Annotated in this window: 53 protein-coding genes and 1 pseudogene (2 of these 54 only partly in view); 18 read left to right on the top strand and 36 right to left on the bottom strand. The window is 70.6% G+C overall.

Annotation, left to right across the window (positions count from 1 at the left end; genetic code table 11):
- Positions 1-334: the 3' portion of a TetR/AcrR family transcriptional regulator gene (locus GQF42_RS07780; protein WP_158918920.1), read on the top strand. Its footprint begins 239 nt before the window's first position; the window shows 334 of its 573 coding nt (coding positions 240-573); the start codon falls outside the window, past its left edge; the stop codon is at positions 332-334.
- 45 nt (positions 335-379) lie between these two features.
- On the opposite strand, the gene GQF42_RS07775 is transcribed toward GQF42_RS07780, so the two are convergent.
- Positions 380-523, bottom strand: a complete 144-nt coding sequence (locus GQF42_RS07775) for a hypothetical protein (protein WP_158918918.1) — start codon at positions 521-523, stop codon at positions 380-382.
- A 173-nt stretch (positions 524-696) separates the two neighbouring features.
- On the opposite strand from GQF42_RS07775, the gene GQF42_RS07770 reads away from it, so the two are divergent.
- The gene (locus tag GQF42_RS07770) at positions 697-1,227 is read left to right on the top strand and encodes a GNAT family N-acetyltransferase (protein WP_158918916.1); all 531 of its coding nucleotides are present in this window, start codon (positions 697-699) and stop codon (positions 1,225-1,227) included.
- A 282-nt stretch (positions 1,228-1,509) separates the two neighbouring features.
- Here the strand turns inward: GQF42_RS07770 and GQF42_RS47965 are convergent, their stop codons facing one another.
- Positions 1,510-1,866, bottom strand: a complete 357-nt coding sequence (locus tag GQF42_RS47965) for a transposase (RefSeq protein WP_456115201.1) — start codon at positions 1,864-1,866, stop codon at positions 1,510-1,512.
- A gap of 421 nt (positions 1,867-2,287) precedes the next feature.
- Positions 2,288-2,929 (bottom strand): DNA polymerase ligase N-terminal domain-containing protein, encoded by a 642-nt coding sequence (locus tag GQF42_RS07760; protein ID WP_158918914.1) that lies wholly within the window; start codon positions 2,927-2,929, stop codon positions 2,288-2,290.
- Positions 2,930-3,184: 255 nt separating this feature from the next.
- On the opposite strand from GQF42_RS07760, the gene GQF42_RS46900 reads away from it, so the two are divergent.
- The 3 genes from GQF42_RS46900 (at position 3,185) to GQF42_RS07755 (ending at position 4,231) form a co-directional block, all read left to right on the top strand.
- Positions 3,185-3,316 carry a hypothetical protein gene (locus GQF42_RS46900; RefSeq protein WP_267906132.1) on the top strand — a complete coding sequence of 44 codons (132 nt, stop codon included), beginning with the start codon at positions 3,185-3,187 and terminating at the stop codon, positions 3,314-3,316.
- A 140-nt stretch (positions 3,317-3,456) separates the two neighbouring features.
- A complete protein-coding gene (locus GQF42_RS46895; protein ID WP_267906131.1) occupies positions 3,457-3,585 on the top strand; it encodes a hypothetical protein in 129 nt (42 codons plus the stop codon).
- A 277-nt stretch (positions 3,586-3,862) separates the two neighbouring features.
- Positions 3,863-4,231 (top strand): low affinity iron permease family protein, encoded by a 369-nt coding sequence (locus GQF42_RS07755; RefSeq protein ID WP_158918912.1) that lies wholly within the window; start codon positions 3,863-3,865, stop codon positions 4,229-4,231.
- 64 nt (positions 4,232-4,295) lie between these two features.
- Here the strand turns inward: GQF42_RS07755 and GQF42_RS07750 are convergent, their stop codons facing one another.
- The 3 genes from GQF42_RS07750 to GQF42_RS07740 form a co-directional block, all read right to left on the bottom strand.
- Entirely contained in the window at positions 4,296-4,790 is a 495-nt protein-coding gene (locus tag GQF42_RS07750; protein ID WP_158918910.1) for a hypothetical protein, read from the bottom strand.
- Between the two features lie 1,331 nt (positions 4,791-6,121).
- The gene (locus GQF42_RS47215; protein ID WP_325100313.1) at positions 6,122-6,406 is read right to left on the bottom strand and encodes a Ku protein; all 285 of its coding nucleotides are present in this window, start codon (positions 6,404-6,406) and stop codon (positions 6,122-6,124) included.
- A gap of 371 nt (positions 6,407-6,777) precedes the next feature.
- A complete protein-coding gene (locus GQF42_RS07740; RefSeq protein WP_158918908.1) occupies positions 6,778-7,140 on the bottom strand; it encodes an ANTAR domain-containing protein in 363 nt (120 codons plus the stop codon).
- Positions 7,141-7,779: 639 nt separating this feature from the next.
- Between GQF42_RS07740 and GQF42_RS07735 the strand changes: the two genes are divergently transcribed.
- Positions 7,780-8,421 (top strand): carbonic anhydrase, encoded by a 642-nt coding sequence (locus GQF42_RS07735; RefSeq protein WP_158918906.1) that lies wholly within the window; start codon positions 7,780-7,782, stop codon positions 8,419-8,421.
- A gap of 50 nt (positions 8,422-8,471) precedes the next feature.
- Entirely contained in the window at positions 8,472-9,461 is a 990-nt protein-coding gene (locus tag GQF42_RS07730; protein WP_158918904.1) for an L-threonylcarbamoyladenylate synthase, read from the top strand.
- Positions 9,462-9,521: 60 nt separating this feature from the next.
- Here GQF42_RS07730 and GQF42_RS44820 read toward each other — a convergent pair whose 3' ends face one another.
- The 4 genes from GQF42_RS44820 to GQF42_RS07715 form a co-directional block, all read right to left on the bottom strand.
- A complete protein-coding gene (locus GQF42_RS44820; RefSeq protein ID WP_199272601.1) occupies positions 9,522-10,436 on the bottom strand; it encodes an MFS transporter in 915 nt (304 codons plus the stop codon).
- Complete coding sequence (locus tag GQF42_RS47640) at positions 10,322-10,978, bottom strand: MFS transporter (protein ID WP_407699483.1); 657 nt, start codon at positions 10,976-10,978, stop codon at positions 10,322-10,324. Before GQF42_RS47640 ends, GQF42_RS44820 begins: the two co-directional genes overlap by 115 nt.
- Positions 10,979-11,190: 212 nt before the next feature.
- Positions 11,191-12,060 carry an acyl-CoA thioesterase gene (locus GQF42_RS07720; protein ID WP_158918902.1) on the bottom strand — a complete coding sequence of 290 codons (870 nt, stop codon included), beginning with the start codon at positions 12,058-12,060 and terminating at the stop codon, positions 11,191-11,193.
- A gap of 40 nt (positions 12,061-12,100) precedes the next feature.
- Entirely contained in the window at positions 12,101-14,614 is a 2,514-nt protein-coding gene (locus GQF42_RS07715; RefSeq protein WP_199272600.1) for a DEAD/DEAH box helicase, read from the bottom strand.
- Between the two features lie 145 nt (positions 14,615-14,759).
- Here GQF42_RS07715 and GQF42_RS07710 point away from each other — a divergent pair, with 145 nt between their 5' ends.
- Positions 14,760-15,554, top strand: a complete 795-nt coding sequence (locus GQF42_RS07710; protein WP_158918900.1) for a metal-dependent hydrolase — start codon at positions 14,760-14,762, stop codon at positions 15,552-15,554.
- 114 nt (positions 15,555-15,668) lie between these two features.
- Here GQF42_RS07710 and GQF42_RS07705 read toward each other — a convergent pair whose 3' ends face one another.
- The 4 genes from GQF42_RS07705 to GQF42_RS07690 all read right to left on the bottom strand — a co-directional run bounded on the left by GQF42_RS07705 (position 15,669) and on the right by GQF42_RS07690 (position 20,803).
- Entirely contained in the window at positions 15,669-15,932 is a 264-nt protein-coding gene (locus GQF42_RS07705; RefSeq protein ID WP_158918898.1) for a type B 50S ribosomal protein L31, read from the bottom strand.
- Between the two features lie 42 nt (positions 15,933-15,974).
- Positions 15,975-16,445: a DUF5709 domain-containing protein gene (locus GQF42_RS07700; RefSeq protein WP_158918896.1), complete on the bottom strand. Its 471-nt coding sequence runs from the start codon at positions 16,443-16,445 to the stop codon at positions 15,975-15,977.
- 774 nt (positions 16,446-17,219) lie between these two features.
- Positions 17,220-19,001: an ABC transporter ATP-binding protein gene (locus tag GQF42_RS07695; RefSeq protein WP_158918894.1), complete on the bottom strand. Its 1,782-nt coding sequence runs from the start codon at positions 18,999-19,001 to the stop codon at positions 17,220-17,222.
- On the bottom strand, positions 18,998-20,803 hold the full coding sequence (locus GQF42_RS07690) for an ABC transporter ATP-binding protein (protein ID WP_158918892.1): 1,806 nt from the start codon (positions 20,801-20,803) through the stop codon (positions 18,998-19,000). Before GQF42_RS07690 ends, GQF42_RS07695 begins: the two co-directional genes overlap by 4 nt.
- A 330-nt stretch (positions 20,804-21,133) precedes the next feature.
- On the opposite strand from GQF42_RS07690, the gene GQF42_RS07685 reads away from it, so the two are divergent.
- Positions 21,134-21,853 carry a L,D-transpeptidase family protein gene (locus GQF42_RS07685; protein WP_158929895.1) on the top strand — a complete coding sequence of 240 codons (720 nt, stop codon included), beginning with the start codon at positions 21,134-21,136 and terminating at the stop codon, positions 21,851-21,853.
- Between the two features lie 52 nt (positions 21,854-21,905).
- Positions 21,906-23,516 carry a peptide-N4-asparagine amidase gene (locus GQF42_RS07680; protein WP_233273285.1) on the top strand — a complete coding sequence of 537 codons (1,611 nt, stop codon included), beginning with the start codon at positions 21,906-21,908 and terminating at the stop codon, positions 23,514-23,516.
- Between the two features lie 294 nt (positions 23,517-23,810).
- On the opposite strand, the gene GQF42_RS07675 is transcribed toward GQF42_RS07680, so the two are convergent.
- A complete protein-coding gene (locus tag GQF42_RS07675) occupies positions 23,811-24,284 on the bottom strand; it encodes a MarR family winged helix-turn-helix transcriptional regulator (RefSeq protein ID WP_158918890.1) in 474 nt (157 codons plus the stop codon).
- A gap of 114 nt (positions 24,285-24,398) precedes the next feature.
- Here GQF42_RS07675 and GQF42_RS07670 point away from each other — a divergent pair, with 114 nt between their 5' ends.
- Both GQF42_RS07670 and mltG read left to right on the top strand, forming a co-directional pair.
- The gene (locus tag GQF42_RS07670; protein ID WP_158918888.1) at positions 24,399-26,207 is read left to right on the top strand and encodes an ABC transporter ATP-binding protein; all 1,809 of its coding nucleotides are present in this window, start codon (positions 24,399-24,401) and stop codon (positions 26,205-26,207) included.
- Positions 26,208-26,291: 84 nt separating this feature from the next.
- Entirely contained in the window at positions 26,292-27,182 is an 891-nt protein-coding gene (mltG, locus tag GQF42_RS07665) for an endolytic transglycosylase MltG (protein ID WP_158918886.1), read from the top strand.
- A gap of 12 nt (positions 27,183-27,194) precedes the next feature.
- Here the strand turns inward: mltG and GQF42_RS07660 are convergent, their stop codons facing one another.
- The 5 genes from GQF42_RS07660 to GQF42_RS47635 all read right to left on the bottom strand — a co-directional run bounded on the left by GQF42_RS07660 (position 27,195) and on the right by GQF42_RS47635 (position 31,621).
- Complete coding sequence (locus tag GQF42_RS07660) at positions 27,195-28,274, bottom strand: NAD(P)-binding domain-containing protein (RefSeq protein WP_158918884.1); 1,080 nt, start codon at positions 28,272-28,274, stop codon at positions 27,195-27,197.
- A gap of 234 nt (positions 28,275-28,508) precedes the next feature.
- A complete protein-coding gene (locus tag GQF42_RS07655) occupies positions 28,509-29,522 on the bottom strand; it encodes an ABC transporter substrate-binding protein (protein ID WP_158918882.1) in 1,014 nt (337 codons plus the stop codon).
- A gap of 161 nt (positions 29,523-29,683) precedes the next feature.
- Positions 29,684-30,445, bottom strand: a complete 762-nt coding sequence (locus tag GQF42_RS07650; protein WP_158918880.1) for an ABC transporter ATP-binding protein — start codon at positions 30,443-30,445, stop codon at positions 29,684-29,686.
- Positions 30,418-31,323 carry an ABC transporter permease gene (locus GQF42_RS07645; protein WP_158918878.1) on the bottom strand — a complete coding sequence of 302 codons (906 nt, stop codon included), beginning with the start codon at positions 31,321-31,323 and terminating at the stop codon, positions 30,418-30,420. Before GQF42_RS07645 ends, GQF42_RS07650 begins: the two co-directional genes overlap by 28 nt.
- Positions 31,324-31,537: 214 nt before the next feature.
- Entirely contained in the window at positions 31,538-31,621 is an 84-nt protein-coding gene (locus tag GQF42_RS47635; RefSeq protein WP_349817350.1) for a putative leader peptide, read from the bottom strand.
- Positions 31,622-31,743: 122 nt separating this feature from the next.
- On the opposite strand from GQF42_RS47635, the gene GQF42_RS07640 reads away from it, so the two are divergent.
- From GQF42_RS07640 to GQF42_RS07630, 4 genes and pseudogenes are all read left to right on the top strand, one after another.
- Positions 31,744-32,166, top strand: coding sequence for a secondary thiamine-phosphate synthase enzyme YjbQ (locus GQF42_RS07640; protein ID WP_158918876.1), 423 nt, complete (start codon positions 31,744-31,746; stop codon positions 32,164-32,166).
- 49 nt (positions 32,167-32,215) lie between these two features.
- Complete coding sequence (locus GQF42_RS47960; RefSeq protein ID WP_456115200.1) at positions 32,216-32,467, top strand: DEAD/DEAH box helicase; 252 nt, start codon at positions 32,216-32,218, stop codon at positions 32,465-32,467.
- Positions 32,401-32,736: pseudogene (locus GQF42_RS07635) on the top strand (DEAD/DEAH box helicase); the annotation flags it as partial. The gene GQF42_RS47960 and the pseudogene GQF42_RS07635, both read left to right, overlap by 67 nt.
- A 205-nt stretch (positions 32,737-32,941) precedes the next feature.
- Complete coding sequence (locus GQF42_RS07630; protein WP_158918874.1) at positions 32,942-33,184, top strand: DUF5302 domain-containing protein; 243 nt, start codon at positions 32,942-32,944, stop codon at positions 33,182-33,184.
- Positions 33,185-33,608: 424 nt separating this feature from the next.
- Here the strand turns inward: GQF42_RS07630 and GQF42_RS07625 are convergent, their stop codons facing one another.
- From GQF42_RS07625 to GQF42_RS07560, 13 genes are all read right to left on the bottom strand, one after another.
- Positions 33,609-35,294, bottom strand: a complete 1,686-nt coding sequence (locus GQF42_RS07625; protein ID WP_158918872.1) for a ribonuclease J — start codon at positions 35,292-35,294, stop codon at positions 33,609-33,611.
- A gap of 436 nt (positions 35,295-35,730) precedes the next feature.
- Positions 35,731-36,486: a Clp protease N-terminal domain-containing protein gene (locus tag GQF42_RS07615; RefSeq protein ID WP_158918870.1), complete on the bottom strand. Its 756-nt coding sequence runs from the start codon at positions 36,484-36,486 to the stop codon at positions 35,731-35,733.
- 616 nt (positions 36,487-37,102) lie between these two features.
- Positions 37,103-37,705: a TetR/AcrR family transcriptional regulator gene (locus GQF42_RS07610; RefSeq protein ID WP_158918868.1), complete on the bottom strand. Its 603-nt coding sequence runs from the start codon at positions 37,703-37,705 to the stop codon at positions 37,103-37,105.
- A 126-nt stretch (positions 37,706-37,831) separates the two neighbouring features.
- Positions 37,832-38,803, bottom strand: coding sequence for a dTDP-glucose 4,6-dehydratase (gene rfbB / locus GQF42_RS07605; RefSeq protein ID WP_158929891.1), 972 nt, complete (start codon positions 38,801-38,803; stop codon positions 37,832-37,834).
- On the bottom strand, positions 38,803-39,708 hold the full coding sequence (gene rfbA / locus GQF42_RS07600) for a glucose-1-phosphate thymidylyltransferase RfbA (RefSeq protein ID WP_158918866.1): 906 nt from the start codon (positions 39,706-39,708) through the stop codon (positions 38,803-38,805). Before rfbA ends, rfbB begins: the two co-directional genes overlap by 1 nt.
- On the bottom strand, positions 39,705-40,628 hold the full coding sequence (locus GQF42_RS07595; RefSeq protein WP_158918864.1) for a putative sugar O-methyltransferase: 924 nt from the start codon (positions 40,626-40,628) through the stop codon (positions 39,705-39,707). Before GQF42_RS07595 ends, rfbA begins: the two co-directional genes overlap by 4 nt.
- Before the next feature lie 209 nt (positions 40,629-40,837).
- On the bottom strand, positions 40,838-41,695 hold the full coding sequence (locus tag GQF42_RS07590; protein WP_158918862.1) for an alpha/beta fold hydrolase: 858 nt from the start codon (positions 41,693-41,695) through the stop codon (positions 40,838-40,840).
- 74 nt (positions 41,696-41,769) lie between these two features.
- Entirely contained in the window at positions 41,770-42,636 is an 867-nt protein-coding gene (locus GQF42_RS07585; protein WP_158918860.1) for a TauD/TfdA dioxygenase family protein, read from the bottom strand.
- A 2-nt stretch (positions 42,637-42,638) separates the two neighbouring features.
- Positions 42,639-44,000, bottom strand: a complete 1,362-nt coding sequence (locus tag GQF42_RS07580; protein WP_233273284.1) for an FAD-dependent oxidoreductase — start codon at positions 43,998-44,000, stop codon at positions 42,639-42,641.
- On the bottom strand, positions 43,997-45,712 hold the full coding sequence (locus tag GQF42_RS07575; RefSeq protein WP_158918858.1) for a prenyltransferase/squalene oxidase repeat-containing protein: 1,716 nt from the start codon (positions 45,710-45,712) through the stop codon (positions 43,997-43,999). Before GQF42_RS07575 ends, GQF42_RS07580 begins: the two co-directional genes overlap by 4 nt.
- Positions 45,713-45,727: 15 nt before the next feature.
- Positions 45,728-46,744, bottom strand: coding sequence for a UbiA family prenyltransferase (locus GQF42_RS07570; RefSeq protein ID WP_158918856.1), 1,017 nt, complete (start codon positions 46,742-46,744; stop codon positions 45,728-45,730).
- A gap of 1 nt (position 46,745) precedes the next feature.
- A complete protein-coding gene (locus tag GQF42_RS07565) occupies positions 46,746-47,633 on the bottom strand; it encodes a fumarylacetoacetate hydrolase family protein (protein ID WP_158918854.1) in 888 nt (295 codons plus the stop codon).
- Between the two features lie 36 nt (positions 47,634-47,669).
- Entirely contained in the window at positions 47,670-48,863 is a 1,194-nt protein-coding gene (locus tag GQF42_RS07560; RefSeq protein WP_267906176.1) for a cytochrome P450, read from the bottom strand.
- Between the two features lie 474 nt (positions 48,864-49,337).
- Between GQF42_RS07560 and GQF42_RS07555 the strand changes: the two genes are divergently transcribed.
- Both GQF42_RS07555 and GQF42_RS07550 read left to right on the top strand, forming a co-directional pair.
- Positions 49,338-50,099: a class I SAM-dependent methyltransferase gene (locus GQF42_RS07555; RefSeq protein ID WP_233273283.1), complete on the top strand. Its 762-nt coding sequence runs from the start codon at positions 49,338-49,340 to the stop codon at positions 50,097-50,099.
- Between the two features lie 23 nt (positions 50,100-50,122).
- A complete protein-coding gene (locus GQF42_RS07550; RefSeq protein WP_233273282.1) occupies positions 50,123-51,337 on the top strand; it encodes a cytochrome P450 in 1,215 nt (404 codons plus the stop codon).
- A 167-nt stretch (positions 51,338-51,504) separates the two neighbouring features.
- Here GQF42_RS07550 and GQF42_RS07545 read toward each other — a convergent pair whose 3' ends face one another.
- The 3 genes in view from GQF42_RS07545 to ispH are tightly spaced (each overlapping or abutting the next) and all read right to left on the bottom strand, a layout consistent with a single transcriptional unit that may run on beyond the window.
- The gene (locus GQF42_RS07545) at positions 51,505-53,322 is read right to left on the bottom strand and encodes a 1-deoxy-D-xylulose-5-phosphate synthase (protein WP_158918848.1); all 1,818 of its coding nucleotides are present in this window, start codon (positions 53,320-53,322) and stop codon (positions 51,505-51,507) included.
- Positions 53,319-54,452, bottom strand: coding sequence for a flavodoxin-dependent (E)-4-hydroxy-3-methylbut-2-enyl-diphosphate synthase (gene ispG / locus GQF42_RS07540; protein WP_158918846.1), 1,134 nt, complete (start codon positions 54,450-54,452; stop codon positions 53,319-53,321). The genes GQF42_RS07545 and ispG overlap by 4 nt, the downstream gene beginning before the upstream one ends.
- On the bottom strand, positions 54,439-55,702 hold the 3' portion of the coding sequence (ispH, locus tag GQF42_RS07535; protein WP_233273281.1) for a 4-hydroxy-3-methylbut-2-enyl diphosphate reductase. It continues 80 nt past the right edge of the window; 1,264 of the gene's 1,344 nt are visible here — the last part of the coding sequence; its start codon lies off the right edge, out of view — the gene reads right to left on this strand; it ends in the stop codon at positions 54,439-54,441. Before ispH ends, ispG begins: the two co-directional genes overlap by 14 nt.

Genomic DNA, 55,702 nt, shown 5'->3' with positions numbered 1-55,702 from the left:
GCTCGCGCAGAAGTCACCGGCAGAGGCCCTGCGCGCGTGGACACGCCTGTTCCTGGACTACGTCACCGCCAAGTACGGCATGATCGACGCCCTGCGCGCCATCGCCGCGACGGGAGGCAATCCTTATGGTCGCAGCCGGGAAATGATCCAGGCCGCCATCACCTCACTCATGGACGCTTGCACGGCCGCCGGGGTGATCCGTACTGATATCCGGCCCACCGACATCAGCGCCGCCCTGGAAGGCATCGCCCTCACCTCGGCGGGTGCTGAACACCGAAAGCAAGCAGAGCGCCTGCTCGACCTCACCCTGGACGGCCTCACGGTCCGCCGGTGAGGACTCGTGCGTGGGTCCGCTCCACCACCGCAGGGCCTCGTGCGGTCATTCGCCGTCGTCGCCGTGGTCCTCGTCGAGACCGCCGGAGCCCACTCCGGATGTCTTCGCCCACCGGAACCTCTGGTCGGCCAGGTCGCGGAAGCGGGGCGAGAAGTTGCTGCCGAGCAGGGAGAACAGGTCGAAGGCCATATCGACTCTTACTGGGCATTTCAGAGTGGAGCGTCTGGCCGGGCCACGGCGCGACGCGCAGGTGCGATCTCGACTGGGCGGTGGCGGACAGGGTGCCTGATGACTCAGTGGCGGCTCATGCGGCTTGCATAGGCTGGTCATCTCATCCCACGCACCGCGACGAGGATCAGCCCATGCGCAACAGCAGCACCAGGATCCGCCTGATCGAGCCCGCCGACGCAGCCTCGATCGCCGAGCACCGGGTGCGGGACGTCGAGGCATTCCGGCCGTGGGAACCGGCCCAGCCGGCCGACTTCTTCACTTCTGAGGGCCAAGCGGAGCGGATCGATCGCCTGTTGGCTGGCTACCAGGCCGGCTTGGTTTGGCCTGGCGTGGTGCTCGCCGACGACCAGGTGATCGGCCAGGTCACCGTCGGAGGCATCCTCCCGCAGCCACACCTGCGCCGTGGTTCCGTCGGATACTGGATCGCCAGCGTGGCACAGAATCAAGGGCACGCCGGGCGCGCCGTCGGGCTTGCACTCCAGACGATGAAGGATGAACTCGGCCTGCACCGTGCCGAGGCGTCCACCAATCTGGAGAATCTGCCGTCGCAGCGGGTGCTGCGCCGCAATGGGTTCAGCCCGTATGGCGTCGCGCACTCCTCGATCCTTCTTGACGGGAGCTGGCGGGATGCGCTGCTGTGGGAGCGGATCCTCGGCGACTGACCGACCGTTTCACGGCGAGGTCCGCAGGCGGCGGAGGCATACGAGGCTGCAGGCCGGTTCGAGCAGGCCCTGATGGAGGTCGGTACGCCATTCGCAGCGGATGCGGAGTCGTTTGAACTGGTGAGGCCGGGCGAAGGTGCCCTCGACCATCCAGCGGACCTTGCCCGGTCCGGAGCCGTGGGCGGCGCCGCTGCAGGTGATGGCGGGTGTGATGCCGGGGGTTTTGCGGCAGGCGGCGGTACTCGTCGAAGTCGTAGTCCAGGTCGGTACAAACGCTGGGGTTTACACCGGAGTGTGAGCCGTCCGTGGCACAGTCGTCCAAGTCCAGCATGCCGGCGCGTCGCAACTCCCCAGCAGGGCGGCGTGCAGGCGGGGCCAGGTGCCGGCTTCGGTCCAGCCCCGCAGCCGGTGCCAGGCCGTCACGCCGGAGCAGCCCACACTCTCCGCCGGAACGTCGCGCCAGGCGACACCGGTCCGCAGCACATGTATGACGCCAACATCCGCAGCACGTGCATGACGCCAACAAGCGCCGTCCGGTCGGGAACAGGCAACCGCCCCGGGTGGCGGCGGCGCCGCTCGGGAGCAGGGGCAACAGCGGAGCCATGCGCCCCCGCAGACCGTCAGGGACAAGATCAACACGCACCCTGGACACCATGCTGACCAAGATCGTCAAGAACAGGCCCCACAGCGCGTTGTTGCCGATCATGCCGCGGGGCGCGCACTGGCCGTGTGTGGAGGGATTGAGCCCGAACTTCAACCTGTACGGGGAGAGTTGTCGGTTGAGTTCGTCAAGGGCGATCCGCGGTGCGACGACACATGTGCGCCTGCCCTTGGCGACGGGGAACGGGCGATGGCAGTACTGGGTCCAGCCGACGACTACGTATCTGAAGGTAGTTGGAGCCGTCCGTGGCGTACGCGCCAGGGCTGCCGGAACCGAAGCGCATCTCACCGTCGACCCGGAGCCGCAGTGCGGCCCCGGCGGCACACACCTGCTCCGGGGAGAGGTTGTCGGGGGTGTCCGCCGGCCATGACGGCCTCTCGTCCTTCCCTGTGAGAGCGATCAGGATCGCTGCCTGTGCTCGCCGTCCTCGGGCAGCTCGTCCAGGGTGCGGCCGCTGCGCACGGATGCGGGCTCAGTGCTCACCGGGTTGCGGCGGGCGTCGGCTCCTTCGTCGGACAGCTTGATCATGATCCACCGTTCGCGCTCACCGTCCTGTCCGGTTCGGGTCAGGGCGTAGCCGCCGTGCAGCTTCTCGCCCTCGAGCCACACCTTGACGTGCCCTTCGCCCACTCCCTTGGCGACGGGCACCTTCTTGCCCTCGTCCTCGGCCAGATTCCGGTAGGTACCGGTGTCCCAGACGATGACCTCACCGGCGCCGTACTCGCCCGGCGGGATGATCCCCTCGAAGTCCAGATAGTCCACCGGATGGTCCTCGGTGCGCATCGCCAGCCGCCTGTCCCTGGGATCCGTCGACGGGCCCTTGGGAACGGCCCACGACTTCAGGACACCGCCTGCCTCCAGACGGAAGTCGTAGTGCAGCGAGGTGGCGGAATGTTTCTGGATCACGAAGCGGCGCCTGCCACCCTTGGGCGAACCACCGCCGATGGGCTCTGGAGTCCGGTCGGCCCTGCGCTTGCCGTGGTACTGCGCCAAGGAGCGAGTGGAGGTCGACTTACGGATCTTGCCGCTGTTGCCAGCCATGCCGCCCGTGTTCCCGGGTCCGCCGGGGACAAACGCCGCATGGAGGGGATCCCGGCGGATACTCGCGGACACTGGCGCTGGTGGTACTCCACAGCGCCCGTATTGGGGCCGCACTTCCACCATGCTCCGCGAAGGGGCCGAGCTGGTGCTCGACCGCTGGGGGCGGTGATCTGCGCAGGCTGCGCGAGGAACCCGACCCGAAGAAGGCACTGCAGGACGTGCCGGGGACCGGTCCCGTGGGGGGGCGGCATCTTCTTGCGCGACGTACAGGGCATCTGGCCCGAGTTCGCCCCGTACTTCGACCGCAAGGCCCCGGACGGGACCCGTCGGCTCGGGCTGCCGGACTCGCCGGAGAAGCTGAGCGGCGCGTTCCTGGCGGCAACATGACCCTCCTGGCGGACTGTCTGGTCCACGCCGCGGTCGACAAGTCGCCCGCCGACGGGGTACTCGCCGCCGCCGAGGCGGCCTGACCACACGCACGGCCACGCGCGGCCCACGCACGGCCCACGGACGACCCATGAACTGCCATGAACGCACAGCGCACGATGACCCGCAGCCGGAAGCTCCAGGTGCAGGACGCGCCGGCCAAGGTCCTGGACGCGTCGCCCCGGCGCTCGGCCTGCTGTCGCTGGTCCTGCGTACGCGAGCGGCGGTGAACCGGTTGCGGCAACGAGCGCTTCCAGCACTTCGTTGTCGGCCTGTAGTGCATCTGGCAACGGAACCTCGCCGAACACCGTACTGACCGACGCGAGCGTGGTCACCGTCGCCGCTCCCCGGACCGCAACCGGCCCTTCGAGCCGAAGCTCGGAACCGAGCACGCACGACGACGGGTCCAACGAGCAGATCGGCCTGCCGCTACCTGATGCCGGGTACGGGCGTTAGAGATGGCATGAGGGATCATCTGTCGGTCGGCCTGGCCGCCACGGCGCCGTCATGACCTTGCGGCATCCCGCGGAGCGCGGCGGGGCGCGGCGCGGCTGGTTCGCGCGGTTCGCGGAGGTGGGCTCCAACCTGACCGCCTCACCGCTGTTTTTCACCTTCTGTCTCCTGCTCGTCGCCGCCTTCATCGCGGTCCATGTCGCCGGCCTTTCCCTGGACTGGCAGCACGTGGCAGGAGACGCGATGGGCGCGCTCACGCTGCTGCTGCTCGCCTTGTTGAAGAACGCCGAACGACGTGCTGAGCATGCCATCCAGCGCAAGCTGGACGCCCTGGCCACGGCGCTTCGCCTGCAGTGGACCGGAGAGCAGGACCAGGCGCGGCGGTGCCTGGAAGAGGCGATCGGGATGGAGGAACAGCTATAGGGCCCGTAGGGGGTCGCACCGCCGACCAGTTCCGGCCGTGCCGGGCGAACACCGGGAAGGTCGGTCAGGTGGTGAGCAGACGGTTGAAGAACGAGCGGTAGTGGCGCAGGGCGGTGCGCAGGGCTTCGGTGTCGGCCTGACCACTCTGATTCAGCTGTCCTTCGAGCTTCGTCTTGTGCTCGTCAAACGTCGCGGCGAGTGTCTGCATGACGTTGGCGACCAGGTTGTCCGCTGCTTGTACTGCTTCGCGGGGGTCGTCGACGAAGGTGATCTGGATCTTCTCCCAGCGTTTGCGGAAGTCTTCCTCGTCGTGGGTCGACAGCAGTTGAGGCATCTCGTCTGCGTCCCCGCCGCGCGCCTTGGTCGCTGAGTCCGCCTTCGCGGGGGTGTCCGCCTCGCGGGAGCCGATGCCCTCGGTTGTGCCCGCCTTCTCGTCGCTGTCGCCGGGGTAGACCGGGGCAGGGGCGTTGTCCCGCGCCGCGTCGGACTCGCGGTGCTGGGCGAGGTCTTCCGTGGACAGCGCGTTGTCCCTGGTGGTGGGTATGTCGTCGTGTCGCATGTCGTCTCCACGTTTTGTTCGGCGGCCCGGCACCGGGAGTCAGGCTCGGGCCCGGGCGTGGCGGGTGTGACCGCCGTCGGAGAGCAGTTCGTCGAACAAGGCCCGGTAGTGCTCAAAGGGTCCGCCCGTGTGCCACGCAAGGATCCTTCAGTTGCCGGTCGTAGCTTCCGGTGGGGTAGCCGCGTGCCTGCATCAGTGAGGTCGGCAGCCGGTCCGCGAACTCGTGCTACTCGTCGCCCCACTGCCGCTCATAGCGGGTCCGGTCTGGTCCGGCCCCGCGACAACGGGGATGACGATCGACAGAAGCGTTCCCGTGGACATCGAGCCGGCCTCTTTTCCTTTCCTCGCTACCCGAGTACCCCACTTTCTTCGCTCCACCTTGCGTCCTGCCCTCACTCGTAAGCCGTGGACCACCCGCTCCCGGAATCGAACCGTCGGTGAGGCTCGTTGGAGGTAACGAGCTGCTGGGGACCGGATGACGCGCAACCACGACAGGCACTCAGGGGCAGGCCTCGGCGCCGCCGCGCTCTGGCCTTGTAGGTGCTTCGACGGGACACTGCCGGCCGTGTCCGCGCCGTCTTCCCGGTCCCAGGCAGGCCGGCTTTGTCGGGCAGCACAATGCAGCCGGCATCGTGGCGTAGCGGGATGCGGCGGTCCGATCGTCCTCGTGCTGGTGCCGCTCTCGGCGGCAGGAGCGGCAGGGTGTGGACGTCGCCGTGGCGAGCCGGTAACGGGCCGGAGTCATCCCGCCGTGATCGAACTCCAGGCGCAACGCCGCTTGCCCCAAGTCAAGCCCGACCGGCGGCAGACCGTCGGCCATGCGGCACAGCGCGGCGATCGCGGGGTTGTCCCGGCAGGGCCGCCCGCATGTGGGAGAGATGGCGCCGGAGGAAGTGCGCGAGAGGCCGATGGTCGGTCTTGCCGTCGAAGTCCTGCGATTCACCTCCGGCACAGCCGATCTCCTGTCCTGCAGCAGCACGGCGAGCGGCGTCGCCCAGATGTCACAGCCGCGAACGTCCGCGGCCGAGCCGAGACCATGATGTGGGACGCCAGCACCGACCAACGCACTAGCCCGAGGGCTCGTCGGGCACGGGATGGTCCGGATGTACCCCGGCCTGTCGCGGCGCGCCACGAGGGCCCGCGCCTGCCTCGTCCACGTCGGGTACGTCGCCCGTACCGTCGTGGTCATCCGTGCTGTTCCGTTCCGGCGTGCGTTCCTGGTCCGGGTGGGGCTCCCACCGGTCGTCACCGGCTCCTGCCTGCTGGTCGAGAGGGTCCCTCGGCACAGGCCGCGGGCCGTTTCGCGGGCGTGGCTTCATGGTGGCTTCTCCTCATCGGGATGGGTCACGACGCCTCGTCGTGGGCGTGTGCGCCGGCGTGTGAGAGCGCTCTGAGCAGTTCCTCGCGCTCCATGGTGGAGTCGAAGAAGACGTGATCTCCTCCAGCGGCACTTCCTCGCCGGTGCGCTCGTTCACGCGTTTGTTGCGCACGCCGTCCGAGGTGCTGCGCTCAAGCTGATGGAACCGGATGGTGTGGCTGTCCGTCGCCGTGAACAGCTGGACAGGCATGGACACCGGGCCGAGGGTCAGAACGCCGTTCCACACCGCACGGGCCATGCCGTAGCCACCTCCGCACTCGCACTGCACGGGTACCCCGACGAGTACGACACATACGGCGCCTCCGCGGCCGCCTTCCCTGGGCCTGACGCCTCTGCTCAACCCTGGGTACGGCGACGAGAACGGTGATGCGGTGATGTCCGCGCGCAGGTACACATCCGCCACCCGGATCTCCGCGGTGGGTAACGCGCGGACGAGCGCGCGTCATGGATGCCCGGTCGCCACCATCCGAAGGCGGCGGCAGACGCCGCCCGCGGCCCCTCGCTGTCCGCGTCGACGAGTTGGACGAGTCGGACGAGGTCACGAGGTGGTCGACGCGGACGAGGTCACGAGGTGGACGAGGTCGACGAGAAGGAGTTCCTCCTCCGCACCTACCGTGTGCACACGAGAACGCGTTCCTGTGCCACCCGGCCACCGACCGGCAGGGCGGCCCCGGTCCCGCCGGACTGTGCGTCCGCCAGTGCGGTGTCCAGCGCGATCCGGAGGTCGTCGCGCAGCCGCCCGGAACCCGCCCAGTCGACGAGGTGCTCGGCGGTCGTACCGAGCCCTGTGCCGGTGCGCTGGGCGACTGCCTCAAGGACCACGATGCCCTGGCCGGGGCGGAGCCCGCCGACGGCGATGATCACTCCGACCGCCTGGTCGATGACAGCATGTGAGACGACGGCTTCGTGAAGCTGGTGGATCTCCCGCCGCGCCTCGCTGATCCTGCTGCGGAGGTCTTCGTGGCAGCCCATCGTCATCACTTCCCTGAATCGACCGACATCACCCCCTGGGCCGCGGCAGTGGCTGCTGCGTCCAGCGAGGCGTCGACCTCGGGTACCCACGGAACGCGTGTGCGTGCCCCACCGGCCCGACACCTCCTGGGCCAGTTGCCGCCCAGGAGGGTCCGTACCGCGAGCCTCCGCTTCGCCGAGCACGGCACCTTCGCCCGCCGAGACGCCGCCTGTGACCTGGTGGCGGGCGGGGACGGATACTCCGCCTTCCGTGACCGGCATGCCCGCGGCGGCGAACCGCCGTGGAAGGGAGCGGACGGTGCCGGACTGCGTACAGCGGTCGTGCAGTACGCCGGCGTGTTCCCGACCCAGCCAGTACGTCGTCGTGGTTGGCGAGTTGACGCAGCAGCGCGAGCCGGTGGTGCTGGGTGAGCGGGGCGGGACTGCTGGTGCACGGCAAGGCGGTGCAGGCTCGCCGCTCGACCGGACCGGTGGCTCCGGTCCCGTCGCCGTGGCCCGGCCCGTCTCCGCAGCGCGCTGCGGAGACGGGCCCAGGCAGACACCGACCGACGTCCGGGTGTGCTGCCGGCGGAGGTATGGACGGCCGCCGTCCGGGGACCTGGCCGCGCGCTTTCACGGGGCCGCCCGTAGCCTGCGGCCATGACTGAGATACTCACGCCGACTCCCGATGAAGCCTTCGAGATGCTGCTGGCCGGCAACCAGCGGTTCGTCACCGGCTTGCCGGAGCACCCCAACCAGGACGCCGCACGCCGCACCGAGACCGCACCGGCTCAGAGTCCCTTCGCGGTGCTGTTCGGCTGCTCCGATTCCCGGCTGGCCGCCGAGATCATCTTCGACCGGGGACTGGGTGATCTGTTCGTGGTCCGCACGGCCGGGCACGTGGTCGGTTCGGAGGTGCTGGGCAGCATCGAGTACGGGGTGAGCGTGCTGGACTCCCCGCTGGTCGTCGTCCTGGGGCATGACTCGTGCGGAGCCATCGCGGCCGCCTGCACTGCCGCCGACGGCGGCCGGGTGCCCGCCGGCTTTGTCCGTGACGTCGTTGAGCGGGTGACCCCGAGCGTGCTGGCGGCCCGCGCCGCCGGACGCGACAGCGGCGAGGAGGTCCTCCACGAGCACATCCGGCACACCGTCGACCTGCTGCTGGAGCGCTCCCGTGTCCTGGCCGAGCGGGTGGCCGCCGGCCGCCTCGCCGTGGTGGGTCTGTCCTACCGGCTGGCCGACGGCAGTGCGCAACTGGTCGCCTCCCATGGCCTGAGCAGGGCTGCCGCCTCCGTACGGTAAGTACGGGACCACGCACATGCTCGGAGCGGCGCTGTGGGAGGATCGCGAGGGTGACGGCAAGAACCAGTGACATCGAGAAGGCGGCCGGTGTGCTGCACGCCGGCGGTCTGGTGGCCCTCCCGACCGAGACCGTCTACGGTCTGGGCGCCAACGCCGAGGACCCCACCGCCGTCGCGCGTATCTTCCAGGTCAAAGGGCGTCCACCCTCCCACCCGCTGATCGTCCACATCGGCGCCGCGGAGCATCTGGACGACTGGGTCCAGGACGTGCCCGCGACGGCGCGTCTGCTGGCCGAACACTTCTGGCCGGGGCCACTTACGCTGGTGCTGGGACGCGGCCCCCGCGTGCCTCTCGAAGCGACCGGTGGTCTGGAGACCGTGGCGGTGCGCGTGCCCGACCACCCCGTCGCGCTCGCGCTGCTGTCGGCCTTCGGCGGCGGTGTCACGGCGCCGTCCGCCAACCGCTTCGGCTCGGTCAGCCCCACGACGGCGGACCACGTCCGTGCCGAACTCGGCGACGCCGTCGACTTCGTGCTGGACGGCGGCCCCTGCGAGGTCGGCGTCGAGTCCACCATCGTCGACGCCACCGGGGAGATCCCGAGCATCCTGCGGCCGGGCGGGGTGACGCGCGAGGACCTCGAAGCGGTGCTGGGGTGCCCGCTCTCGGTCCCCTCGACCAGCCGGGTCCGGGTGCCGGGCCAGCACCCGTCCCACTACGCGCCGCGTGCCCGGGTCGTCCTCGTCGAGCCGGAGAAGGTCGTCGCCGAAGCGGAGCTGGCGCAGGAACTGGGGCACCGGGTGGGCGTCTTCCTGCCTGCCTCCATCGCCGACGCTCCGGTGAAGGCGCACGCCGTGGTGGCGGTCCCCGGTTCGCCGGCCGCCTATGCGCGCGGGTTGTACGGGTTCCTGCGCGAACTCGACCAGCGCGGGTGTGACCTCATCGTCGCGTCCTTGCCGGTGGAGGAGGGGCTGGGACTCGCGATCGCCAACCGGCTGCGCCGCGCCGCGGGGCCCCGGCCCTCCGAGACCAGGAGTGGGTGAACGAACTCCGGATCGGGAACGACCCGGCCGCGTGGGCACCGTTGGCGGAGGATGCCACGCTTAGGGCGCGAACGTCACTGCAGCGTGAGGATTCCTCAACCCTCGGGCCGCCCGGAGCCGGGTCAGCGGCTGTAGCGGCGGTGGCAGGACGCGGCGGGGGTTGGGGTTGAGGAGGATCTGCGCGGGGCCGGACTTCTGGGCGAGTTCCCGGATGTGCGGATCGTCGAGGAGGAGCAGGCGGCCGTTGTCGACGAAACGCTCGCCGTCAAGGGTGACGGTGGGCGCGTCGAACTGGCAGTCGCAGTGGGCGTGTCCGGGGCCGCTGCGGTCGACCGTGCCCTGCGCGGTGAGGCCGTCGAGGCCGAAGTGGAACGCTCCGGCGTGCTTCTCGCGTTCGAACGGGGTGCCGCCCGCGGACCGTACTTTGGGGTTGAGGCCGATGAGGGCGTGGCGGATGCAGTAGTCGTCGGGTGCGTAGCGGCGCAGTTCGGCGGCAGCCGTGCCGCCGCCGATGGCGGTCACGCGGTTGCCGGCCGGCTCCAGAGTGGTTCGTTCGGCGGGGACACCCGTGACCGTGGACTCCTCGGTCACGACGAGGCCGTCGGTCTGGATCGGAGTCAGGGCGACCAGCAGGAGGAGCGGCAGCGTCCGTCCGCCGGTGAGGTCGTGCAGGGCGCCGAGGAGGAGCGGCCCGATGGCGGCCACGAGATGTCCGACGGACTGGGCCATCGAGGCCAGGGCTGCCGCCTGTGATGCGTCCGCCGCGCGCCGGCCCTGGAAGGCCGGCGCCAGGGCCAGTAACGCTCCGCCTCCCAGGCCCGTGAGTACGCCGGACACGACGGCCCACTGGGAGGCCGCCGTCAGGAGGGCGAAGCCCAGGGAAACGATCGTCGACGCGGTCGCTGCCAGGATCCGCTGGTCCTGGCACCTGCGCGTAAGGAATGGCAGCGCACTGCTGGAGGGGAGGCCGACCATCTGGAAGAGGAAGCGATCGTGGTGTGGAAGCCGAGTGACTGCAGCCCCATGAAACCGCTGACCTGCCAGGCGAGGGCGGAGCGCCATGGGATGCGCTCGCGGAGCGCACGTGCCGGTGCCCGTGCCCGTGCCGGTGCCGGTGCCGGTGCCGGTGCCGGAGAGTCTGTGCGCCGGTGCCGCGGCGCCCACACCACGAAGGCCGGCACAGCCAGTACGGTCCAGCAGCCCAGGGCGGTGCGCCATCCGCCGGGCAGATGGTCGGCCGGCGGCACCGACACCCCGGACGACACGGCGGCCAGCAGGCCCATCGCGGTGACGTGGAGGCCGGTCACCTGGCCGATCCGGTTTTCCGGCACGCTGCTCCTGATCACCGAGGGCAGCAGTACGTTGCCGTGGGCGATCCCGGCTGCGACCACCACAGTTCCCGCCCACAGGAAGAGCACCCCGGGCAGGGAACGCACCAGCAGCCCGGCTGTCAGCGCGGCCAGTGAGGCGCCCAGAGCGCGTGGCGCTCCGCACCGGTGTGCGCTGCGGCCGGCCATCGGGGAGGTGGCGGCGAACGACGGCCTTCGCTGTCAGGGTGCTCGGGGCGAGGGCAGGCCGCCAGGGCGAGGCCGACCTGATGCGTGCAGGTGTCGCCCTTCCAGGCGCTCGAGGGACAGCCGATCGTGGCTGGTCGGGCCTGCTCCTGGCTTGTCGGCCTGGAGCTGACGACGCACTCGTGGGTCGGCGGTTGGTGAAACCGCAGGGCGGCTCAGCTCAGCTTGCGGAACAGCCCCTCCTGCACCACGGACACGATCAGCTGCCCCTCCAGGTTGTAGATGCGCCCCCGGGCCAGACCCCGGCCGCCCACCGCGATCGGCGACTCCTGGTCGTACAGGAACCACTCGTCCGCGCGGAACGGCCGGTGGAACCACATGGCGTGGTCCAGTGAGGCCAGATCGAAGTTCCGCGGCCCCCACAGGGGTTCGACCGGAATGCGGACCGCGTCCAGGAGCGTCATGTCACTGGCGTAGGTCAGCGCGCACGTGTGGACCAGCGGGTCGTCACCGAGCGGTCCGACCGCGCGCATCCACACGGCGCTGCGTGGCTCGGCGCCCTCTATCTCCTCGGCGTTCCAGCGCAACCGGTCGACGTAGCGGATGTCGAAGGGCTGGCGGCGGGCCATCCGCTCCAACTGCTCGGGCAGTGCGCCCAGGTGCTTGCGGATCTCCTCGGAGACCGTCGGCAGCGACTCGGGGTGCGGCACCTCGCGGGCCGGTGGCAGCTGGTGCTCGAACGGTCCTTCCTCGGGCTTGTGAAAGGAAGCGGTCAGATTGAAGATCGCGCGGCCCTGCTGTACGGCCGTGACCCGGCGCGTCGTGAACGACCTGCCGTCGCGGACCCGCTCCACCTGGTACACGATCGGCACGCCCGGGCGTCCCGGCCGCAGGAAGTACGCGTGCAGCGAGTGCACCGGGCGGTCGCCGTCCGCGGTGCGGCCGGCGGCGACCAGCGCCTGGCCCGCCACCTGGCCGCCGAAGACCCGCTGCAGGGACTCCTGCGGGCTGCGGCCACGGAAGATGTTGACCTCGATCTGCTCCAGGTCGAGGAGGTCGACCAGTCTCTCGGCCGGATTCGTCATCGGTGGGATTCTCCTTGGCTCACGCCTGGTCGAAAAGGGCTCACAGCTGGCCGACGTCCGTGACACGGACGACCGCACGGCCCTCGGCGTCCGAGGCCACGAGATCGACTTCCGCGCTGATGCCCCAGTCGTGGTCGCCGTTCGGGTCGTCGAAGATCTGGCGGACCCGCCAGAGGCCGTTCTCCGGCTCCTCCTTGATGACCAGGAGCTTGGGGCCGCGGGCGTCGGGACCGGTGCCGAGATCCTCGTACTCGTCCCAGTACTTGTCCATTGCCTCGCCCCAGGCGTCGGCGTCCCAGCCGGACTCGGCGTCCAGCTCGCCCAGTTCCTCGACCTGGTCGAGGGCGGCCAGCTCCACGCGGCGGAACATGGCATTGCGGACCAGCACCCGGAAGGCGCGCGCGTTGGCGGTGACCGGCTTGACCTCGTCGGCCTTCTCCTGGGCCTCCTCGGCGGTCATCTCCTCCGGGTTGGCCAGCTGCTCCCACTCGTCCAGCAGGCTGGAGTCCACCTGGCGCACCATCTCGCCCAGCCACTCGATGAGGTCCTGCAGGTCCTCGGACTTCAGATCGTCCGGGATGGTGTGGTCGAGGGTCTTGTAGGCGCTGGCCAGGTAGCGCAGGACGATGCCCTCGGTGCGGGCCAGCTCGTAGAAGGACACCAACTCCGTGAAGGACAGCGCCCGTTCGTACATGTCGCGGATGACGGACTTGGGTGACAGCGGGTGGTCGCCGACCCACGGGTGACTCTTGCGATAGGTGTTGTAGGCGTGGAAGAGCAGCTCTTCCAGCGGCTTGGGATAGCTGACGTCCTGCAGGCGCTCCATGCGCTCTTCGTACTCGACGCCGTCCGCCTTCATCGCGGCCACAGCCTCGCCGCGTGCCTTGTTCTGCTGGGCGGCGAGGATCTGTCGCGGGTCGTCCAGGGTGGACTCCACGACGGAGACCATGTCGAGCGCGTAGGACGGCGACTCGGGGTCGAGCAGTTCGAAGGCGGCGAGGGCGAACGTGGACAGCGGCTGGTTGAGCGCGAAGTCCTGCTGGAGGTCCACCGTGAGCCGGACGATGCGGCCCTCGGCGTCCGGCGTGTCGAGCTTCTCCACGATCCCGCCGTCGAGCAGCGAGCGGTAGATCGCGATGGCCCGGCGGATGTGCCTGAGCTGCTGCCTGCGCGGCTCGTGGTTGTCCTCCAGCAGGTGACGCATCGCCTCGAAGGCGTTGCCCGGGCGGGCGATCACCGACAGCAGCATCGTGTGCGTCACCCGGAAACGGGACGTCAGCGGCTCCGGCTCCGACTCGATCAACTTCTGGAAGGTGTTGTCCGTCCAGCCGACAAAGCCCTCAGGCGCCTTCTTGCGCACCACCTTGCGCCGCTTCTTCGGGTCGTCGCCCGCCTTCGCCAGAGCCTTCTCGTTCTCGATGACGTGCTCGGGCGCCTGCGCCACGACGAGCCCCGCCGTGTCGAACCCGGCGCGTCCGGCCCGGCCCGCGATCTGGTGGAACTCACGGGCGCGCAGAGTGCGCACGCGGCTGCCGTCGTACTTGGTCAACGCCGTGAACAGCACCGTGCGGATCGGCACATTGACGCCCACGCCGAGCGTGTCCGTGCCGCAGATGACCTTCAGCAGACCGGCCTGGGCGAGCTTCTCCACCAGGCGGCGGTACTTGGGCAGCATGCCGGCGTGGTGGACGCCGATGCCGTGACGGACGTAACGGGAGAGGTTGCGGCCGAACTTGGTGGTGAAACGGAAGTTGCCGATCAGCTCGGCGATCTGGTCCTTCTCCTCGCGCGAGCACATGTTGATGCTCATCAGAGCCTGCGCCCGCTCCACGGCCTGCGCCTGTGTGAAGTGCACGATGTACACCGGCGCCTGCTTGCTCTCCAGCAGGTCGGTGAGCGTCTCGGTGAGCGGGGTGAGCTGGTACTCGTAGGAGAGGGGTACCGGGCGGGTCGCCGAGCGGACGACCGAGGTGGGGCGGCCGGTGCGGCGGGCGAGGTCCTTCTCGAAGAAGGACACATCACCCAAAGTGGCCGACATCAGGATGAACTGCGCCTGGGGGAGTTCCAGCAGCGGGATCTGCCAGGCCCAGCCACGGTCACCCTCGGCGTAGAAGTGGAACTCGTCCATGACGACCTGACCGACGTCCGCGTTCCTGCCGTCGCGCAGCGCGATCGACGCCAGCACCTCGGCGGTGCAGCAGATCACGGGAGCGTCGGCGTTCACGGAGGCGTCGCCGGTGAGCATGCCGACGTTCTCGGTGCCGAAGAGCTTGCACAGCTCGAAGAACTTCTCCGACACCAGTGCCTTGATCGGGGCGGTGTAGAAGGTGACCTCGTCCCGGGCCAGCGCGGCGAAGTGCGCACCCGCGGCGATCATGCTTTTGCCGGATCCGGTGGGCGTCGAGACGATCACGTTCGCCCCGGACACCGCCTCGATCAGCGCCTCCTCCTGGTGGGGATAGAGGGTCAGACCGCGCTCCTGTGCCCACGACTCGAAGGCTTCGTACAGGGCGTCGGGGTCGGCGGTCGGCGGCAGCTGATCGATGAGGGTCACGCACCCATCTTGCCTGGCCTTGCCCCCGAGAGGGGAATCGGCTGTGGGTACGAAGATCACGGCAGCTACGCTGTGTCGCCGACGCAGCGTCAGCGCGCCGGGTCAACTGGACAGCGGTACACGAGGAATGGGGCGGGAAGCGGTCATGATGGGACCAGCACACTCACTGTCGGGGGCCGCGGCCTGGCTCGGCGTCGGAGCGGCGGCCGCCGCGGCCGGTCACCCGATGCCCTGGCCGGTCCTCCTCGTCGGTGCCCTGATCTGCGCCGGCGCCGCGCTTGCCCCCGACCTCGACCACAAAGCGGCGACCATCTCGCGCGCCTTCGGGCCGATCTCCCATGCGATCTGCGAGATCGTGGACAAGCTGTCCCACGCCGTCTACAAGGCGACCAGGATGAAGGGCGACCCGCGCCGCAACGGCGGCCACCGCACACTGACGCACACCTGGCTGTGGGCGGTCCTGATCGGCGCGGGCTGCTCGGCGGCGGCGATCACGGGGGGCCGCTGGGCGGTGCTGGCGATCCTGTTCGTGCACATGGTGCTGGCGATCGAGGGTCTGCTGTGGCGGGCGGCCCGGGGCTCCAGCGCCGATGTCCTGGTCTGGCTGCTGGCGGCGACCAGCGCATGGATCCTCGCGGGGATCCTGGACAAGCCCGGAAACGGTTCCGACTGGCTGTTCACCGAGCCTGGCCAGCAGTACCTGTGGCTGGGGCTGCCGGTCGTGCTCGGCGCGCTGGTGCACGACATCGGGGACGCGCTGACCGTGTCCGGCTGCCCGATCCTGTGGCCCATTCCGGTGGGCCGCAAGCGCTGGTATCCGCTGGGGCCGCCGAAGGGGATGCGGTTCCGGGCCGGCAGCTGGGTGGAGCTGAAGGTGCTGATGCCCGCGTTCATGCTGCTGGGTGGGGTGGGCTGCGCAGCCGCGCTCAACGTGATCTGAGACGCGGGGTGATCTGAGCGCGGGCCCCGGCCGTGTTCGCTCCAGGCGGTCGGTCCCGGGCGGGAGTCGTGGGCCGCTGCCTCGGCCCGAAGGGGGCCGCGTCCCCGCTTAGGCTCAGCCGGTCGCGCCCGACTCGGTCCCGCCGTACCGGCGCTCGAAACGGGCGATGCGCCCCTCGGTATCGACCGTGCGGGCCTTGCCCGTGTAGAAGGGATGGCTCTCGGAGGAGATCTCCACGTCGATCACCGGGTAGCTCTCCCCGTCGTCCCACTCGATGGTCTGCTCACTCTGTGCGGTCGACCGGGTCAGGAACGCGTATCCAGCGGCTCGGTCGCGGAAGACCACGGCGTGGTAGTCGGGGTGCTTGTCCTGCTGCATGGCGGCTCCTCGTACGGGGCGGGCGGGCAGGGGGCCGGCTGGTCAGCCGGGCAGAGAGTCCTCGTCGACGATGTGCATCGCGGCCTCCTCCGCGGAAGCGGCGGCGCCGTCGATACCGACATCGGTGGCGACCAGAGCGGCTTCGTCGTCCTCGTGCGCTCCCTCGTCGGGAGCCACCAGCCGGCCGGAGCGGAGGTTGCCGACCTCGTTGTCCAGGAGTTCCCCGTCGGTGCCGTCGCAGTCACCGATGCCGTCGCCGTCGGACGTGCCGAGGTCGGGCTGCTCCTCGGCCAGCCGCTGGTCCAGGGTCTCGCCGGCCTGGCGTTCGGCCGCTGTCACACCGGCGTGTTCCACCGCCCACGGCCGCTCGGGAGGGGACCAACCGCGGTCGAGCGGGTCGTCGACGCCGTCGAAGTCCAGTGTGTCCTCGACGTCGAGGACCCCCGAGTCCTCCCGGATCTCCGAGGGGTCGGGCTGGTAGACGTCGTCCCCCCAGCCGTCGGAGTTGTCCACGAGTACCTCCAGGTGGTGAGGACGGCCGCATGCCAACACAGCGGATGGCGGGCCGCCGGCATGCCCGGCGCGGGTGTCACACGCCACGAACCAGGTGGTTCGCCGGCGCTCCCCGAACCGGTGCCGCTCTCCAGCCTTCCACCCCGGCTCGGGACCGCGCAACGGCACGACACCTGGCCAGGCCTCGGTCCTGTCCACAGCGCCCACCGGGCGCCGAAGCCGACCGGTGACCCCAGGGGAAGGGCGCCCGATGCTCCGGCCGCGGCAGGCCACACCGCGCACCGGCCGGCCGGGACCCGGCTGCCCCGCGCTCTGGCTGTGGGCAGGGTCGACCGGGTGTTGGTCGGCCGGGGCCGGCTGCCCCGCGTTCCGGCTGGAGAAAGGCTGACCGGGTGCTGGTCGCCCAGAGCCCGGTTCCACGTTCCGGCTGAGACGAGGCCGCCCCACGTGTGGCGCTCCGCGTGGCGCTCCATCCGCGCCGGGATGCCCCGCGTCCTCCCGCCGGTGAAGCACTCATCGCGTGCCGTCCGACCGGAGCCCGGCCCGCACGGTCTCGGGATGTGCAAGGTCCCGACTGCGAGCCGGTCCGTCGAGGTCCGGCAGGACCGCACTCCAGTCGCGCCGAAATCGCGGCGGACCCCTTGGCAATCCCGATGGTCGGGGGACCGGGATGCCGGTGCCCACTGCCGTCGGCAGGGCGGCCGTCGTGGCCCCGGCGACCGGGACTCCCCGCGGAATCTGCGCCGCTGTCCCGGTCACCGATGGCGTGGATCCTCACCCGTGCCAGGACTGCCACAGGGCCGCGTACGCGCCGTCCGCCGTGACCAGCTCGTCATGGCTGCCCAGCTCGCTGATCCGGCCGTTCTCGACGACGGCGATCACGTCGGCGTCGTGGGCGGTGTGCAGGCGGTGGGCGATGGCGACCACCGTGCGGCCGTCCAGGACACGGGCCAGGGAGCGTTCCAGATGGCGTGCCGCGCGCGGGTCCAGCAGCGAGGTCGCCTCGTCCAGGACCAGCGTGTGCGGATCGGCCAGCACCAGCCGGGCCAGCGCGATCTGCTGGGCCTGCGCCGGGGTGAGCGCCAGGCCGCCGGAGCCGACCTCGGTGTCCAGGCCGTCGCCCAGGGCCCGCGCCCAGCCGTCGGCGTCGACCGCGCCCAGGGCCGCCCACAGCTCGGCGTCGTCGGCCCCGGTGCGGGCCAGCAGGAGGTTGTCGCGCAGGGAGCCGACGAAGACGTGGTGCTCCTGGTTGACGAGGGCGACGTGCGAACGGACGCGTTCGGCCGGCATCCGGGACAGTTCCGCGCCACCCAGGGTGATCCTGCCGTCCCGGGGCGCATAGATCCCGGCGAGCAGCCTGCCCAGCGTGGACTTGCCCGCCCCCGAGGGGCCGACCAGGGCCAACCGGGTGCCCGGCGCGACCTCCAGCGAGACCTTGCGGAGCACGTCGACACCCTCGCGGTAGCCGAAGTGCACGCGGTCGGCGTGTACGTCCCGCCCGTCGGGAGCCAGCGCCGCCTCCCCGGTGTCCGGTTCGATGTCCCGCACGCCGACCAGGCGGGCCAGCGAGACCTGGGCGACCTGCACCTCGTCGTACCAGCGCAGGATCAGGTTGACCGGGTCGACGAGCATCTGCGCGATCAGGGCGCCGGTGGTCAGCTGGCCGACCCCGATCCAGCCCTGCAGGACGAACACGCCGCCGATCATCAGGACCGAGCCGAGCACGATGACGTGGACGGCGTTGATGACGGGGAAGAGCACGCTCCGCAGCCACAGGGTGTAGCGCTCCCAGGCGGTCCACTCCTTGATCCGCCGCTCCGACAGGGCGACGCGGCGGTCGCCCAGGCGCTGGGCCTCGATGGTGTGACCCGCGTCGACGGTCTCGGCGAGGGCGGCGGCGACTGCGGCGTACCCGGCGGCCTCGGAGCGGTAGCCGGAGGGCGCCCGCTTGAAGTACCAGCGGCATCCGGCCAGTAGCACCGGCACGGCTAGCAGCACGGCGGGTGCCAGCGGCGGGGCCGTCACGACGAGCCCGCCGAGGAGCAACAGCGCCCACACGGCACCGATCGCCAGCTGCGGTACGGCCTCGCGCATCGCGTTGGCCAGGCGGTCGATGTCGGTCGTGATGCGGGAGAGCAGGTCACCGGTGCCCGCCCGTTCGAGCACGCCCGGCGGCAGCCCGACGGAGCGGACGAGGAAGTCCTCACGCAGATCGGCCAGCATCCGCTCGCCGAGCATGGCACCCCGCAGCCGCACCTGCCGTACGAACACGGCCTGTACGGCCAGCGCGAGCACGAACAGTGCGGCGGTCGGGCCCAGATGGAGGTCCCGCGACCGGTCGGACACCCGCTGGACCAGATCGCCGAGCAGGTACGGGCCCACCATGGAGGCGATCACGGCCGCCGTGTTGACGGCGATGAGCAGCAGGAAGGCCCGGCGGTGCCGCCGGAACAGCTCGGTGACATAGGCGCGCACGGTGGCGGCCGCGCCGACGGGAAGGGTGGTGGCGGTCGTCGGGGCCGCCGGGTCGTACGCCGGTGGCGCAACGCCGATCATGTGCTCTCCTCGATGTCTTCCCGCTTCTGTCGGGCGCCCACCAGGGCACCCACGTCGGCCGCGGCCAGTTCTTCGTCCGTCTCGCGTGTCACCACGGACCGGTACCGCGGTTCGTCGTCGAGCAGTTCGCGGTGCAGGCCGACCGCGACGACCGCCCCCTCGTGGATCAGGGCAACCCGGTCGGCGCGGTCGAGCAGCAGCGGCGAGGAGGTGAACACCACCGTCGTGCGGTCCGAGCGCAGCCGGCGCAGCCCTTCCGCGATGCGTGCCTCGGTGTGCGAGTCCACCGCGGAGGTCGGCTCGTCCAGCACCAGCACTTCGGGGTCGGTCACCAGCGACCGGGCGAGCGCGAGCCGCTGGCGCTGGCCGCCGGACAGGGAGCGGCCACGCTCGGTGATCCGGGCGTCCATCGGGTCGGCGCTGTCCGACGCCCCCTGCACCAGAGCGTCCAGGACGTCGTCGCACTGCGCCGCGGCCAGTGCGTCCTTGGCCGGTACGGTTCCGGAAGCGGGCACGTCGAGCAGTTCGCGCAGGGTGCCGGACAGCAGCACCGGGTCCTTGTCCTGGACGAGGACGGCGGTTCGTGCGCTGTCCAGCGGGAGTTCGTCCAGGGCGACACCGTCGAGCAGGACCGAGGGGCCCGGCTCGGCGGGGTGGCCGCCCAGCCGAGCCGCGAGGCGCCCCGCCGCGTCGGGGTCGCCGCAGACCACGGCGGTGAGACGGCCGGCAGGAGCGATCAGACCGGTGTCGGGGTCGTACAGATCCCCGGTGGGGACCTCGGCCGCGCGGGTGCCGTCGGTGTCCGTGGCCCGCTCCAGCGACAGCACCCGGGCCGCCCGTTTGGCCGACGGACGGGAGAAGGAGTACGCCATGGCGATCTCCTCGAAGTGCCGCAGCGGGTAGTTGAGGATCATGACCGCGCTGTAGACGGTGACGAGTTCACCGACCGTGATACGGCCCTGGCGGGCCAGGTGGACGCCGTGCCAGACGACGGCGATGAGCAGCAGCCCGGGCAGCAGCACCTGGATGGCGGAGATCAGCGACCACATCCGGGCGCTGCGCACCGCGGCGTGCCGTACCTCCTGCGAGGCCCGGCGGTAGCGGTCGAGGAACAGCTCCTCGCCGCCGATGCCACGCAGCACGCGCAGCCCGGCGACCGTGTCCGAGGCCAGCTCGGTGGCCCGGCCCGCCTTCTCGCGCTGCACGTCGGCGCGGCGCGTGGCCCGGGGCAGCAGCGGCAGGGCCGCGAGCGCCACGACGGGCAGCCCGACCGCGACGATCACGCCCAGGGCGGGCTGGTAGACGAGAAGGCCGACACAGACCACGACCACCGTGAGCGCGGCCGCGGTGAACCGGGAGACCGCCTCGACGAACCAGCCGATCTTCTCGACGTCGCCGGTGGACACGGCCACCACCTCACCGGCCGCGACCCGCCGGGTCAGGGCGGAGCCGAGCTGGGAGGCCTTGCGGGCCAGGAGTTGCTGGACCCGGGCGGCGGCCGTGATCCAGTTGGTGACGGCGGTGCGGTGCAGGAAGGTGTCGCCGACGGCGATGCCCGTGCCGCACAGCAGCATCAGACCACCCGTCAGGGCGAGCCGGGTGCCGGAGCGGTCCACGACCGCCTGCACGGCGAGGCCGACGCAGAAGGGCAGCGCCGACACGGAGACGAAGTGCAGCAGGCCCCAGGCGAGTGATTTCAGCTGCCCGCCCAGCTGGTTGCGCCAGAGCCACCACAGGAATCGGGGTCCCGAACGTGCGTCCGGGACCCCCGGATCGGAATACGGAAGGTCTTGAATCTGCATGACGTCCCAGTGGCTCGTGTCAGGGAGGGGGAGACGGTGAGATGTGCCAACAAGCCGTGAAAGGTTCGCGTTGCAGAGTGGTGAATTTCAAACGGTTTTCCCGACGGGTCCGGCCGATCCAGCGGCTTCCGGCCACCGGGTCCGCGAGACAGGGGGCGAGGCCGAGCCCCCTACCGGGAGGTCCTCGACGTCGGCGGCCGGGTGATCCGACTCAGCGCAGGTCACCCCGGGGGCACTGTCAGCCAACCCGGTGAAATACGGGGATTAGTCACATTATCGATCAGTGTGTGATGCCACCATGGTCATGTGCGGACCTACAGTGTGCGGCGGATGACGGCGGCGGTGGTGGCGTGCGGGGCGCTCCTGGCGGCCCTGTCCGGGTGCGGCAGCGACGGAGTGCGTCCTGCTGACGCCGGCGGCGCCGAAGGTCCTCGCCATCCGGCCGTGGCGGCCCTCCCCGCGACCGATCCGACCCGCATCCCGGGCGTCGGAGACCGTCTGCAGCGCCAGATCCCCGACGACTCCGGTCAGGTCCTGGCGGTGTACGGCGACGGCGAGGATTCTCCCGACTCCACGGTCGTGCTGTACATGAAGGAGGGTCCGGAGTGGCGGCCGGTGGCCCGTTGGGCCGCCCACAACGGCCGGAACGGCTGGACCACGGACCATCACACGGGCGACGACCGCACCCCTGTCGGCGTCTTCGGCCTCTCCTCCGCGGGCGGCGTGCTCGACGATCCCGGCAGCAGGCTGCCGTACGACCAGAACGTGTACGCCTACGCGCCGACGCTCCCGGGCGAGGCCTACGAGCATGTCTTCGACTACGTCATCGCCATCGACTACAACCGCAGGCCGGGCACCGTGCCCCACGACCCCGTCCGCCCCTTGGGCGACGACAAGGGCGGCGGCATCTGGCTCCACCTCGACCACGGCGACGGCACGTCCGCCTGTGTCAGCCTCCCCAAGGAGGCGATGAAGTTCCTGCTGCGCACGCTGGATCCGGACCAGCATCCGGTGATGGTGATGGGCGACAGGAGGGAACTGCGCGCCTGACGCGACGAGGCGTCATTGCGGGAAGGGGCCGAGTGGCCGTAGAACACGGGCCATGAGAAGACGGATAGTCATGTCCATGCTCGCCGGGGCAACCCTCCTGGCGAGCGCGCTCCTGGGTACCGGGGCTGCCACAGCCCAAGCGGCCGATGTCCCGGCGGAGTTCGGTACGGACTGGCACGACCCGGTCACCGCGGCACCGCCCGTCGACCGGCCGCACACCAGATCGTGCCAGGTCACCCTCGCCGACGCGCAGTTCCGCGACTTCACGCCCTATCGCGGCACGTACACCCCGCCCCAGGGCTGCGGCGACCACTGGAGCAAGGTCGTCCTGCGCCTCGACGGCAAGGTGAAGGGCCGTCAGTACGACCGGCTCGGCTATCTGCACGTCGGCGGAGTCGAGGTCCTGCGCACCTCCACCCCGGAGCCCTCGCCCGACGGCATCGCCTGGCACGTCGAGAAGGACGTCACCCGCTACAGCGACACCTTCCGCAGCGCACAGGATGTCGAGATGCTGATCGGCAACGTCGTGGACGACACGTACACCGGCGTCATCGACGTCCATGTCACGCTGACCTTCTACGCGGGCCGCCCCGCCGAGCGGACCCCCGACCGCGTCCTGACGCTCGCCGACACGCCCGGCGGTACGACCCTCACCACTCCGCGCAACAGCGAACGGATCGTCGCCGAGGTCTACGCGACCGGTTCGGGCGGCGGATGCGAGGAGTTCTGGTACCTCACCGTGGCCGACCCGGCGTCGTACTCCTGCAAGGCCGATCACGGTCCCTACCGCGAGGTGCAGATCAAGGTCGACGGCCAACTTGCCGGAATCGCCGCGCCGTTCCCGAACGTCTGGACCGGCGGCTGGTCCAACCCCTTCCTCTGGTACGTCGTCCCTGCGCCGGGCGCCTTCGACGTACGCCCCGTCCAGTACGACCTCACACCCTTCGCGGGTCTTCTCGACGACGGCCGTCCGCACCGCATCGAGGTCTCCGTCGTCGGCGTACCCGCGGGGCAGCCGGGCTGGAGCACGCCGGTGAACGTGCTGGTCTGGCAGGACACGCACCGTGCCCACGTCACCGGCGCGCTCACCGCGGACCGGGCGACGGACCTTGCCAACACCTCCACCTACACCCCGGGTTCGCAGAACCGGGTGAACACCGAGGCCGGACACCGGCTCACGGTCTCCGGGTACCTCGACACCTCGCACGGCCGTGTGACGACGACCGTCACCCGTACGCTCGCCAACACCTCGGTGCACCGCTGGACCGACGGCGAGAACACGGACGCGCTGGACGCCACCTGGACCGACGACGAGATGGTCAGCACCGGCGGACACGGCCACGCGCGGACGACGCGGACGCACCGGACGTACACGCTGGACGGCACGACGACCATCGGCACGGACAACCGGCTGCGCACGGTGCTGACGCTCGGCGACCGCGCATCGGTGACGGAGCGGCGCGACGGCCTGAGCACCGCATGGTCGCGGCTGGACGACACCTACAGCGGTGACGCGGCGTACACGATCGACGTCCCGCGCGATCAGCGGCATGCGGTGGGCACGTCGCACGAGCGCTATCGGCTCCACGGCTCCGACGGCTGCTACGACCATTCGCTGGCCACTGCTCAGGGGGTGCTGACGGAGGACCGCGACCGCTGCTGAGCGCACTGACGCGGAAGGCGCCGCGGGCGGCGTGAGGTACCCGGCTGAGGCACGGGCGTCCCGGAAGGGATCAACGACGGCTCCAGGGCGATCGACGTGGAGGCGGCTCTCCGTACCGCAGAAGTCCCGTTCGGCTTCCGTGAGTCGACGTCCCCGGGGAGCGCTCGCGCCGCAGTCCGTACCGCCCCTGGCGCGACGCATCGCGCGCGTGGCCTCGACGCCTCGACGCTCGACCGGCACGGCCCCCTCGCTCACAGGGTGAGCGGGGCCCCGGCGCAGTCGTGGTCCGGCCCGTCAGCAGTTCTCGGTCGTCCGCCCGCCGGCGCCCTTGGTCGTCTCGCCGTCGATCAGCGTGTCCAGTAGTACGCCCAGTACCGCGCGCTCCTTCTCGGTCAGCGGGGCGAGTATCTCCTCGGCCGCCGACCGGCGGGCGCCGCGCAGCTGGCGCAGGGTCGCCCGCCCCTCGTCGGTCAGCTCGATCCGGGTCACGCGGCGGTTCGCCGGATCGGCCGCCCGTCGGACCTTCCCGCTCGCCTCCAGCCCGTCGACCAGAGTCGTCACCGCCCGCGGCACCACCTCGAGGCGCTCGGCGAGATCGGCCATGCGCGGGGGCGAAGGGTAGTGCGCGAGGGTGCGCAGCAGCCGGGACTGGGCCGGAGTGACGCCCAGGTCGCGCTGCTCCAGATGGCGCTTCTGGATGCGGTGCACCCGGCGGGTGAGCCGTAGCAACTGCTCGGCGAGCAGGCCGTCGGAATCTGGGGTGCTCATGCGGGAACAATATCAGGATGCCGTTCATTGTGAGTATAGGTAACAATGAGCTACGATCCGTCAGTCATCGTCGGCCGATCCCTGGCCGCCGCCCGTTCATCTCCGTAGGAGCCCATGCATCCCGACCGTGAAACGTCCTGGACCCCACCTGCCGACGCCAAGGAGCAGCCCCGGCAGGTGCGTCGCATCCTGAAGCTCTTCCGCCCCTACCGCGGGCGGCTCGCGATCGTCGGCCTGCTGGTCGGCGCCTCCTCGCTGGTCTCGGTGGCCACGCCGTTCCTGCTGAAGGAGACCCTCGACGTCGCGATCCCCCGGGGCCGCACCGGCCTGCTGAGCCTGCTCGCGCTCGGCATGATCCTCAGCGCGGTCCTCTCCAGCGTCTTCGGCGTGCTGCAGACACTGATCTCGACCACTGTCGGCCAGCGCGTCATGCACGATCTGCGCACCGCCGTCTACGGGCGGCTGCAGCGCATGTCGCTCGCCTTCTTCACCCGCACCCGCACCGGTGAGGTGCAGTCCCGCATAGCCAATGACATCGGCGGCATGCAGGCCACCGTCACCTCCACAGCCACCTCGCTGGTCTCCAACGTCACCAGCGTGGTCGCCACGATCGTCGCGATGGTCGCCCTCGACTGGCGGCTCACGATCGTCTCGTTGCTCCTGCTGCCGGTGTTCGTGTGGATCAGCCGCCGTGTGGGCAACGAACGCAAGAAGATCACCACCCAGCGGCAGAAGCAGATGGCCGCCATGGCTGCCACGGTCACCGAGTCGCTCTCGGTCAGTGGCATCCTGCTCGGCCGCACCATGGGCCGCTCGGACTCGCTGACCGCGTCCTTCGCCGAGGAGTCCGAGCGCCTGGTCGACCTCGAGGTGCGGTCGAACATGGCCGGGCGCTGGCGCATGGCCGTGATCACGATCGTCATGGCCGCGATGCCGGCCGTCATCTACTGGACCGCGGGCCTGGCCCTGCAGTTCGGCGGCCCCAAGGTCTCGCTCGGCACCATCGTCGCCTTCGTCTCGCTCCAGCAGGGCCTGTTCCGCCCCGCCGTGAGTCTGCTCGCGACCGGCGTCCAGATCCAGACCTCCCTCGCGCTCTTCCAGCGCATCTTCGAATACCTCGACCTGCCGATCGACATCACCGAGCGCGAGCGGCCCGTCCACCTCGAGCAGGTCAAGGGTGAAGTCCGGCTGGAGGGCGTCGAGTTCCGGTACGACATCGACGACAGGGCCCGACCGGTCCTCGACGGCATCGACATCACGGTCCCGGCCGGCAGCAGCCTCGCCGTCGTCGGCCCCACCGGTGCGGGCAAGTCCACGCTCGGCTATCTGGTGCCCCGGCTCTACGACGTCACGGCAGGCCGCGTCACCCTGGACGGTGCCGACGTCCGTCACCTCGACTTCGACACCCTCGCGCGCGCGGTCGGCGTGGTCTCGCAGGAGACGTACCTCTTCCACGCCTCCGTCGCCGACAACCTCCGTTTCGCCAAGCCGGACGCGACCGACGAGGAACTGTACGCGGCGGCCAGGGCCGCGCAGATCCACGACCACATAGCCGCACTGCCCGACGGCTACGACACGGTCGTCGGTGAACGCGGCCACCGCTTCTCCGGCGGTGAGAAGCAACGCCTCGCCATAGCCCGGACCATCCTGCGTGATCCGCCGGTCCTCATCCTCGACGAGGCGACCAGCGCGCTCGACACCCGCACGGAGGCGGCGGTCCAGGAGGCCATCGACGCCCTGTCCGCCGACCGGACGACGATCACCATCGCCCACCGTCTGTCCACGATCCGCAGTGCCGACCAGATCGTGGTCCTGGACTCCGGCCGCGTCGCCGAGCAAGGCACGCACGAGGAACTGCTGGAGTTGGACGGGCGGTACGCCGCGCTGGTGCGCCGGGACGCACAACTGGAGCCGACCGGCTGAATCCACGGATTCAGTCGCCGACGCTGCGGCCGACAAGCTGAACATATGCCGGATTTGGGAGTATATGCGTATTAACGTTCCTGCATGCAGCCGAAGATTCCGCCGCGGAGCACGATCCGACTGACACGCCGGGGCCGCATCGCCCTCGCCGTGGCCGGCGCCGTCGTGGCCGGTACCGCCGTGGCGGTGCCGCTGCTGACGCTGGACAGCGGTCCCGAGGAGACCGGGCCCAGCGCGCTGGTCATCCCGGAGGGCTGGCGGGCGAGTCAGGTGTACGACGCCATCGACAGGGCCCTCAGGCTGCCCCCGGGCAGCGCCCGCAAGTCCCTCGGGAAGGCGAGCCTGAGCCTGCCGGGCGACGCCGAGGGCAACCCGGAGGGCTACCTCTTCCCGGCGGCGTACCCCCTCCGGCAGGAGACGACGCCCGAGTCCCTGCTGCGCTCCATGGTCGACACCGCGAACCACGAGTTCAACGCGGCGCCGGTCGCCGCCGGGGCGCAGCGCGACACGGTGAACGTCTACCAGGCCGTCACCATCGCCAGCATCGTCCAGGCCGAGGCCGCCACGAAGACGGACATGGGCAAGGTCGCCCGGGTCGTCCTGAACCGGCTGGAGCGCGGGATGCCGCTGCAGATGGACTCCACCCTCAACTACGCGCTCCACCGCAACACGGTCCGCACCAGCCAGGGCGACACCCGCATCGAAAGTCCGTACAACTCCTACCAGCGCGTGGGCCTGCCGCCGACGCCGATCGACAACCCCGGTGAGGAGGCGATGCACGCCGCGCTCAACCCGACGCCGGGCAACTGGCTGTACTTCGTCACGGTCAAGCCCGGGGACACCCGCTTCTCCGCCGACTACGCGACGCAGATGCGCAACGTGGCGGAGTTCAACGCCCTCCACCAGGACACAGGACAGTCGCCCGGCCGGAGCCCGGCCCGGTCCTCGATCCCGGCACGCTCGTCGGCCCGCTGAGCCGGTGCGGCGTCACGCGGCGACCGGTTCATCCCGGGCCAGCAGCCGCCTGATGTCCCGGACGGCCGCGCGTCCGGCCCGGTTGGCCCCGACGGTGCTGGCGGAGGGGCCGTAGCCGACGAGGTGAACGCGGGGATCGGCCAGCGTCCTGGTGCCCTCGACGCGGATCCCGCCGCCCGGCTCGCGCAGCCGCAGCGGGGTGAGGTGGTCCAGCGCTGCCCGGAAACCGGTGGCCCAAAGGATCACATCGGCATCGACATGGCGCCCGTCGCTCCACTCCACGCCGTCCGGCGTGATCCGGTCGAACATCGGCTGCCGGTCCAGGACCCCGTCCGCGAGACCCTGCCGGATGGCGTCGTTGAGGGGCAGTCCCGTGACCGAGACCACACTGCGTGGCGGCAGACCCTGGCGTACCCGCTCCTCGACCAGCGCGACCGCCGAACGGCCCGCCTCCTGGTCGAACGGCCCGTCGCGGAAGACCGGAGGCCGCCGGGTGACCCAGGTGGTCGCGGCCGCGTAGGCGGACAGTTCCAGCAGATGCTGGGTGCCCGAGGCGCCGCCGCCCACGACCACGACCCGCTGCCCGGCGAACTCCTCGGGGCCCGCGTACTGGGCGGTGTGCAACTGCCGCCCGCGGAAGGTCTCCTGGCCGGGGTAACGTGGCCAGAACGGCCGGTCCCAGGTGCCGGTCGCGTTGATCAGCGCGCGCGTGGACCAGATGCCCGCCGAGGTCTCCACGGAGAGCCGGCCGCCCTCGCTCTCCCGGACGGCCCGTACGTCGACGGGCCGCCGGACGCGCAGGCCGAAGGCGCGCTCGTACCGGTCGAAGTACTCGCCGATGACCTCCGCCGACGGCCGCGCCGGATCGGCGTCCGTCAGCTCCATGCCGGGCAGTGCGTGCATCCCGTGCACCTTGCCGTACGTCAGCGAGGCCCAGCGGAACTGCCAGGCGCCGCCCGGCGCGGGGGAGTGGTCGAGCACCACGAAGTCGCGGTCCGGCTCGAAGCCGGTGCGCCGCAGATGGTAGGCGCTGGACAACCCGGCCTGACCAGCGCCGATGACGACGACCTCGACCTCGCGTGATGCGTTCACGCTTCAGCTAACGGGGGAGTGGGCACGGATCTTCCCGGACGCCGGCGCCGGGTGACGAGCTTCCCAGCAGCCGCCGCCCTGGAGCTGCTCTGCAGCTGCCTCACAGCCGCTCCGTAGCCGTCCGGAGCAGTCCCGGAGCCGGGTCCTGACCCCCGGTCCTGCCCGTCCGGAGCCGTCCCGCCGCCATACAGCAGCCGTACAGCAGGTCGTCCCCCGCACCGGTCCTCGGCCGGATCAGCCCTTGGCCGGGGTGGTCGACGGCGGCAGGTCGCCGTTGAACCGGGTGTCCACGAAGTCGCCGAAGTCCACCTTCTGCGGGATCAGCTTCAACGCGGTGAAGGTGTCGGCGATCTGCTGTTCCGAGGCGACGAGCGGTTTGTCGACAGCGACCGCGACGCGCGTGGAGTTGGTCCGTTTCACCGAGTCCAGCGCCACGTCGTAGGGCAGCCCGGTGTCCTTGGCCCACACCTTGGCCCACTCCGGCTGGTGGTCGGTGACCCAGGCGGTCGCCCGCCGCAGCCGGGCCAGGTAGTCCTTGATGACGGCGGCTTTCTTCGGGTCCTTCAGTGCGGAGGGCGCGGCCACCTGGAAGGTGAGCCCGTTGGTGACGCCCTCACCGGTGGTCAGCACGCGGCCCTGCCTGGTGCGGAGGATCTGGGAGGTGTACGGGTCCCAGACCGCCCAGGCGTCGACCTTGCCGGAGGTGAACGCGGCGAGCGCGTCGGCCGGCTGGAGGTACTTGACCTTGACGTCGGCCAGACCGAGTCCGGCCGCCTTGAGCGAGGCGACCAGCTGGTAGTGCGCGGAGGAACCCTGCGCGACGGCGATGGGCCTGCCCCTGAGCTGCTTCGGGTCGGTCAGCTTGGAGTCGTTGGGTACGAGGATGGCGTCGCCCCTGGAGGTGCCGTGCCAGGCGGCCACGACGGAGATCTTCGATCCGGCGCCGGCCGCGAAGACGGGCGGGGTGTTGCCGACACCGCCGACGTCGACGGCCCCCGCGTTGACGGCCTCCAGCAGCGGCGGTCCGGAGGTGAAGGTGGACCACTTGATCTTGTAGTTCAGGTTCTTCAGCTCCCCCGCGGCCCGCAGGATGGCCTCCGAACCGCCTCTCTGGTCGCCGACGTTCAGCGTGACGGAGCCCGTGCCGTCGGTGTCGGTGCCAGTGCTCGCGGACGAGGCCCCGCCGCAGGCCGTGAGCAGGAGCGCGAAGGGGAGGAGAGCTGCGGCGGGGACGAGGCGTCGTCGCATGGCGGTTCCGTTCGTGTGCGGAGGTATCGAGCGCGGGAGCTTCGAGTTACGGGGGATGGAGGGGGAGGAGGGGGAGGGAGGGGTGCGGGGCGGAGTGCGGAGGGAGCGAGTGCCGCCGTGTCGAACGCGGAAGTTCCGGGTGACAAGGCGGCCTCGAGGGGTCAGGCGGTCTCTGCGGCGGCGTGGACGCCGAGACGTTCCAGCAGGCCGGCGCGGAGTGCGGCGAAGCGGGGGTCGGTGATCCTGCGTGGCCGCTCGAGGTCGATGCGCTGCTCGTGGGCGATGCGGCCGCCGTCCATCACCAGGACGCGGTCGGCGAGCAGCACGGCCTCCTCGACGTCGTGCGTGACCAGCAGTACCGCGCAGGCCCGCTGCTCCCACAACTCCCCGACCAGTCGTTGGGCCTTGATCCGGGTGAGTGCGTCGAGGGCACCGAACGGCTCGTCGAGGAGCAGGAGATCGGGCTCGCGCACCAGCGCTCGGGCGAGTGAGGCGCGCTGGGCCTCGCCGCCGGAGAGCGTCCTCGGCCAGGCGTCGATGCGGTGGCCGAGACCTACTTCGTCCAACGCCCGTTCGGCGACGCCTCGTTCGGGCTTGCCGGGCAGGCCGAGCAGGACATTGCGCCAGACCTTCTTCCAGGGCATCAGCCGGGGTGCCTGGAAGGCGACGGCCCTGCGGCGCGGGACCAGCACGGTGCCCCGGATGTCCCGGTCGAGGCCGGCGAGGATCCGCAGCAGCGTCGACTTGCCACAGCCACTGCGGCCGAGCAGGGCGACGAACTCGCCCGGCGCGATGTCCAGATGCAGGCCGTCGATGACCGTACGGCCGTCGAAGGAGCGGGTCAGCCCCTCGATGTGCACGGCCGCAGGCCGCCGCGCGGAGGACACTGTGGCACTCACCGGCCGGTGAACGTCGGTCGCCATTGCAGCAGCAGCCTTTCGAGGGAACGGACGATGAAGTCGGCGAGCAGGCCGAGGAAGGCGTAGACGATCAGGCAGACCACGATCACGTCGGTCCTCAGGAAGTCCCGTGCCTGGACCATCAGGAAGCCGATCCCGGCGTCGGCGTTGACCTGCTCGGCGAAGACCAGGGCGAGCCAGGCGATACCGAGCGAGTACCGCAGCCCGGTCAGCGCGCCGGGCAGCGCACCTGGCAGGACGACGTGTCGCACCAGCCCCCAGCGGGACAGCCCCAACGACTCGCCCGCCTCGATGAGCTGGGCGTCCACGCCACGGATCCCGGCGTAGACGTTGAGGTAGAGCGGGAAGGTCACGCCGAGTGTGATGATGGCGATCTTCGGGGCCTCGCCGATGCCGAACCAGATGATGAACAGCGGGATGAGACCGACGAACGGCACCGTCCGCAGCATCTGGACCGGCGCGTCCACCAGGTCCTCGCCGATCCGGAACAGCCCTGAGACCAGGGCGAGTCCGGTGCCCGTCAGGGTCCCGAACAGCAGCCCGAGCGCCACGCGCTGCAGCGAGGTTCCCATGGCCGAAGGCAGCGAGCCGTCGCTGATCAGGTCCCAGCCGACCTGCGCGATCCGGCCCGGTGCGGCCAGCACGTCGGCCGTCAGCACGCCGGTGGCGCTGAGGAGTTGCCACAGGGCCAGCAGCAGGATCGGGCCTGCGGTGCGCCGTAGCCAGCGGGGGATGCGGAGAGAGCGGGAGGAGGCGGGAACGACGGGCTGGAGGTCGAGGGCGATGGTGTGGTCGGAGACGTCCGTTCCGGGGCCCTTGGATTTTGATATACCGGAAATATCCGGCTCGGGGGAGCTGGGTGGGGCATGGCTGATGCTCATGGACGCTCCACGGGGAGGGGGCGAGCGGGAGTGGAGATGAAGGGGCGGCAGTGCAGGGTGCCGTCGTCGCAGACGCGTGTCGATGGCTGGTCCCGGAGGGGGGCGCGGGATCAACTGGTCACGTGTGCGCGGGAGCGACGCCGGGACGCGCCGGAAGCCGGAGGCGGGAAGCCGAAAGCCGGAAACCCGGACAGTGCGAAGCGGAAGAAGGGCGTCAGCAGCCGCGGCGACACGCGGCGGAGGCCACCCGCAGCAGGTCGATGTGACCGCGCGTGGTGAGCAGGGCTGAACGCAACATGCGGCAGAACGTAGCCAGATGAGCGTGCGACGGTCAACGGTGTCTCGCCTGGTGGACCACGTGTATCAGGAAACGGTCCTGCCACGGAGGGGAGAACCCGGTGCATGGGTCAGGATGAGCCCATGCCAGATGCCTTCACCACTCGAATTCTGCACGTCGCCACCGGCTCGCGGGAGCGGGTCGTCGATCTCACCTCCGACTGCGACGGCTTCCTGCGCGAGGTGGCGGCCGGCCGCGACGGACTGCTCAACCTCTTCGTCCCGCACGCCACCGCCGGAATCGCCGTCATCGAGACGGGGGCCGGCAGTGACGACGACCTCCTCGCCGCCCTGCACACCCTGCTCCCCGCCGACGACCGCTGGCAGCACCGCCACGGCAGCCCCGGCCACGGCCGCGACCACGTCCTCCCGGCCCTCGTCCCACCACACGCGACCCTCCCGGTCATCGGCGGACGCCTGGAGCTGGGCACCTGGCAGTCGGTGTGCCTCGTCGACACGAACAGGGACAATCCCAACCGTCAGGTGCGGTTGAGCTTCCTCGGCTGATGTACGTGATGGGACTGTAGCGTCGGATTCCGGCCGCACCCAATGCCCCTTGGTCCTGCCCGATGCCCTGGAGGGGCGCGACATCCTGGGACGTGGGCGCACCGGATCGGGCAAGACGCTCGCCTTCGGCCTGCCGCTGCTGACACGTACAGCCGGGCGGCGCGCCGAACCGAAGCAGCCCCTGGCTCCGATCCTTGTGCCCACCCGGGAGCCGGCCCAACAGGTCACCCAGGCGCTGGCGCCGTACGCAGCGTGGTCACGCTCGTGCCGGCGGGCCGGCGCCGCGAGACGAGCCGCATGATGGCGGGGGCCGGCATCGAGCCGACCGTCACCAAGGTGCGCTCGGGCGAAGCGGAACTGAGCCGGATCACCGGCGCCAAGTCTCCCTCCGGGATCCCGCTCGACGGCGGGCCCGCCGTCCCCCGGCCCAAGAACACCAACGCTCCCTTCCGCGGTCTCGGGGCCAGCAAGGACACCTCCCGAGGCGCCGGCGGCAGGTCCCGAAAGGCGGGCGAGGCCCGCAAGCTCGCCGAGGCCCGCAGGGCCGCCCTCGTGCGTCGCAACGGCTGAGAGCCGTTGCCCTGGCGGCCCGGCCACGGGATCGACAACCCTCGGCCCGGTCCGAAGCCGTCCTGCGCGCCTCACCTGCAAAGTCAACGCCTTTGGCCGCGAGAGGGATACCCGCCGAAACGGGGCAGGACGACGTTGCCGGCGCCTCGCACTGCGCCCAGCATGACAAGCTGTGCTTGCCCACCCCCGAACCCAGGAGGTCACCATGACCACAGAGCCCGTATCTATGGAAGATTCGGAGCCTGCTGCCCCCGAGACGTCCCCTCTGGAGCCGGACAGCGACGGCAACTACGACCTCAAGCGCAAGTTCCGCGAAGCCCTGGCGCGCAAGCGCGGTGTGCAGGCGGACGCCGCTGATGTTGCCGCCAAGTCGGACGCGTCGAAGGTGCGTTCGGCGCATGGCCCGGCTGCGAGCCAGCGGTCGTTCAGGCGCAAGAGCGGCGGCTGAGTCGGTGAGTCCCGCTATCTGACGGCTTCACCGGCACTCGCGCTGTCCAGTCGTGCCTCCCGTGCAGTGGTCCGCGACGTGCGCTTGTCCGTGCGCGCGTCGCGGGCGAGGCGTAGCCGGCGGACTGGCCTGGGAAGAATGGCCCAGACGCGGTTGGCTCGGAACCTCTGGGCGGGGTGCACCGCCGCTGTGTCACCGGTTCCTCCCGCGGCTTCGGCCGCGAGTTCGCGCAGGCGGCCCTGGCGCACGGCGACAGGGCCGTCGCCCGTAACACCGACTCCCTCGCGGACCTGTCGGCCGCCCACGGCGAGGCGATCCGCCTCGTCGAGCCCGGCGGCCTCGCCACCGACCGGTCCGGCCGTGCCCGACCTCGGTGCTGGCGGGGCCGCGACCGGAACGGGGATCGTGCTGCCGGGGCTGTGGTTCAGGCGTCGATGATGACGGGGATGATGAGGGGCTTGCGGCGGTGGGTGCGGAACGCCCAGTTCGCCACGGCGCGGGCGATGAGTTGTTCGAGTTGGCGTGCGTCCCCGACGCCTTCCTCGGCCGCGGTGGCCAGGGTCTTCTCGATGACGGGGACGACCGGCTCGAAGGTGGTGTCGTCGTGGACGAAGCCGCGGGCCAGGAAGTCGGGGGCCTCGGCGAGGGCGCCGGTGTCCGCGTCGACGATCGCCACCACCGTGACCACGCCTTCGGCGGCGAGGGTGAGTCGGTCCTTGAGGGACGCCTCGGTGGCGCCGCCGACTTCCATGCCGTCCACGTAGACGTTGCCGGCGGGGACCTTGCCGGTGATGGACGCGCGTCCGTCGACCAGGTCGACGACGACGCCGTCCTCGGCGATGACGACCCGGTCGGGGTCGACACCGGTGCGGATGGCGAGGTCGGCGTTGGCCCGCAGGTGGCGCCATTCGCCGTGCACGGGCATGACGTTGCGGGGTTTGACGATGTTGTAGCAGTAGACGAGTTCGCCGGCGCTGGCGTGCCCGGAGACGTGCACCTTGGCGTTGCCCTTGTGGACCACGTGGGCGCCCCACCGGGTGAGTCCGTTGATCACCCGGTAGATGGCGTTCTCGTTGCCGGGGATGAGGGAGCTGGCGAGCAGGACGGTGTCGTCCTTGCCGATGCGGATCATGTGGTCGCGGTTGGCCATCCGTGACAGCGCGGCCATCGGTTCGCCCTGGGAGCCGGTGCACACCAGCGTGATCTTGTGGTCCGGGAGCTTCTCCAGCTCCTTCGTGCTCACGACCAGACCGGAGGGGACCTTCAGATAGCCCAGGTCACGGGCGATGCCCATGTTGCGGACCATCGACCGGCCGACGAAGGCGACCTTGCGGCCGTGCTGGTGGGCGGCGTCCAGGACCTGCTGGATGCGGTGCACGTGGCTGGCGAAGCTGGAGACGATGACCCGGCGCGGCGCGGTGCGCATCACCTGCTCGATCGCAGGGTTCAGCTCACGCTCGGAGGTGGTGAAGCCGGGTACTTCGGCATTGGTGGAGTCGGTGAGGAACAGGTCCACGCCCTCCTCGCCGAGGCGGGCGAAGGCACGCAGATCGGTGATGCGGTCGTCGAGAGGGAACTGGTCCATCTTGAAGTCGCCGGTGTGCAGCACCATCCCGGCCCGGGTGCGGATCGCGACCGCGAGGCTGTCGGGGATGGAGTGGTTGACCGCCACGAACTCGCAGTCGAAGGGCCCGAGGCCGCGCCGGTCGCCCTCCCGCACCCGCACCGTGCGCGGCCGGATGCCGTGTTCCTTGAGCTTGGCCTCCAGGAACGCCAGCGTCAGCTTGGAGCCGACGACGGGAATGTCGGACCGCTCGCGCAGCAGGTACGGCACGCCGCCGATGTGGTCCTCGTGGCCGTGGGTGAGGACCACGGCCACGATGTCGTCCAGCCGGTCCCGGATCGAGGTGAAGTCCGGCAGGATCACGTCCACGCCGGGCTGGGTCTCCTCGGGGAACAGCACGCCGCAGTCGACGATGAGCAGCTTGCCCGCGTGCTCGAAGACGGTCATGTTGCGGCCGATCTCACCCAGGCCGCCCAGGGCGATGACCCGCAGCCCTCCTTCGGGAAGGGGCGGGGCGGCTTTCAGCTCGGGGTGCGGATGACTCATGCCCCTGACGGTACCCGGAGAGCCGGACAGGGTGATCCACTGCCTGTGTGACTCTCTCTGCAGGGGCAAGAGCCCGTCTGTGCTGAGGGTTGCCTCATCGGAGGTCGGCGGACACGAACAGGGACAACGCCAACCGTCAGGTGCGGCTGAGCTTCTTCGGCGGCTGATGCGCTTTGGCTGCACTGCAGAGGGCAGGCCCGGCCGCGCGCTGTGGCGCATCGGACGGTACGGGGCCGCCCCGGAGGCGGGCCGGGGCGGCGGCCGAACGCGGCTCGCCGTGCCGGCTCTCGTGGCCCAGCAGGAGTGGATCGGCGTCCTCGATGTCGTAGCACCGCTGATGTCGTAGCACCGCTCTGCTCGCAACCGCGTGGCGAGCAGGCGCGGCTGGACCCCGAGGGTGGACAGGTCGCGCTGACAAGCGCCGTGACCTTCGCTTTCAGTCCTCCGATGAGGTCGGGTCGGCCAGTGGGCCGCGCTGCTGCGTCAGCAGCGCGAGAACCTTGGCGAGGTACGTCTCGGTCCCGGCCTTGGTGATGCCGAGGCCGCTGAGGACGCCCTGGCCGTTCTCCTGCTCCAGGAGCGCCAGCAGGATGTGCTCGGTGCCGATGTAGTTGTGGCCGAGCCGCAGGGCCTCGCGGAAGGTGAGTTCCAGCGCCTTCTTGGCCTCGGGCGCGTAGGGGATCAGGTCGGGTACGTCGTCCGCGGCGGGCGGGAGCGCGGCGGTCGCGGCCTGTCGGACGGAGTCGAGCAGGACGCCCTGCACGGTGATCGCCGTCGCGGCCAGGCCCTCCGGGTCGGCCAGCAGGCCGAGGACCAGGTGCTCGGGCCGGCACTCGGGGTTGCGGGCCGCCACCGCCTCGTTGTGCGCGGCCACGACCACGTTCCGCGCGCGCGTGGTGTAGCGGCTGAAGCCCTGGTTGGGGTCGAGGTCGCTGGACTCCTTCGGCACGAACCGCTTCTGTGCCGCCTGCCGGGTCACGCCCATGCTCTTGCCGATCTCGGTCCAGGACGCGCCGGAGCGGCGGGCCTGGTCGACGAAGTGGCCGATCAGATGGTCGGCCACGTCGCCGAGGTGATCGGCGGCGATCACCGCGTCCTGGAGCTGGTCCAGGGGTTCGGGGTGAACCTTCTTGATGGCCTCGATGAGGTCGTCGAGGCGTACGGATGCCGTGATGTTCGGGTTGGTCGCCATGTGTCAACCGTAGGTTGCACTCTTGGGGGTGTCAACCAGTGGTTGACGATCCAGGGTGCCCCGCAGGTGCGCCTGCCTGTGCCCGGTCCCCGGTGCCGCCTCGTCCTCGGCGGAACCGCCGTCGCCCCGGAACGCCCTGACCGTGAGGAGTGGCGGAGGGGCCGCGCGTGCCCGGGGCGGCGCCTCGTGGGTTGCCGGAGGGTCAGGAACAGCGCCGACTGGCCGAGTGCCGCGGCGACGTGTGCACGGACACCGTGCAGGCGACCCCGGCGGCGGCCGTCATCCCTGGCAGGGGGATGCCCCGCCCGCCGCCACGGTGTACGGCATGTCGGGCCGGGGAGTGACGCGGAGCGCGAAGGCGGCGACCGGAAACGCCGAGTACACAACCGGCCCGCGTCATTGCCGCGTCGCTCGCCCTGTGCGGCGAGGTCATCGCCGCCGTCCTTGCCGGTGTCAGAAGTCTGCGGGCCGGACGGGCTTCCGCGACCTGGGCCTGCATCGGCCCGACTACGAGAAGATCCGCATCGACATGCAGGCCCTTTTCCAACGCCTCGACATCGAGCGGCCGGCGACCGTGGCACGGACGGCAAATCGTGGAGGAGAAGGCCTCAAGCGCCTAGGCGGGCCGTCGTTGCATGGCATCGGCGATGACCGCTGTCACGAACTTGTGGACTACTGCCGTGGCCGGCGGGCCGGGGTCGCGGTCCGTGAACAGGAGATGCCCGCCACCGACCAGGGAGAGGGTGAGCGAGTCGATGTCGGCGTCGGCCGCGATGCGGCCCAGTTCACGCTCGGCGGCCAGATATGCGGAGATCGCGGTCGTGGCCTGGGCGAGGATCGCGATGCCGCCTCCGGGCATGGCTTGCCGCAGCCGCGCGCGCAGCTCGTCCCGGAAGGTGATGAGCGGGATGATTGCCACCGGAACCGGTCCGAACAGGCTGATCAGCGCACTGGTGAGGTTGTCGGCCACCGTGCCGTTGCCCGCGGACTCGCGCAGCGAACTCGCCTGCATCTCAAGCTGCGTTGCCCGGTCGAGCACGAGGTCGGTGAGGAAAGCGTCGAAGTCGGTGAAGTGCCGATGCAGGACGCCTTTGGCGCAGCCCGCCTCGTCGGTGACGGACCGGCTGGTCAGCCCGTTCGCCCCGTCCCGCAGAAGTACGCGTTCGGCGGCGTCGAACAACTGCTGACGCGCGTCACGAAGGTGCACTCCAGTCGGCACTCACAGATCCTCTCATGCGTCGCCCGGCCGGCATCCCTTGCCATATGGGCGAACGCCCACTACGTGGGTGCGTACCCATCCTACCGCGAGAGCAACCAGAACCGTCCCCGGTGAAGCATGCCGCCCTCAGGCCATGGGGCCACGAGCGAGCGGTTCCCACCAGGAGCGGTCGTCCCGGTACCAGGAGACCGTCTCGGCGAGCCCGGACTCGAAGTCGCGAAGGGGGCGGTAGCCCAGCTCGCTGCGGGCCTTGTCGTCGCTGATCGCATAGCGCCGGTCATGGCCCTTGCGATCCGCCACGTAACGCACCTGGTCCCAGCTGCCGCCGCAGACCTTGAGCAGCAGCTCGGTCAGTTCGAGGTTGCTCAGACCGGTGCCACCGCCGATGTTGTAGACCTCGCCCGGACGCCCGCTGGTCCGTACCAGTTCCACGCCGCGGCAGTGGTCCTCGACGTGCAGCCATTCCCGTACGTTCTTGCCGTCGCCGTAGAGCGGCACCGTGCCGCCCGCGAGCAGCCGGGAGACGAACAACGGAATGACCTTCTCGGGGAATTGCCGTGGCCCGTAGTTGTTGGAGCAGCGGGTCACCCGGACGTCCAGGCCGTGGGTGCGGTGGTAGGAGAGGGCGATCAGGTCGGAGGCCGCCTTGGAGGCCGCGTAGGGGGAGTTGGGAGCCAGGGCGTCCTCCTCGGTGGACCGGCCGGTCGCGATCGACCCGTAGACCTCGTCGGTGGACACGTGCACGAAGCGGTCGACTCCCCGGCGCAGTGCCGCGTCGAGAAGCGTCTGGGTGCCGGTCACGTTGGTGCGGACGAACGCGTCCGCGTCGGCGATGGAGCGGTCTACGTGGGACTCGGCCGCGAAGTGCACCACCTGGTCGGCGCGGGCCATGAGCCGGTCGACGAGTTCGGCGTCGCAGATGTCGCCCTGGACGAAGCTCAGGCGCGGGTGCGTGAGGTCGAGGTTGTCGAGCCTGCCCGCGTAGGTGAGCTTGTCGAGCACGGTGATGTGGGAGACCTCGGCGGGGCCGGGTGCGAGCGCCGTCCGGATGTACGCGGAACCGATGAAGCCGGCGGCTCCGGTGACGAGGAGATGCATCATTCCTCCAGGAACTTGGAGGGCGTCGGGTTCAGTTGGTGGGCGCGGGCGCTCCTCATGACGTACTGGCCGTAGGGCGAACTCTTCATCTCGGCGCCGAGCCGGTAGCAGGCTTCCGCGTCGATGAAGCCCATGTACATGGCGATCTCCTCGATGCAGCCGAGACATATGCCCTGGCGATGCTGGATGTCCCGGACGAACCTGCCCGCATCGAGCAGGGATTCGTGGGTTCCGGCGTCCAGCCAGGTGACGCCCCGGCCGAGCCAGACCAGGTCGGCACGTCCCTCGGCCAGATACGCGCGCAGGACATCGGTGATCTCCAATTCGCCGCGCACGGAGGGCCGCAGGCCACGTGCGACGTCCGTCACGGTGTCGTCGAAGAAGTACAGGCCCGGGATCGCGAGGTTGGAGCGCGGATGATCGGGTTTCTCCTCGATGGAGATGAGCTGGCCCTTCGCGTCGATCTCGGCTACACCGAAGTGCCGGGGCTCGGCGACCTGGTGGCCGAAAAGGGCGCACCCGCGCAACTCGCGGACGGTTCTGCGCAGCAGGGAGGGCAGTCTGGCGCCGTGGAAGAGGTTGTCGCCCAGGATCAGAGCGCAGTCCTCGCCCTTGATGTGCCGGGCGCCGACGAGGAAGGCGTCGGCGATTCCCTGCGGCTGCTCCTGGGGCGCGTAGTCGATGCGCATGCCCAGTCTGCTGCCGTCCCCGAACAGCTTGCGGAACAGCCCGATCTCCGCGGGGCGGGCGATGATGAGGACGTCGTCGATACCCGTGAGCATGAGCACGGACAGCGGGTAGTAGACCATGGGCTTGTCGTAGACCGGAGCCAGCTGCTTGGAGCCGACGAGGGTGAGGGGCAGCAACCGTGTCCCGTTCCCGCCCGCCAGGAGTATGCCCTTCACCGGACCGGAGCCGTACGAGGCTTCCTGTAGAGAGCCTGCCAGAGGTAGCTCCATGGAAGGGCGCGGCTGTCGCTGACGCAGTCCCAGGCATCGCCCGGCCGGTAGCCGTTGATGAAGGCGGGTACCGCTGCCTGCACCGCCTGGCTGTCATGGATGTCCACCAACTGCCTGAGGGGGCCGTTCTCCAGTGCCATCTGCACGGCCTCCTGGCCCTGCAGATAGCCGTCCAGGCTCTGATCGATGTACTTGCCCACCGGATTCTTCACGTAGAAGGCGGAGCAGGTTTCGTCGATCAGGCCGAGATAGGCGCTCACGGTGTCCGGGCTCATCTCGGTCATCGAGTGGATGTTGATGCACAGCTCGAAGCGCTCGGACTTGAGGGCGCCGCCCTCCAGGCTGTCGACCGGGATGAACTCGATCAGCTTGAAGCGGGCGTCGTCGAGAGTCCGGCGCAGGTAGGCCTTGCTCAGCTCCAGCGTGTTCTTCAGGTCGACGATGCTGTAGCCGGAGATGTCGTGGTTGGACATGATCATGTGGCAGGTGCGCCCGTAGCCGGCTCCGATCTCCAGTACCCGGGCTCCGCTCATGTCGATCCCGCCCTCGATGAAGCCGAGTTCGAACGTCGCCTGCAGGTAGTCCATGCACAGCGACTCGCCCTCGCACCGCACGGTGATCGGGTCGCCGATCTCCCGGTTGGGGGTTCGCTTGATCCTTGCCCACTCCTCGGGGCTCAGGTGCATGCCGAGGTGGTAGGTCAGTGCCTTCAGGTACCGGACGCCGTTTGTCGTCGGGTCCCAGAGGGACAGTTTGAAGTTCCTCGGGTCGGACTTGAGATTCGTCAGGTCGACGGCAGCGTCCTCGGTGATCCAGCGGTTCTGTATCCGCTCCCACTGACGGCTGGCCTGGAAGATCTGGTCCATTTCACTCCACCTCCGGTGTGATGTGTGTCCGGTCGATCCGGTCGATCCGGTCCGCTCGGCGCTCGCGCAGGAGTGTCGGCGACGTCCCTGAAGCCGGCCTGAGCGATGCGCTCCTGAGAGTTGCCGGCCCCCGCTGTCGGACAGCTGTGGGACGGGCGCGATTCTTTTCGGGCGACCGCCTTGTGCGCACGGTTCGCCGTGCTGTGCGATCAGTGCGGGTGCGGCCCGGTCCGCACCCTGCTGAACGTTTCGCGCAGCAGATTGGCGAACGGCTCCGGTTGCTCCTGGAAGCCGGTGTGCCCCGCGGGGAAGGCTTCCAAGGGGGTGTCGAGCAGGTCGGCGAGCGCCGCCGCGGTCCGGTGGTAGAGCTGCCCCCGGGACGTCGTCCCACCCGCGACCACGATCGGGACGGACGCTGCGCGGAGGGCGTCGAGGTCGGGACGGTACCGCGTGGTGGGCTGGAGGATGTATCCGAAGAACCGGTCCAGGATGGCCCGCACCTCCGGCGGCGCGGTGTACGACTCGGGGGCCGGCGCCTGCCCGGCGGGGCGCGGCGGGGCGAAGCCGATACCGGTCAGAGCCGTGTACTTCCGCAACGCCGTGTCCCGGTGGCCGGCCGCGTAGTCCCGGCAGAGGTCATCGACCGCGGCGCGTACCTGCTGCGCGTCGGACAGCAGCTCGGTCACCGGCGGTTCATGGGCCACCAGGGTGCGCACGGCCTCCGGATGCCGGGTGGCCAGGGCGAGGCCGGTGGTGGCTCCGCCGCTGTTGCCGAACACGTGCGCCGGCCCGGTGCCGAGGGCGGACACCAGCCGCTGGACGTCATCCGCGATGAGTTCGGGCGTCGCCTCCTGGCTCGGATCGGCAAGGGTGCTGCGCAGGATGCCGCGGGGATCGTAGGTCACGACGGTGAATTCCGCGCCGAGCAGTGCCGCGAGTGCCGTGAACCCCCTGCTGCCCATGGGCGAGCCGATCATCAGGAGCAACGGGCCGGAGCCGCGGATCTCGTAGCACAGACGTGCCCCCGGCACGTCCAGGGTGTGCGTCGTGGGGCCGGTGTTCGCCATGCTCAATGCTTCCTCACCTTGTCGTCGCAGCGGTCTGCGCTGCTTTCTCGGTGGTGCTCCCTCGGTCGAGGCGATCAGTACGCTTCCTTCGCGTTCACCCAGTCCGGTGCGTAGCGCTGGTCGGGCACGGGCCGGTAGTGGTCCCACCGGGGCTCGCTGCCGGCGGGGGTGTCGCCGAGCACCACGACGCGCAGGCCCCAGCGTCGTTCGGCGTAGTCGTCGACCGCGTAGTGCTGCGTGACCCTGTTGTCCCAGATCGCCACGTCGCCCGGCTTCCAGTGGTGGCGGCAGGTGAACTCCGGGGAGGTGGCGAAGCCGTGGAGGTACTGCAGGAGCGAGTCGCTCTCGTTCCGGCTCAGCTGAGCGATGTGCGAGGTGTGGGCCCGATTGACGAACAGTGCCCGGCGGCCCGTCTCCGGGTGGACGCGTACGACGGGGTGCTCGGCCCTGCTGTCCAGCCCCGGAATATGGATGGCGTGGATGGCGGTGAGGCCGTCGAGCAGGTCGCGCAGCGGCGCGGACAGCCCCTCGTACGCCAGGTACTGGTTCGACCACATCGTGTCGCCGCCCTGCGGCGGGCCGTCGACGATCTGCAGGATGCTTCCGATGGGCGGATTCGAGGTGTAGGTCATGTCGGTGTGCCAGATCGGAATCTTGCCGTTCTGCTCCGAGTCGATGACCTGGATCTGCGGATGCCCGTCCAGGTGGGGCAGGTAGGCGTGTTCTTCCAGCGCGCCGAACCTGCGGCCGAAGGCGATGCGCGACTCCGCCGACCAGTTCTCCTGCCCTGGGATGAAGATCACCAGGTACTTCAGCAGCAGCCGGTGCAGCTCCGCGAACTCCGCGTCGGTGATCTCCTCCAGCCGCACGCCGCGGATCTCGGCTCCCAGAGCACTGGTGAGCGGTCGGACATCGAAGGCCGTCGTGAGGGCGTCTGACATTCTCAGCTCTTCTCTCCGTTGTCTCGGCTTTCTCGACGTACCTGTGGTGCGCTCCCGGCCAGGCGCCCTGGAACCGGTGGCGCGGTGAACGACCGCGCGCGCAGGTCGGGCAGGACTCCCAACTGGACGAGCCGGTCGATCCTGCCGAGCGGGCGCATGCCGAAGCCCGACATGTTGTACGTCGTCAGATAGTTCAGACGGCTGCTCCTGGCGGTTCCCCGCATGAGCCGCCGGCCCAGGACCCTGCCGCCGAGTGAGGTGCTGGTCATCATGCGCGCCGCGTTGTGGCTCATGGTGTGCACGGCCCGGATCTTGCTCATCCGATCGTTCTCGTAGCCGCGCAGCGCACCGTCGACGGCGGCGCCGTCGGCGAGATCGACGGCCGCGAGCCGGGCCGCGAGGGCCTCGGCGTCGCCGATCGAGGTGTTCATTCCCTGGGCCGCCAGCGGGTGGACGACGTGTGCCGCCTCCCCGAGCAGGACGATGCCGGGCCGGACGAGCGACGGGGCGCGGTAGCACCAGACCGGGATCAGTTGGTGGCGTTCCAGGTTCCCTTCGAGCAGCTTGGCGATCGGAGCCAGCGCGGGCACCTGGCCGAGCAGCCGCTCGCACCATCGCCGCAGCTCGGCCGGGGTCGCCCTGCGGAGTTCGTCCGTCCTCACCTGGACATAGACCCGGATCCGCGCGTCCGGCAGCGGGTAGACCATGACCAGGCCGCGGTCCGTGGCATGGGCGGAGACCTCGTCGTCCACCGGCAGGGTGCCGGGCAGTTCGAACGAGAGCAGCCGGTGGTCGTAGGCGACGGGTCCGGCGTCGATGCCCGCGAGCTTGCGCAGACGCGAGGACATGCCGTCGGCCGCCACGACGAGGCCTGCCCGGATGTCGAGGGCCGTGCCGTCCGTCACGGCACGCACCCCGCGGATCCTGCCCTCCGCGTCCCTGCTGAGGTCCTTGACCAGGACGCCACGGTGCAGACGTACCCTTGGGCCGAGCGACTCGGCCATGCACTCCAGGATTGTCGAGTAGTCGTGGGCGAGCATCCAGGGCCGTTCGCAGCCGAGCACCGCGAAGTCCATGGCCATCAGCTCCTGCCCGCCGGCGGTGCGGGCGACGAGCCGGTTCAGGCGAACCGCCCGTCTGGCCTCAAGGCGGCCGAGCACGTCCCACGCGTGCAGGGAGTCCAGGGAACCGGGCTGGAGGACCTCGCCCTTCCAGAGCGGGGGCTGGCTCGGCCGCTTGTCCAGGAGGGTCACCTCCAGGCCCAGGCGGCCGAGGGCGCAGGCCGCCGCCAGCCCGGCGACCCCGGCGCCGCAGACGACCACGTCGGTGTCCACCCGGTGGTCCGTACCGTGATCGGTCGTCACGAAGCCTCCCGCTCCGCCACCGGGCGGGCGGTGAGCGCGCTCCGATAGGCGCCCAACGCCCTGAGCGCCAGGCCGTTCCCGATCAGGCCGTCCACGTAGTAGGCGAGACGCCGGATGTGCAGGCACACCGGGCTCGCCTCCCACAGGCCGTCGTCCCGTTGCGCGGACATGATCCATTCCGCCGCCCGCCGGAGCCGTTCGTCCTCGGCCGGCAGACCGGCGGCGAGCAGGCCGCGCAGCGCCCAGGCGGTCTCCTCGACGGTGCCCCGCGACGGATCGTCGCCGGGCGTGCCGGTCTCGCCCGGCCCCCATGAACCGTCGGCCAACTGGGCGTTCAGGAGGGCCTCGCGGGCGCGCCGGGCGGCCGGGGCGTCGCCCGCTCCGCCGCGTGCGAAGGCGACGAGCGCCGTGGCGGTCGCCGAGGTGAGGCCTCGGTACCACAGGCCCTCGTAGGTGCCGTCCGGGCGTTGGCCGGTGGGGAGCCAGTCCAGGGCTTTGACGATCCTGGGGTCGGTGCGGGGCAGGCCGCCGTCGAGCAGCGCTTCGACGCACTGCGCCGTCGTGGCGGGGCAGGGGCCGTCGTTGGAGAGTGTGGTGTCCGGGACGAAGGTCCCCCACGAGCCCCTGCCGTCCTGTCGCGACATCAGCCAGTCCAGGCCGCGCCGCAGTTGTGCCCCGGGCTCCGCGTCGCCGGCGGGCGTGAGCGCGGCCAGCACGTTGGCGCTGTCCAGGAAGTTCGGCCACCCGCGGGGGCCTTCCCACCCCCATCCGCCGGGCGGCGCGCCGTAGATGGGGAACGCCCGGTCCTGCTGGCACCCGCGCAGCCACTGCCGAGCCCGGACCAACCGCGGGTCGTCGGTGTAGCCGGCGTCCGCCAGGCCGCGGGCGACGTAGGACCCGCCGATCAGGTCGAGCCCCTGCATGATGTGCCAGGAGCCGTCGGGCGCCACGTTCGACCGGAGGTAGTCGACGGTGTCGGAGATCATGCCTTGCGGGGCCTCGGCGAGGCACAGGCCGATGCACACCACCGCGGCGAGCCAGTTGTCGCCGCCGTACCCGCCGCGGTCGTTCTCCCCGCGTTCCACCTCCCGGAGCAGGCGGAGCGCGGTCGGTCGGGCCAGCCGGTGCAGCAGCCGTCCGGCCCCCTTAGGGGGGCTGTGACGGGCTTGGATGAAGGCCATGGCCACCATCGGCGCGAGCCGGAAGGACAGCCGGGGCCGCCAGATCCGCCGGGGCAGCAGCAGCAACTCCAGCGGGATGCGCCGGGAGCCGCGCATGTCCCGCAGGCCCGCCAGCACGAGGAACGTCGTGGCCATGTGGACCATCCCGGGGTCGGCGAGCGCCTCCACGCCGCCGAGCGATTCGAGCAGCTCCAGAGCGCGCCGCGTAGGCTCCTCGGTCGGCTGCGGAGCCACCAGCCTCAGGGCGGATGCCGTCACCACGGTGGGCACCAGCTGTGACGCGGCGCCAGGCACGCCGCCCCAGCCGCCGTCAGCGTTCTGGGCGGACACCAGCCAGGCGGTTCCCCGCTCGATCAGGTCGCGCGAGCGCGCGGAGTCGGCGAGGCGCAGGGCGACGATCGCGCCGGCGGTCCCCAGGACGGCAGTGGGGCGGTGGTTCGGCCAGGAACCCTCCGGACGCTGCGTCGCGAACAGCGCCTCCGCGGCGCGTGCGATCGATGCCTCGACCCGGCTGTCCACATCTGAGCACACAGCGAACGGTCCTCCTCAGGAAAGCGGCGCCGGCGCGGTGGCCGCGTCCTCGTCAGGGTGCGCGGTGGCACCGCGCGGGAATTCGTACCGGGAACGCATGGCCTGCTGGGTGCCGAACGTGACGGCGAGCAGCGGGACCAGGACCGCGATCACGATGAGGCCCCCGAAGCCCGGCACCAGCAGCGCGGCCGCGAGCACCATCCGCTCGACGACCAGGACCTCGTGCGAACGCAGGGCGAGCCGTGCCGAGGGCTCGGGTCCGGACGCGTACAGCAGGCCGAAGGCGCCGCCGCCCAGGGCCGCCGCGACCAGGAGCATCACGAGGCCGCCCGCCCGGCCGCCCGGCATGGTGAGGATCCCCACCACGGCCGCGGACACGGCGAGTGCGTAGAGCGCCACCGCCGTCCGGACGGCCGTCCTGAGCCCGTGCCGGACCGCGAAGGTGGCATAGCCGCCCGCGCGGTCACCGGAGACGTCGCGCAGGGTCCCGACCAGATTGGACGCGGCGTCGTGCGCCCAGAACACCGGCACGAAGACGAGCACCTTGACCGGCGGATACGCCGAGGCCGTCATCGCCCCGAACACGAGCGCTGCGCCGGTCAACGATCCGCGGACGAGGTTGCCCAGCAGTCCCTTGGCCTTGAACAAGCCGTTGTAGGCCATCGCCCCGCCGATCCCGGCGACGGCCACGATGAGGCTCCGGTAGTTGACGACGGCCGCCGTCACGGCGGCGGCCGTGGCCAGGACCGTGCCGCACCAGACCGCCGTGCGGGGGCGGATCAGCCCCGCGGGGATGGGCCGCTGCGGTTTGCTGATCGCATCGAGTTCGCGGTCGAGGTAGTCGCCGAGGTAGTGCGCCGCGACCCAGATCAAGGTGGGCACCGCCCATGCCGCCGCCAGCTGAGCGGCGCCGTGCCGGCCGGCGGCGATGGCGTGTCCGGCCAGGCCGACCAGGCCGACGTACCAGAGGGTGTACGGCCGCCACGTCCGCACGTGGGCGGTGAGCGCTCTGCCGAGTCGGCGCCCGCGCACGTCAGGCGCCCCTTCCGGAGGGACGGTGGGTGGCGCCGCTGAGCGCCGCACCGCCGTTCCCGGTCCCGTCGGGGGCCCACGGCCGGTCGGGCACCGTGCCGACGGTGTTGCGCAGGGTGCCGATCCCCGCTATGGACACCTCGACCCGATCGCCCACCGACAGCGGCCCCGAGCCCCCGGGGGTGCCGGTGAGGATCACGTCGCCGGGGAGCAGTGACATGTGCCGACTCACCACCGCGACGACCTCGTTCACGGGTGTGATCAGGCCGCGGGTGCCGCCGTCCTGTCTGGTCTCGCCGTTCACCCGGCAGGTGATCCGCAGGTCCGCCGGGTCCAGGTCGGTGGCCATCCACGGGCCCAGCGGGGTGAAGCCGTCGAAGTGCTTCGCCCAGACGGGCGGGTGACCGGTCGGGGCCTCCGGGGCTCGGCGCGCGTACCCGGTGAGGTCGTTCGCGCACGTGTATCCGGCCACGACCTCGGCCGCGCGCTCCGGCGGGACGTTCTTGCAGGCCACCCCGATCACCACCGCCAGTTCGGCCTCGTGCCTCAACTCCCAGGCAGCTCCCGGGTGGCCCACCGGGGCCCCGTGGCCGACCAGGGTCGACGGCGGCTTCAGCACGACGGCGCAGGAGGCTGGGTCAGCCGGGCGCCTGTGGTCGCCGGCCGCTGTCCCGTCCGCCGCGTAGTTGAGCGCGACACAGGCGATCTTGCTGGGCTCGGCGGGCGGCAGCAGTGTGACCTCGCCGAGCGGACGCGCCCGGCCGACGCGGTCGACCCAGCCGCGGCCGGGGCCGTCGTACCGTACGGGCACGACGAGTTCACCGTTCCCGTCGTGCTCGACGCGCCCGAATCCGCTCCGGCCATGGTCGACGAATCTGCAAATCAACACCTGTGTGCTCCCGTTCACCAGTGCAGACGGTGGGTCCTACCAGGCGACCGGCAGCTCTTCGAGGCGAAGCGTGACGTGCCCGCCCCGCCAGCTCAGACTCTCCGGTGGCGCGGCGATCCGCAGGTTCGGGAGCCGCCGCAGGAGCGTCGAGAACGCCGTCCTGAGTTCAAGCCGTGCCAGGGCCGCCCCCAGGCAGTGGTGCGCCCCATAGCCGAACGCGAGATGCGGGTTCGGCCCGCGTGCGACGTCGAACCGCTCGCTGTCGGGAAAGGCCGCCGCGTCGCGGTTGGCCGCATTGATCGATATCTGGACCAGATCTCCCTCACCGATCTGCTGATCTCCCAGCCGCACGGCCTCGGTGGCTATCTGCGGCCGGTTGACGTCGATGACCGGCTGGTAGCGCAGCAGCTCCTCGACGGCGCCGGTGACGAGGTCCGGATCGGCGCGCAGTTTGTCCAACTGGTCCGGGTTGCGGAACAGTCGCAGCATCCCGGCACTGATCGCGGTCTGGGTCGTCTCCAGGCCGCCCGCGAGAACGACGACGGCGAGCGAGAGCAGTTCCTCCATCGTCAGCGCGTTCGCGCTGTCGTGGGCATGGACCAGGCTGGTCAGGATGTCCGCGTCCGGTGCGGGCCCGTCGCCCAGCGCCGCGCGCTTGACCGGCACCAAGTGCTCGATGTACTTGGTCAGTTCGAGCCACGCCGTCGGGTCGGGAGCGCCGTCACCGACCGCGGTGATGCGCTCGCACCAGCCGCTCAGCGCGTCGCGGTCCTCGACCGGGAAGCCGAGCAACTCGCAGATGGCGATGGCGGGCAGGGGAACGGCCAGGTGGGCGACGAGGTCCGCCGGCGGGCCCTCCCGTTCCATGGCGTCGATCAGGTCGTCGGTCCACGCCTGGACGCGCGGCGTCATGGCTTCGATCCGCCGGACGGTGAACGCCTTGGCCACCAGGCTGCGTAGCTCGCTGTGGGGGCGCCCGTCCATGTTCACCGACCGTGCGCCACCCGGGTCCGCGCCGGACTGCCGGGCACGCACACCCATGACGTCCCGGGTGAACCTCCGGTCGTTCAGGACCGTCCGGACGTCCTCGTGCCGGGTCACCAGCCAAGCCTGCCGGCCGTCCGGGAGCCGCACCCGGGGGAGCGATTCCTGGCGCCGCAGTTCGCCCAGTCGCGTGTGCAGTTCGCCCGCGGTGTCCGCGGAACTCGGAAAATCAGGGACACAGTCCATTGTCGGGATTCCGATCTGGGTGGTCCGCGCGTAGGTCATGCTTCGCCGCGGTGCCCGGCAGGGCGCGGTTCGCGGGAATGAGTGGCAGAAAGAGGCATCAACGGCTTCGCCGGTCGGCCTGTCCTCGTAACGTGGAATTACCTTGGCAGCTGCTCCCCGTGACAACCATCCCTGACTAGTGGGGGTGCTTGTCCGACGGATCCTCCTCGCAGCCGGAAGACCAGGAACAACACTGGTGCCGCCGGGTCTTCAGGTGGGGCGGGGATGCTCTTGGCGCGCGGAATCGCGGTTCGGCCAACCCCTGATTTTTCGGAGCTGGCCGTTGCCCGTGCCGTTCGGCATCGTGGCCGTTCAATGGCGAAGGCACCGAAATCGTCCCGAGCGGGCATTCGACAATCTAAGGTGAGCGGTATACACACTATGCCTCACACACGAGTTCCCTTCTCCGAGAACGAGCTTCCCCGACACCGCCGAGTGGCGGAGGGGTTCGGCGCGGATCCGGAGCGTTACGACCGGACCCGGCCCAGCTATCCCGAAGCCCTGGTGAACCGAATCGTCGAGGCCCGCACCCAGTTCGACGTCGTTGACGTCGGCTGTGGCACCGGCATCGCGTCCCGGCAGTTCCAGGCGGTCGGCTGCACGGTGCTCGGAGTGGAGCCGGATCCGCGGATGGCCGAGGTCGCGCGGCGGCGCGGACTCGAAGTCGAGGCGTCGACGTTCGAGGCCTGGGACCCGTCCGGCCGGACCTTCGACGCCGTCGTCTCCGGGCAGACCTGGCACTGGCTGGACGCGGTCGCCGCTGCAGCGAAAGCGGCCCAGGCACTGCGGCCCGGCGGACAGCTGGCGGTGTTCTGGAACGCGGAGATCCCACCCCCCGAGGTACTGCGGGCCTTCGGTGAGACGTACCGGCGGCTGTTGCCCGATTCTCTCGTTGCACGCCAGTGGACGACCAACGCCCTGGACGGGTACACGATGCTGCGCCGGAACGCAGCCGACGGGATACGGAAGGCCGGTGCGTTCGGCGCCCCCCAGGAGTGGCGGTTCGACTGGCAGAAGTCCTACTCCCGGGACGCATGGCTGGACCAGTTGCCCACGCACGGCGACCACGGCCAGTACCCGGTGGCCACGGTGGAAGAGGTGCAGGCGGGCATCGGGGCCGCCATCGACGCGATGGGGGGCAGCTTCACGATGGGCTACGCCACGATCGGGCTGAACGCGGTGCGGACGTCTGCATGAGTGTCACGGACAGCGGAAGGGACATGACCGAGATGACGGCTACCGAGCGCGGGGTCGGTCTGGCCGACCAGTCCGCCGACGCGGAGACGGTGCTCGCCTGGTTCCGAAGGATGCGGGAGAACGCGCCCGTCAGCCACGACAGCGAAGCCGGCGTTTGGCATGTCTTCCGTCATGCCGACGTGGAGCGGATCCTTGCCGACCCGGGCACCTTCTCCTCCGACTTCAGCTCGCTCATGGCGTCGCAGGAAGATGTCGCCCGCTTCATCAAGGGCAACCTCCTCCGGAAGGACCCGCCCCAGCACCGCAAGCTGCGCACCTTGGTGAGCAAGGTCTTCACCCCGGGCATGGTCGCCCAACTGGCGCCCCGCATCGAGGTCATCACCGATGAGCTGCTGGACGCCAAGGCCGGTGCGGAGCAGATGGAACTGGTCTCGGACCTGGCGTACCCGCTGCCGGTCATCGTCATCGCCGAACTCCTGGGCATTCCGGTCGAGGATCGCCCGATGTTCGGGCGTTGGGCCGACTCACTGGTCGCGCCGGAGAGCCAGACGAGTTTCATACCGAACGCGGAACGCACCCAGGCCATGGCGGTCGTCATGCGCGAGATGAACGCCTACTGCCTGGAGCACATCCGCCACCGGCGGGCCCGGCCGCAGGACGACCTGGCCAGCAGGCTCGTGGCGGCGGAGGTGGACGGTCAGCGTCTGGACGACGAGGAGATCATCGGGTTCGTGGGGCTGCTGCTGCTCGCCGGCCACATCACGACCACGGCGCTGCTGGGCAATGTCGTCCTGTGCCTGGACGAGCATCCGGACGCCGCCGCGGCACTGCGGGCGGACACCGGCGGGCTGCCCGGCGCCATAGAAGAGGTCCTGCGTTTTCGCACACCGCTGGCTCCGAGCATGCGCAGAACGACGAGGGACGTCCAGGTCGGCGAGCACACGGTACCGGCGGGCCAGATCGTCCTCGCGTGGCTGGCCTCGGCCAACCGGGACGAGCGGCAGTTCTCCGAGCCGGATCGCTTCGACATCCGTCGCACCCCCAATGCGCACCTGAGCTTCGGGCACGGGATCCACTTCTGTCTGGGAGCACCGCTCGCCCGCCTGGAGGTCCGGATCGCCGTGCAGAAGATGCTCACTCGCTGGAGCGGGATGTCGATCGGCGAGGGGGTCGAGCACCACGATGCGCGAGGGATCGTCGGCGCCAAAAGGCTCCCGCTCCACCTCCGCTGGGCCTGACCCGGTCGCCCGACCCCAGGTCGACTGCGAGCAGCCGTCCGACAGTGCGGTGGTTGGCGCACACCCATGGCCCGGTCGCCCCGCAGGCCCGGTCGCCGCCAGGTCGGGGCGCCGGGCCATCGGGGGTGTCAACCCCGCGACTTCGAGGAGGCGCCGGGCCTTTCGGCTCACCCGGAGGAGTACGGTGCCTCGTTCATGCGTCGCCCCTCCGCGCCGGTCGTCCCGATCGTCAAGGCGTGGACCTGCTCCGCGATCCGCGGCGCCGACAGACCGTGGGCGTGCAGCAACTCGTTCCGGCTGCCGGCTTCGACGAATCGCGCCGGCAGGCTGAGGTTCGCCACGCGGGTCGTGGCACCGGTCGCGGCGACGCGCCGGCCCAGCCGTTCGCCGAATCCGCCGGTGCCGATGTTGTCCTCGACGGTCACGGTCAGCGGATACGTGCTCGCCAGTTCCACCAGCGCGTCGGGGACAGGCACCACCCAGCGCGGATCGACCACCGTCGCCTCCACGCCCTGGTCGGCCAGCAGCCCGGCCGCCTCCACACAGGCGGTGGCCATCGGACCGGCCGCTGCCAGCAGCACCCGGGGGGCCCTCGGGGCCTCCGGCGAGCGCAGCACGTTCAGGCCCCGGATCTGCCCGACGTGCTCGATGCGCGCTCCCGCCTGCTCCTTCGGGAACCGCAGCACCGTGGGGCCGTCGTCCCGGTCGAGCGCCTCGCGGAGCAGCAGGCGCAGACTCGTCGCGTCTCGGGGCGCGGCCACGCGCAGCCCGGGGACGAGCGACAGCCAGGACAGGTCCCACAGGCCGTGGTGGCTCGGCCCGTCGGGTCCGGTCACGCCGGCCCGGTCCAGCACGAAGACGACCGGCAGGCGGTGCAGGGCCACGTCCATCAGTACCTGGTCGAACGCCCGGGCCAGGAAGGTCGAGTAGACCGCCACCACCGGCCGCAGTCCGGCGGTGGCGAGCCCGGCGGCGGAGGCCACCGCGTGCTGTTCGCTGATGCCGACGTCGAAGACCCGGTCGGGGAACTTGGCGGCGAACTTGTGCAGGCCGACGGGGACGGTCATCGCAGCGGTGATGCCGACCACCTCGGGGCGCTCGGCCGCCACGGCGAGCATCTCGTCGGCGAAGACCTCGGTCCATGACGGTGTGCCCGGACTCTCGACGGCACCGGTCGCCAGGTCGAAGCGACCGACCGCGTGCCAGCGGTCCACGTCGTCCTGGGCGGCGGGAGGGTAGCCCTGCCCCTTCTTGGTCAGGCAGTGCACGACGACGGGGCGCTTCAGGCTCACCGCCGTACGCAGCGCCTGTTCCACCGAGGCGCAGTCGTGGCCGTCCACCGGCCCCAGGTAGGTGATTCCGAGGCTCTCGAAGAAGTCGGAGCGCGCCGCGGGTTCCGTGCCGATCGCCTCCAGATGCCTCGCGAGCGCCCCGGTCGTGGGCCGGTAGGAGCGCCCGTTGTCATTCAGGACGATCACCACGGGCCGTTCCGGGACCGCCCCGATGTTGTTGAGCGCCTCCCAGGCCAGTCCGCCGGTGAGTGCGCCGTCGCCGACCACGGCGACCACCCTGCGGTGCTGGTCACCGCGGAGCGCGAACGCTTTGGCCAACCCGTCCGCGTACGACAGCGCCGTGGAGGCGTGGGAGTTCTCGATGACGTCGTGGTCGGACTCCTCGCGCGAGGGATAGCCCGACAGCCCCCCGGCGGTGCGCAGTCTGTCGAACCCCTGCGCTCGCCCGGTCAGCAGCTTGTGCACATACGCCTGATGGCCGGTGTCGAACAGCAGCACGTCACGCGGGGACTCGAAGACCCGGTGGAGCGCGACGGTCAGTTCGACCACGCCCAGGTTCGGTCCGAGGTGGCCGCCCGACTCCGCCACGGCATGGATGAGGAACTCGCGGATCTCCGCGCACAGTTCGCCGTCCTGGCTCCGGTCGAGCCTCCTGAGGTCGGCGGGTGAGGTGATGCCCTGTAGCAGTGTCATGACCGTGTCTCGGCCTCCCCGGGCTCGTTCTCCGACTCCTTGACGTGCTCCTCCGCGATCCGGAGCGCCTCCTCGATCAACGTCTCGACGATCTGGCTCTCCGGCACCGTCCGGACGACCTCGCCGCGGACGAAGATCTGGCCCTTGCCGTTTCCGGAGGCGACCCCCAGGTCGGCTTCGCGTGCCTCTCCGGGACCGTTGACCACGCAGCCCATGACGGCGACCCGCAGCGGCACGGGCAGCCCTTCGAGCCCGGCGGAGACCTCCTCCGCCAGCTTGTACACGTCCACCTGGGCCCGTCCGCAGGAGGGGCAGGAGACGATCTCCAGCTGCCGCGGGCGGAGCCCGAGCGATCGCAGGATCTCGACCCCGACCTTCACCTCCTCGACCGGCGGCGCCGAGAGCGAGACCCGGACGGTGTCCCCGATGCCCTGGCGGAGCAGGGAACCGAAGGCGACGGCCGACTTCACCGTGCCCTGCTGCGTCGGACCGGCCTCGGTCACGCCCAGGTGGAGCGGCTGCTCGCACTGCTCGGCCAGTAGTTCGTAGGCACGGACCGTCGTCATCGGGTCGTGGTGCTTCACCGAGATCTTGAAATCGTGGAAATCGTGCTCGGCGAACAGTTCCGCCTCCCGCATCGCCGATTCCACCAGTGCCTCCGGGGTGGCCGAGCCGTGCCGGGCCAGGATGCGGCGATCGAGTGACCCGGCGTTGACGCCGATGCGGAGCGGGACGCCGTGGTCGCGCGCGGCCCGGGTGATGTCCTTGATCTGGTCGTCGAAGCGTTTGATGTTGCCCGGGTTGACCCGCACCCCCGCGCAGCCCGCCTCGATCGCCGCGAAGACGTAGCGCGGCTGGAAGTGGATGTCGGCGACAACGGGAAGCGGTGACTTGGCGGCGATGGCGCGCAGCGCCTCGGCGTCGTCGCTCGTGGGGACCGCGACCCGGACGATGTCGCAGCCCGCGGCCGTCAGTTCGGCGATCTGCTGGAGCGTCTCGTCGACGTGCGCGGTCACGGTCGTCGTCATCGACTGGACGGAGACGGGATGGTCACTGCCCACTCCGACCGAGCCGACCATCAGCTGCCTCGTTGTGCGGCGCTCGGGCGTGGTGTGCTCAACGGTGCTCATGCGGGGCCTCCGATTCCGGCTCGTGCGGGACGTCCGTCCCGCGCAGCTCCTTGGGCAGCAGGAAGTCGACCGTCTCCACGGCGACGCGCACCTCGCTCCGGCTGACCGGGCCCAGTTCGGCGAGGTGCTCGATCACCTCCTCGACGCGGGCCTCGGGCGCGGACGCGCCCGCGGTGACGCCCACCACGTGCCGGCCGTCGAGCCAGTCCAGGTCGATCTCCGAGGCGCCGTCGATGAGCCGGGCCTGCGTCCCCAAGCGCTCGGCCAGCTCCACGAGCCGCACCGAGTTGGAGGAGTTGGCCGAACCGATCACCAGGACCAGGTCCGCCAGCCTGGCCAGCTCCACGACTGCGCGCTGGCGGTTGGTGGAGGCGTAGCAGATGTCGTCGCTGTCGGGCCCGGTCACCTCCGGGAAGCGGTCGGACAGGGCGGCCACGACGTCGGCGGCCTCGTCGGCGGCCAGCGTGGTCTGCATGAGGTAGGAGACACGCGCGCCGTCGGGGACGTCGAGCCGCGCGACGTCCTGCAGGTTCTCGACCAGCACCGTCCGCTCCGGGGCCTCGCCGAGTGTGCCCTCGACCTCCTCGTGCCCGGCGTGGCCGATCAGCACCACCGTGTCACCGCGGCCGGCGAACCGGCGGACCTCGCTGTGGACCTTGGTGACCAGCGGGCAGGTGGCGTCGATGACCCGCAGATCGCGTTCCGCGGCCGCGGCCCGCACGGCGGGTGAGACGCCGTGCGCGGAGAACACGGTGACCGCGCCCGGTGGCACCTCGTCCAGCTCGTCGACGAAGACCGCCCCGCGCGCGGCGAGGTCGGCCACCACATGCCGGTTGTGGACGATCTGTTTGCGGACGTACACGGGCGCCCGGTGCAGTGCCAGGGCGCGTTCCACGATCTCGATGGCGCGGTCCACTCCCGCGCAGAACGACCGGGGCGCGGCCAGGATGACCCGGCGTGCGGCCCGGGCGGCGCGCCATCGCGCGATGACCGACTCGACGGTCGGTCCGGCTTCCGCGGTCCGCTCGGCGTCCCCCGCGGCCCCGCCGGTGAGGACGCAGACCAGCGCACCAGGGGCATCGGGAAGACGCCCCGGGGCCGTGATCTCGGCGGCCGGTGGGAGCCCCTGCGGACGCATTCCGTCGGCCGTGGTCGCCGCCATGCCCGCGTGCACCGTCAGCCCCGCCCTGCGCAGGGCCGAGACCAACGACCCGGGAACGCTCAGCGCGGCGACGCCTGCGGCGGAGAGC

The organism is Streptomyces broussonetiae, assembly GCF_009796285.1.
GTDB lineage: Bacteria > Actinomycetota > Actinomycetes > Streptomycetales > Streptomycetaceae > Streptomyces > Streptomyces broussonetiae.
Note: the sequence above shows the minus strand (reverse complement) of the source record. Positions and strands in the feature narration are given on the sequence as shown.

Bases quoted from the DNA above. Each gene is read 5' to 3' on its own strand.
- GQF42_RS07595 (WP_158918864.1), bottom strand. From the start codon at position 40,628: ATGGACCAGATCTTCCAGGCCAGCCGTCAGTGGGAGCGGATACAGAAC.
- GQF42_RS07750 (WP_158918910.1), bottom strand. From the start codon at position 4,790: ATGCGACACGACGACATACCCACCACCAGGGACAACGCGCTGTCCACG.
- GQF42_RS07770 (WP_158918916.1), top strand. From the start codon at position 697: ATGCGCAACAGCAGCACCAGGATCCGCCTGATCGAGCCCGCCGACGCA.
- GQF42_RS07775 (WP_158918918.1), bottom strand. From the start codon at position 523: ATGGCCTTCGACCTGTTCTCCCTGCTCGGCAGCAACTTCTCGCCCCGC.
- GQF42_RS07650 (WP_158918880.1), bottom strand. From the start codon at position 30,445: ATGGCGACCGACGTTCACCGGCCGGTGAGTGCCACAGTGTCCTCCGCG.
- GQF42_RS07690 (WP_158918892.1), bottom strand. From the start codon at position 20,803: ATGCAGATTCAAGACCTTCCGTATTCCGATCCGGGGGTCCCGGACGCA.
- GQF42_RS07675 (WP_158918890.1), bottom strand. From the start codon at position 24,284: ATGAGCACCCCAGATTCCGACGGCCTGCTCGCCGAGCAGTTGCTACGG.
- GQF42_RS07645 (WP_158918878.1), bottom strand. From the start codon at position 31,323: ATGAGCATCAGCCATGCCCCACCCAGCTCCCCCGAGCCGGATATTTCC.
- rfbB (WP_158929891.1), bottom strand. From the start codon at position 38,803: ATGCATCTCCTCGTCACCGGAGCCGCCGGCTTCATCGGTTCCGCGTAC.
- mltG (WP_158918886.1), top strand. From the start codon at position 26,292: ATGCAGCCGAAGATTCCGCCGCGGAGCACGATCCGACTGACACGCCGG.
- GQF42_RS07685 (WP_158929895.1), top strand. From the start codon at position 21,134: ATGACGGCGGCGGTGGTGGCGTGCGGGGCGCTCCTGGCGGCCCTGTCC.
- GQF42_RS07590 (WP_158918862.1), bottom strand. From the start codon at position 41,695: ATGGCGAACACCGGCCCCACGACGCACACCCTGGACGTGCCGGGGGCA.
- GQF42_RS07735 (WP_158918906.1), top strand. From the start codon at position 7,780: ATGACTGAGATACTCACGCCGACTCCCGATGAAGCCTTCGAGATGCTG.
- GQF42_RS07695 (WP_158918894.1), bottom strand. From the start codon at position 19,001: ATGATCGGCGTTGCGCCACCGGCGTACGACCCGGCGGCCCCGACGACC.
- GQF42_RS07680 (WP_233273285.1), top strand. From the start codon at position 21,906: ATGAGAAGACGGATAGTCATGTCCATGCTCGCCGGGGCAACCCTCCTG.
- GQF42_RS46895 (WP_267906131.1), top strand. From the start codon at position 3,457: ATGAACGCACAGCGCACGATGACCCGCAGCCGGAAGCTCCAGGTGCAG.
- GQF42_RS07550 (WP_233273282.1), top strand. From the start codon at position 50,123: ATGACCGAGATGACGGCTACCGAGCGCGGGGTCGGTCTGGCCGACCAG.
- GQF42_RS07560 (WP_267906176.1), bottom strand. From the start codon at position 48,863: ATGGACTGTGTCCCTGATTTTCCGAGTTCCGCGGACACCGCGGGCGAA.
- GQF42_RS07640 (WP_158918876.1), top strand. From the start codon at position 31,744: ATGCCAGATGCCTTCACCACTCGAATTCTGCACGTCGCCACCGGCTCG.
- GQF42_RS07760 (WP_158918914.1), bottom strand. From the start codon at position 2,929: ATGGCTGGCAACAGCGGCAAGATCCGTAAGTCGACCTCCACTCGCTCC.
- GQF42_RS47640 (WP_407699483.1), bottom strand. From the start codon at position 10,978: ATGGCCGGCCGCAGCGCACACCGGTGCGGAGCGCCACGCGCTCTGGGC.
- ispG (WP_158918846.1), bottom strand. From the start codon at position 54,452: ATGAGCACCGTTGAGCACACCACGCCCGAGCGCCGCACAACGAGGCAG.
- GQF42_RS07625 (WP_158918872.1), bottom strand. From the start codon at position 35,294: ATGAGTCATCCGCACCCCGAGCTGAAAGCCGCCCCGCCCCTTCCCGAA.
- GQF42_RS07720 (WP_158918902.1), bottom strand. From the start codon at position 12,060: ATGACGAATCCGGCCGAGAGACTGGTCGACCTCCTCGACCTGGAGCAG.
- GQF42_RS07545 (WP_158918848.1), bottom strand. From the start codon at position 53,322: ATGACACTGCTACAGGGCATCACCTCACCCGCCGACCTCAGGAGGCTC.
- GQF42_RS07710 (WP_158918900.1), top strand. From the start codon at position 14,760: ATGATGGGACCAGCACACTCACTGTCGGGGGCCGCGGCCTGGCTCGGC.
- GQF42_RS07655 (WP_158918882.1), bottom strand. From the start codon at position 29,522: ATGCGACGACGCCTCGTCCCCGCCGCAGCTCTCCTCCCCTTCGCGCTC.
- GQF42_RS44820 (WP_199272601.1), bottom strand. From the start codon at position 10,436: ATGGTCGGCCTCCCCTCCAGCAGTGCGCTGCCATTCCTTACGCGCAGG.
- GQF42_RS07705 (WP_158918898.1), bottom strand. From the start codon at position 15,932: ATGCAGCAGGACAAGCACCCCGACTACCACGCCGTGGTCTTCCGCGAC.
- GQF42_RS07670 (WP_158918888.1), top strand. From the start codon at position 24,399: ATGCATCCCGACCGTGAAACGTCCTGGACCCCACCTGCCGACGCCAAG.
- GQF42_RS07585 (WP_158918860.1), bottom strand. From the start codon at position 42,636: ATGTCAGACGCCCTCACGACGGCCTTCGATGTCCGACCGCTCACCAGT.
- GQF42_RS47215 (WP_325100313.1), bottom strand. From the start codon at position 6,406: ATGGCCCGTGCGGTGTGGAACGGCGTTCTGACCCTCGGCCCGGTGTCC.
- GQF42_RS07630 (WP_158918874.1), top strand. From the start codon at position 32,942: ATGACCACAGAGCCCGTATCTATGGAAGATTCGGAGCCTGCTGCCCCC.
- GQF42_RS07755 (WP_158918912.1), top strand. From the start codon at position 3,863: ATGACCTTGCGGCATCCCGCGGAGCGCGGCGGGGCGCGGCGCGGCTGG.
- GQF42_RS47635 (WP_349817350.1), bottom strand. From the start codon at position 31,621: ATGTTGCGTTCAGCCCTGCTCACCACGCGCGGTCACATCGACCTGCTG.
- GQF42_RS07740 (WP_158918908.1), bottom strand. From the start codon at position 7,140: ATGGGCTGCCACGAAGACCTCCGCAGCAGGATCAGCGAGGCGCGGCGG.
- GQF42_RS07615 (WP_158918870.1), bottom strand. From the start codon at position 36,486: ATGGCGACCAACCCGAACATCACGGCATCCGTACGCCTCGACGACCTC.